Source organism: Streptomyces sp. MS191, assembly GCF_008042125.1.
In the GTDB taxonomy this organism is placed as follows: domain Bacteria; phylum Actinomycetota; class Actinomycetes; order Streptomycetales; family Streptomycetaceae; genus Streptomyces.
This window is the reverse complement of record NZ_RDBI01000057.1, coordinates 114,806-159,173: the sequence shown is the minus strand read 5'-3', so window position 1 is coordinate 159,173 and position 44,368 is coordinate 114,806. Positions and strand designations below refer to the sequence as shown.

The 44,368-nt window shown below is 69.3% G+C and carries 39 protein-coding genes, 4 pseudogenes and 1 riboswitch; of the genes and pseudogenes, 29 read left to right on the top strand and 14 right to left on the bottom strand.

Going from position 1 to position 44,368, the window contains the following annotated elements; all coding sequences use genetic code 11:
* Positions 1–112 precede the first annotated feature (112 nt).
* Complete coding sequence (locus tag EAO71_RS25725; RefSeq protein WP_261992360.1) at positions 113–571, top strand: hypothetical protein; 459 nt, start codon at positions 113–115, stop codon at positions 569–571.
* Between the two features lie 267 nt (positions 572–838).
* Here the strand turns inward: EAO71_RS25725 and EAO71_RS25720 are convergent, their stop codons facing one another.
* Positions 839–1,435, bottom strand: coding sequence for a TetR/AcrR family transcriptional regulator (locus EAO71_RS25720; protein WP_147980186.1), 597 nt, complete (start codon positions 1,433–1,435; stop codon positions 839–841).
* A 62-nt stretch (positions 1,436–1,497) separates the two neighbouring features.
* On the opposite strand from EAO71_RS25720, the gene EAO71_RS25715 reads away from it, so the two are divergent.
* The 7 genes from EAO71_RS25715 to EAO71_RS25685 all read left to right on the top strand — a co-directional run bounded on the left by EAO71_RS25715 (position 1,498) and on the right by EAO71_RS25685 (position 8,148).
* Complete coding sequence (locus tag EAO71_RS25715; RefSeq protein WP_261992350.1) at positions 1,498–2,391, top strand: NAD(P)H-binding protein; 894 nt, start codon at positions 1,498–1,500, stop codon at positions 2,389–2,391.
* Positions 2,392–3,333: 942 nt separating this feature from the next.
* Complete coding sequence (locus tag EAO71_RS37885) at positions 3,334–3,813, top strand: RICIN domain-containing protein (protein WP_187282824.1); 480 nt, start codon at positions 3,334–3,336, stop codon at positions 3,811–3,813.
* A 405-nt stretch (positions 3,814–4,218) separates the two neighbouring features.
* Positions 4,219–4,389 carry a hypothetical protein gene (locus EAO71_RS37880; protein ID WP_187282823.1) on the top strand — a complete coding sequence of 57 codons (171 nt, stop codon included), beginning with the start codon at positions 4,219–4,221 and terminating at the stop codon, positions 4,387–4,389.
* A 126-nt stretch (positions 4,390–4,515) separates the two neighbouring features.
* On the top strand, positions 4,516–5,103 hold the full coding sequence (locus tag EAO71_RS25700) for a hypothetical protein (RefSeq protein WP_261992349.1): 588 nt from the start codon (positions 4,516–4,518) through the stop codon (positions 5,101–5,103).
* Positions 5,104–5,223: 120 nt separating this feature from the next.
* Positions 5,224–6,309 carry a hypothetical protein gene (locus tag EAO71_RS25695; protein ID WP_147980183.1) on the top strand — a complete coding sequence of 362 codons (1,086 nt, stop codon included), beginning with the start codon at positions 5,224–5,226 and terminating at the stop codon, positions 6,307–6,309.
* A gap of 375 nt (positions 6,310–6,684) precedes the next feature.
* The gene (locus EAO71_RS25690) at positions 6,685–6,978 is read left to right on the top strand and encodes a hypothetical protein (protein WP_147980182.1); all 294 of its coding nucleotides are present in this window, start codon (positions 6,685–6,687) and stop codon (positions 6,976–6,978) included.
* 294 nt (positions 6,979–7,272) lie between these two features.
* Positions 7,273–8,148 carry an MBL fold metallo-hydrolase gene (locus EAO71_RS25685; RefSeq protein ID WP_147980181.1) on the top strand — a complete coding sequence of 292 codons (876 nt, stop codon included), beginning with the start codon at positions 7,273–7,275 and terminating at the stop codon, positions 8,146–8,148.
* Positions 8,149–8,266: 118 nt separating this feature from the next.
* On the opposite strand, the gene EAO71_RS25680 is transcribed toward EAO71_RS25685, so the two are convergent.
* Positions 8,267–9,142, bottom strand: coding sequence for an alpha/beta fold hydrolase (locus tag EAO71_RS25680; protein WP_147980180.1), 876 nt, complete (start codon positions 9,140–9,142; stop codon positions 8,267–8,269).
* On the bottom strand, positions 9,139–9,912 hold the full coding sequence (locus EAO71_RS25675) for a TetR/AcrR family transcriptional regulator C-terminal domain-containing protein (RefSeq protein ID WP_147980179.1): 774 nt from the start codon (positions 9,910–9,912) through the stop codon (positions 9,139–9,141). Before EAO71_RS25675 ends, EAO71_RS25680 begins: the two co-directional genes overlap by 4 nt.
* A 168-nt stretch (positions 9,913–10,080) precedes the next feature.
* A riboswitch (guanidine-III (ykkC-III) riboswitch) is annotated at positions 10,081–10,136 on the top strand.
* A gap of 78 nt (positions 10,137–10,214) precedes the next feature.
* Here EAO71_RS25675 and EAO71_RS25670 point away from each other — a divergent pair.
* The 4 genes from EAO71_RS25670 (at position 10,215) to EAO71_RS25655 (ending at position 16,422) form a co-directional block, all read left to right on the top strand.
* Positions 10,215–10,667 carry an Ohr family peroxiredoxin gene (locus EAO71_RS25670; protein ID WP_222723581.1) on the top strand — a complete coding sequence of 151 codons (453 nt, stop codon included), beginning with the start codon at positions 10,215–10,217 and terminating at the stop codon, positions 10,665–10,667.
* Positions 10,660–11,112, top strand: coding sequence for a hypothetical protein (locus tag EAO71_RS25665; RefSeq protein ID WP_147980177.1), 453 nt, complete (start codon positions 10,660–10,662; stop codon positions 11,110–11,112). Before EAO71_RS25670 ends, EAO71_RS25665 begins: the two co-directional genes overlap by 8 nt.
* Positions 11,113–11,345: 233 nt before the next feature.
* The gene (icmF, locus tag EAO71_RS25660; RefSeq protein WP_147980176.1) at positions 11,346–14,576 is read left to right on the top strand and encodes a fused isobutyryl-CoA mutase/GTPase IcmF; all 3,231 of its coding nucleotides are present in this window, start codon (positions 11,346–11,348) and stop codon (positions 14,574–14,576) included.
* 325 nt (positions 14,577–14,901) lie between these two features.
* Entirely contained in the window at positions 14,902–16,422 is a 1,521-nt protein-coding gene (locus EAO71_RS25655) for a PI-PLC domain-containing protein (RefSeq protein WP_147980175.1), read from the top strand.
* A 204-nt stretch (positions 16,423–16,626) separates the two neighbouring features.
* Here EAO71_RS25655 and EAO71_RS25650 read toward each other — a convergent pair whose 3' ends face one another.
* The 3 genes from EAO71_RS25650 to EAO71_RS25640 all read right to left on the bottom strand — a co-directional run bounded on the left by EAO71_RS25650 (position 16,627) and on the right by EAO71_RS25640 (position 19,089).
* Positions 16,627–17,211, bottom strand: a complete 585-nt coding sequence (locus tag EAO71_RS25650; protein ID WP_147980174.1) for a DinB family protein — start codon at positions 17,209–17,211, stop codon at positions 16,627–16,629.
* A gap of 362 nt (positions 17,212–17,573) precedes the next feature.
* Positions 17,574–17,957 (bottom strand): VOC family protein, encoded by a 384-nt coding sequence (locus tag EAO71_RS25645; RefSeq protein WP_261992348.1) that lies wholly within the window; start codon positions 17,955–17,957, stop codon positions 17,574–17,576.
* 181 nt (positions 17,958–18,138) lie between these two features.
* Positions 18,139–19,089, bottom strand: coding sequence for an alpha/beta fold hydrolase (locus tag EAO71_RS25640; RefSeq protein ID WP_147980173.1), 951 nt, complete (start codon positions 19,087–19,089; stop codon positions 18,139–18,141).
* Between the two features lie 137 nt (positions 19,090–19,226).
* Between EAO71_RS25640 and EAO71_RS25635 the strand changes: the two genes are divergently transcribed.
* The 9 genes and pseudogenes from EAO71_RS25635 (at position 19,227) to EAO71_RS25590 (ending at position 30,853) form a co-directional block, all read left to right on the top strand.
* Entirely contained in the window at positions 19,227–19,883 is a 657-nt protein-coding gene (locus EAO71_RS25635) for a TetR/AcrR family transcriptional regulator (RefSeq protein WP_147980172.1), read from the top strand.
* 51 nt (positions 19,884–19,934) lie between these two features.
* Positions 19,935–20,100 (top strand): annotated as a pseudogene (locus EAO71_RS39180) (DUF5713 family protein); the annotation flags it as partial.
* Positions 20,101–20,391: 291 nt separating this feature from the next.
* On the top strand, positions 20,392–20,811 hold the full coding sequence (locus EAO71_RS25630) for an alpha-amylase (protein ID WP_187282822.1): 420 nt from the start codon (positions 20,392–20,394) through the stop codon (positions 20,809–20,811).
* Between the two features lie 1,722 nt (positions 20,812–22,533).
* Positions 22,534–23,853 carry a hypothetical protein gene (locus EAO71_RS25625; RefSeq protein WP_147980171.1) on the top strand — a complete coding sequence of 440 codons (1,320 nt, stop codon included), beginning with the start codon at positions 22,534–22,536 and terminating at the stop codon, positions 23,851–23,853.
* 159 nt (positions 23,854–24,012) lie between these two features.
* On the top strand, positions 24,013–24,579 hold the full coding sequence (locus tag EAO71_RS25620) for a hypothetical protein (RefSeq protein ID WP_261992347.1): 567 nt from the start codon (positions 24,013–24,015) through the stop codon (positions 24,577–24,579).
* A 1,726-nt stretch (positions 24,580–26,305) separates the two neighbouring features.
* Positions 26,306–26,794 carry a hypothetical protein gene (locus tag EAO71_RS25610; RefSeq protein ID WP_147980169.1) on the top strand — a complete coding sequence of 163 codons (489 nt, stop codon included), beginning with the start codon at positions 26,306–26,308 and terminating at the stop codon, positions 26,792–26,794.
* 554 nt (positions 26,795–27,348) lie between these two features.
* Positions 27,349–28,743, top strand: coding sequence for a Mucin-2 (locus tag EAO71_RS25605; protein ID WP_147980168.1), 1,395 nt, complete (start codon positions 27,349–27,351; stop codon positions 28,741–28,743).
* Positions 28,744–29,655: 912 nt separating this feature from the next.
* Positions 29,656–29,949 (top strand): subtilase-type protease inhibitor, encoded by a 294-nt coding sequence (locus EAO71_RS25595; RefSeq protein WP_147980167.1) that lies wholly within the window; start codon positions 29,656–29,658, stop codon positions 29,947–29,949.
* A gap of 241 nt (positions 29,950–30,190) precedes the next feature.
* The gene (locus EAO71_RS25590) at positions 30,191–30,853 is read left to right on the top strand and encodes a YwqG family protein (RefSeq protein WP_147980166.1); all 663 of its coding nucleotides are present in this window, start codon (positions 30,191–30,193) and stop codon (positions 30,851–30,853) included.
* Between the two features lie 638 nt (positions 30,854–31,491).
* Here the strand turns inward: EAO71_RS25590 and EAO71_RS40130 are convergent.
* Positions 31,492–31,572, bottom strand: a pseudogene (locus tag EAO71_RS40130) (YdcF family protein); the annotation flags it as partial.
* Positions 31,573–31,872: 300 nt separating this feature from the next.
* Between EAO71_RS40130 and EAO71_RS25565 the strand changes: the two are divergent.
* The gene (locus EAO71_RS25565; protein WP_147980163.1) at positions 31,873–32,067 is read left to right on the top strand and encodes a hypothetical protein; all 195 of its coding nucleotides are present in this window, start codon (positions 31,873–31,875) and stop codon (positions 32,065–32,067) included.
* An 88-nt stretch (positions 32,068–32,155) separates the two neighbouring features.
* On the opposite strand, the gene EAO71_RS25560 is transcribed toward EAO71_RS25565, so the two are convergent.
* Positions 32,156–32,821, bottom strand: a complete 666-nt coding sequence (locus tag EAO71_RS25560; protein ID WP_147980162.1) for a Pr6Pr family membrane protein — start codon at positions 32,819–32,821, stop codon at positions 32,156–32,158.
* A 95-nt stretch (positions 32,822–32,916) separates the two neighbouring features.
* Between EAO71_RS25560 and EAO71_RS39170 the strand changes: the two genes are divergently transcribed.
* Positions 32,917–33,393 (top strand): Mu transposase domain-containing protein, encoded by a 477-nt coding sequence (locus EAO71_RS39170; RefSeq protein WP_261992346.1) that lies wholly within the window; start codon positions 32,917–32,919, stop codon positions 33,391–33,393.
* A gap of 135 nt (positions 33,394–33,528) precedes the next feature.
* A pseudogene (gene tpg, locus EAO71_RS25550) lies at positions 33,529–33,835 on the top strand (telomere-protecting terminal protein Tpg); the annotation flags it as partial.
* A 97-nt stretch (positions 33,836–33,932) separates the two neighbouring features.
* Here the strand turns inward: tpg and EAO71_RS25545 are convergent.
* On the bottom strand, positions 33,933–36,698 hold the full coding sequence (locus EAO71_RS25545) for a tetratricopeptide repeat protein (protein ID WP_147980161.1): 2,766 nt from the start codon (positions 36,696–36,698) through the stop codon (positions 33,933–33,935).
* On the bottom strand, positions 36,695–37,081 hold the full coding sequence (locus EAO71_RS25540) for a hypothetical protein (protein ID WP_147980160.1): 387 nt from the start codon (positions 37,079–37,081) through the stop codon (positions 36,695–36,697). The genes EAO71_RS25545 and EAO71_RS25540 overlap by 4 nt, the downstream gene beginning before the upstream one ends.
* A 208-nt stretch (positions 37,082–37,289) precedes the next feature.
* Between EAO71_RS25540 and EAO71_RS25535 the strand changes: the two genes are divergently transcribed.
* Positions 37,290–38,483 carry a glycosyltransferase family 4 protein gene (locus EAO71_RS25535; protein ID WP_147980159.1) on the top strand — a complete coding sequence of 398 codons (1,194 nt, stop codon included), beginning with the start codon at positions 37,290–37,292 and terminating at the stop codon, positions 38,481–38,483.
* A gap of 40 nt (positions 38,484–38,523) precedes the next feature.
* Positions 38,524–39,804, top strand: coding sequence for a glycosyltransferase (locus EAO71_RS25530; protein ID WP_147980158.1), 1,281 nt, complete (start codon positions 38,524–38,526; stop codon positions 39,802–39,804).
* A gap of 239 nt (positions 39,805–40,043) precedes the next feature.
* Here EAO71_RS25530 and EAO71_RS25525 read toward each other — a convergent pair whose 3' ends face one another.
* The gene (locus tag EAO71_RS25525; RefSeq protein WP_147980157.1) at positions 40,044–40,319 is read right to left on the bottom strand and encodes a hypothetical protein; all 276 of its coding nucleotides are present in this window, start codon (positions 40,317–40,319) and stop codon (positions 40,044–40,046) included.
* A 74-nt stretch (positions 40,320–40,393) separates the two neighbouring features.
* Positions 40,394–41,017: a DUF6000 family protein gene (locus EAO71_RS25520; RefSeq protein WP_147980156.1), complete on the bottom strand. Its 624-nt coding sequence runs from the start codon at positions 41,015–41,017 to the stop codon at positions 40,394–40,396.
* A gap of 256 nt (positions 41,018–41,273) precedes the next feature.
* Between EAO71_RS25520 and EAO71_RS25515 the strand changes: the two genes are divergently transcribed.
* Both EAO71_RS25515 and EAO71_RS25510 read left to right on the top strand, forming a co-directional pair.
* Entirely contained in the window at positions 41,274–41,834 is a 561-nt protein-coding gene (locus EAO71_RS25515; RefSeq protein ID WP_147980155.1) for an SUKH-4 family immunity protein, read from the top strand.
* A 79-nt stretch (positions 41,835–41,913) separates the two neighbouring features.
* Positions 41,914–42,685, top strand: a pseudogene (locus EAO71_RS25510) (transposase).
* A gap of 110 nt (positions 42,686–42,795) precedes the next feature.
* On the opposite strand, the gene EAO71_RS39165 reads toward EAO71_RS25510, so the two are convergent.
* A complete protein-coding gene (locus tag EAO71_RS39165; protein ID WP_261992345.1) occupies positions 42,796–43,170 on the bottom strand; it encodes a hypothetical protein in 375 nt (124 codons plus the stop codon).
* A gap of 99 nt (positions 43,171–43,269) precedes the next feature.
* Here EAO71_RS39165 and EAO71_RS39160 point away from each other — a divergent pair, with 99 nt between their 5' ends.
* Entirely contained in the window at positions 43,270–43,515 is a 246-nt protein-coding gene (locus EAO71_RS39160) for a hypothetical protein (protein WP_261992344.1), read from the top strand.
* Positions 43,516–43,586: 71 nt separating this feature from the next.
* On the opposite strand, the gene EAO71_RS39155 is transcribed toward EAO71_RS39160, so the two are convergent.
* Positions 43,587–43,886: a hypothetical protein gene (locus EAO71_RS39155; protein WP_261992343.1), complete on the bottom strand. Its 300-nt coding sequence runs from the start codon at positions 43,884–43,886 to the stop codon at positions 43,587–43,589.
* Between the last annotated feature and the right edge of the window lie 482 nt (positions 43,887–44,368).

The following is a 44,368-nucleotide window of genomic DNA, read 5'->3' as shown; positions in this document are numbered from 1 at the left end:
GGTGTCTCTCCACGGCGGCCCCTACTGGTTGGCCGATGCGGACTGAGGGTGGGAGGTCCTGGTGGCGGGCGGAAACAGGCTGCGCACGTGGGGGGCGACCCTCGGTGGCTTGATGGTGGTTCTGGCTGCTCTGACGGCGTGCGCCGGCCCGTATCAGTACTACGAGGGAACAGGGATCCACGACGCCACGGCGGCCGAAGTCGCTGGAGGCTGGGAATACGTCGAGGGGACCCGTGTGGTGCTACGCAAAGACGGAACGGCTCATTTCGAGAGGCTCGACGGGCAGGGCTTCGACTTCGAGGACGGCTGGCGCCTCTCCGGTACGGGAACTTGGCAACTGAATGCCGATGACGGCGGACAGGTCGTCCGACTCGCGCTGACAGCCCGGACCCGCGTGGAGCATCGTTCCGCCGTGACGGCCACTGGCGCCTCGGCTCCGGAACCCCCAGCGACACACGCGTGGTCCTTCCATGTGGACCGTGATCAGCACGACGAGTTGAAGCTCTTCTTCTTCTACGGCGATCCCGACATCGGGAACACATACGTGATGACGCGTGAGGCGGGGGCGTAGCCATTCGTTGATCGCTGCGACCGGCGCAGTCGGCTCGTGTGCGATCAGCGCCCGACGCGGCGCTCGGAGACCGGCCCTGTGCCTGGAGGGCTGTCCGGCCGGGCGTCGAGAGCGAGCCGGGGCGTACGTACGCGCGGAGCCGCCGGCCGTTGTCGTCTTGGCGGCGAGGTGGTCCGAGCGGGACCGCCTGGCTCGGCGCCGGGTGACCTGTACGAGCCTTGGATCGGCTGCGGGGGAGCTGTCTGGCGTGGGCGAGCGGGCGGTCAGTCAGGGCAGTTGGCTGAACGCGTGGTCGGCGTCGGCCACGGCTTCGGGGTGGACGGCGCGTGCGGTGCGGCCGTCGGCGATCTTCTGCCAATTGGCTCGGGCGAGCACGCGTTGGACGGCGAGTGTCTGGGCGGCTCGCAGGCGTGCCCGGATGCCTTCGCCGAGGGCGTCGGCCAGGGCCTCCTCGTCCTCGAGCTGGTACCGCGTGAGGCGTCCCGCCAGGCTCGGTGTGGTGAAGACCAGCCGGTGGAACGCCACCACCTCGGGATGGTCGTTGAGGCCGGTGACCGGGTCGTGCCGATCGAGTCCGGCCCGGAAGTGCTGGTGCAGGGCCGCCATCGGCTCGATGCCCGATCCGCGGTCGCGCACGACGCGCGCTGCCTCGCCCTGATGGTCGGCGAACCGGTGCAGCACCAGGTCTTCCTTGGTGGGGAAGTACCGGAAGAGGGTCGGCTTGGACACCTCGGCCGCCGCGGCGATGTCGTTGACCGAGACGCGGTCGAAGCCGCGCTCCAGGAACAGCGAGACGGCTGCGTCGCCGATGGCGTCGCGCGTCCGTTCCTTCTTGCGGGCCCGCAGCCCCGTCGGCTCGCTCATCTACCCAGCGTAACATTAGTGACCGGGTTGCTTTTTTAACCGAGTAACGTTTCTATGGTGGTGTGAATCAGACAGACATGCCTCCCGTGCTCGTCACCGGAGCGACAGGCCGGATCGGCCGCATCGTCATCGACCGACTCCTCGACGCGGGAGTGCCGGTCCGCGCCCTCACCCATCGAGCCGAGGCGGCCGGCACGCTGCCGGCGAAGGTCGAGGTCTTCACCGGCGACCTCACCGTGCCCGAATCACTCGACCCGGCGCTGAACGGCGTCGGTGCGGTCTTCCTCGTCTGGACCGCCCCGCCGCCGACCGCCGCGGCAGTCGTGGAGCGGCTCGCCGCTCACGTGCGGCGGGTCGTCTTCCTCTCCTCCCCGCACCGGACGCCACACCCCTTCTTCCAGCAGCCGAACCCCATGGCGGGGCTGCACGCCGGCATCGAGCAGCTCATCGCAGCCACCGGACTCGAGTCGGCGATCATCCGGCCAGGCATGCTCGCCTCGAACTCGCTGGCCTGGTGGGCACCCGCGATCCGCGCCGGCGACGTCGTCCGGTGGCCCTACGGCGCTGCCCGGACGGCACCGGTCGACGACCGTGACGTCGCAGCCGTCGCGGCCCGGACGCTCTATCAGGACGGGCACGTCGGAGGCGACTACGTTCTCACCGGCCCCGAGTCGCTGACCCACGCCGCGCAGGTGAGCGCCATCGGTGACGCCCTGGGGCGCCGGATCGCATTCGAGGAGATGACGCCGGACGAGTTCCGGAGCCTGTCGGAGGGCACGGCACCCGACTCGGTCATCGACATGCTGCTCGCCGCGTGGAACGCGGCGGTCGGACAGCCCGCGTACGTCACCACCACGGTGGCCGACATCCTCGGGAGAGCGCCGCGAACGCTTCGCCAGTGGGCCGCCGACCACGCCGCAGCGTTCACGGAGGGCCCGCAAACCCGCCGACCGTGACCCGTCCCTGAGGGGACACTCCGGACTCCCTGCCGATCGGCCAGGACGGCGTGCTCAGGACGGGTACGGTTTGAACTGCCTGACGTGATCCGAGGGAAGCAGTCCATCAGCGCCTGCGCCGACACCGTTGGCCGGGCCGCGAGCACGACGCGCGCAGAACGGATGACCGCGCCCACGGGCCGCGAGCACGACGCTCCGTCGTCGACTTCCAGGCCTGCCCAAGACCAGGTGATGCGTGGCGCTTCGGGTGTCCCCGCACAGACCCCTCGCAGGCACGGCTCCCGAGCGCCATGCGTCTGTGGCCCCCGCCAGCCCGCGCCGCCTGTGTCAGGCAACCGGCTCGGCGCGCCGGCTCCGGGCGGTGAGCCACAGACCGAGTTGCCGGACACGGCGCGATCGCCTCAACCCCACAGGTGGATCACCGTGGGACGGGATCTTCCGCGAAAACCGCGCCCCTGCCGCGCACCATGCGCGTGCTTCTCCTGGCCCGTGCTGCACTCGATGCACAAAAGCCTCGCATGCTACGCACACCACCACGCTCCACCCGATCCTAGATTCACTACTGCCGAAAGATCCGTGCCGGCAGCGAACGTGCTGCCACAGGACATCGACCTGGCACGGCGACGAGAGGGGTGGGCAGCGTGGCCGGGCAGTGGTTCTGATCAGCCGGTACACAACCGACCTGAAGATGCCGGTCGAACGTGCCGACCCGGGCCGACCCGATCCGTGCAGGGGCCGTACCGATCGTCCGGCTCCCCTGGGATTCCCCAGGCCCGCACCCGGTCGCACCGGCCGGCTCCGGACCGAGCGGCCCACCCACCACCCCATGGCCGCGGAGCCGAACGGACGCAGCCAACGGGGGACCTCTCAGTGCGGCTACCAACCCCATCACCCGCCGCCCCGGCATGCCCGGGCCGGCAAGACCTTTCGAGGAAGACGGAAATGATTCGCAAGGCGTCAGCCCTACTCATCTCCCTGCTCACCGTGCTCGGCGTCAGCGTCCTGTCGACCGGCACGGCCAACGCCGCCGGCAACCGGCTCTACAACCTCGGCAGCTGCGCCACTCCCGAGGGCAACAGCACCTCCAACGGGGCCGTCATCACCGTCTGGTCCTGCACCGGCAGCAACCTGCAGAACTGGCACTGGCTCAACCAGCACATCGTGCACGACGTCAGCGGCAAGTGCCTCACCCCGCGCGGCAACGCCTCCGCCACCAACGGCACGGTCCTCACTCTGTGGACCTGCGACTGGAGCGACACCAGCCCGCAGGTGTTCGCCGGCAACAGCGGCCGGACGTGGACCCAGTTCGGCGGCAAGTGCATCACGAACAAGGGCAACTCCTCGGCCAACGGAACCTGGCTGACCCTGTGGACCTGCAACCCGGAGTTCAACACCGCCCAGGCCTGGGGCCTGGTCTACTGACGGGATTTGCTGCGGGGTGAAGGCGGCCCACGCCTTCACCCCGTACCTGGTAGCCCGCACCGATGGCCGCGAACAGCGCGCCTTCTGCCGTGGCTCAACGGACCGTCGGCGCCAGCCGCGCCGGAGACCGTCCCCGCCTGCACTCCGCCCGAGTGCGTAGGCCGGCGCACCATGCCGCCCCGCGGCCGGCTCCCGTCCCGCGTCATGCGAACTCCTGACTGCCGACTGCCGACTGCTGACTTCCGACTTCCGACTGCCACCGCACCGACTCCGCACGACTCCTGCGTCCGCCGTCCTGTGTTCCGTGCCAGGTCGGGCCGGCATCGGCCCGTGGGCTTTCTGCCGGCTTGAATCGCTGTTGTGGGGGCAGACGGGCAGGACCCTTATGTGAGAAGGAGTTTGTTCATGCTCGGTATAGCGGCAGCGGTTCTGTTCTTCGTCTCGTTCCTGATCAACGCGGCGGACATCGCCACCAACGACGTGTTCTCCTCCACCAACGTGATGCTGCTGGGTTTGATAGCCCTGGCGTTGCATGTGGCGGGCATCGGGGCCGGACGGGTCTCGAGACGCCGCTGACCCCTCGTGCCGGAGGGTGCCGTTGATCTGTCATCAGCGGCACCCTCCGGCATGCCCCCGCACCACAGCCCGACTCCTGCCTCCTGGGACCTCGTGCCCGGAGGCTGCTCAGGCCCGCTGCCCGGGATGGAGTTCCTGGCCCACAAGCCGCTATGGGCTGGCCGGTTGAGCCACTGGCCGGAAGACTCAGCTGTTGTGGACATGGGAATCTCTGGTTTCAAGCCGTCCTTCCTGGTCGGGATCGAGGCGGTTCGGCAGGCGCACGGATCACGTCTGGCGACGCTTGCCGGCAGGCCACTGACGGGGCACGCCCTGGTGCGCTTCGTCGAGGACGGGGACTGGTTCGCCGACTGTCCGGTGGTGCTGGACTTCGACGGCCTTCAGGTGGAGGTCTGCCATTCGAAGCTCGACGAACTCTCGATCGGCTGGAACACGATAGACACCGCAACGGCCATCGCCGGGTGGGAGTGGTCCGAGCTCACGCCCCGGTGGTCCCACGGCGACGAACGACTCGAGCCCTTCGTCGGCCAGGAGCTGCGCGAGGTCGCGCTGCTCGAGTGGCGGCCCGCAGGCCGTGACCTGGCAGCCGGAACCCTGGCGGTGGAGTTCGCTTTCACCGAAGGTTGTCTGCGGATCGTCAACGGGCTCGACGAGAACCGCATCGACATCGGCCCGGCCCAGCCGGACTACATCCGACACAGGCTGGGTCGCTGATCGTGACCACCCCGTCGGCGTCTGGCTGTCGGCCCGGCCGACATGGGAGAAGCAGGCAGCGGTGTCAGGGATCGGACGACCTGGGGTCTGATGAGGCCGGACGAACCTCGGTCCTAGGGTATGCCGGTGATCTTCAAGAAGAAGCGAGGGGCTACGAGCCTCACCGCCACCCTGTCCGAGCTGGAAGAGGCGGTCGCCGCCCGCGACGGCGACCGCACCGAGCATGCCTTCACCGCGATGATGAACGCCGTACAGTCGGCGCCGGACGCCGAACGCGTCCTGGCAGGACCCCGCCTGGCGGCACTCATTCCAGCCTTCCCACCCACCGGCCCGCGACCCATGCTGGCGATGGCGGCCGGCTTCTGCGTCGAGCACGGCGCCGATCCGGCACGCTGCGCCGAGCCGATCCTCGGCGGCGTCCACCAGGACGTGCTCGACGCCCTGGAGTTCGCTCGCCGCTGGACCTCCGCCGGCACAGCCGACGACGAGCTGCCCGAGCCCGACGAGAAGATCATCGATGACGCGCTTCTGGCCCGCCTCGGCGACGACCGGCACGAGGCCACTCGACTGGCGCTGGCCTGGTGCTCGGTCGAAGAATGGCAGCCGCCCGCACTGGCCGTGCTGTGCCGCAGCACCGAGGTACGCCGCCGGCACGCATCCGACATCCTCCCCGCCTGCCGCGACCTGGCAGCCCTGCACCGACACGACCTCAAATGCCTGATCTACGCGCTGGCAGTCCTGGACGACGAGCCCCTTGTCGTGCTGCACCGGCCGACCGGGGCCGGATTCGAGGTGCGCATCAGCGGCATCGGGGACAACTTCCAACTGCACACACTGCTCGCCCACGTCCTCGTCGGCGGCGGCCACGTACCCGGCACTGCTCCCTCAGCAGCCAGCGTCCGCCTGACCACCGACCCCCAGCCCGCCCAAGGGCGCACCCAGACCATCGCGACCGGCACCTTCGAGCTCCTCACCGCGGACGGCGATCGGATCTGGAACGAAGGACTGCCCGACGACATCCCCATCGTTCATGGGCACCGCCTGCTCGTGCTCGACGAACCGACCTACCGACGCAGCTGGAACGCCGACCGCTTCTTCCCCCATCTCCCGGGCAAGGCCGAGCTGACCCGCGTCCTGACCGCGGACGAGACACAAGCATGGTTCGCCCGCACCTCGTCAGCCAACAAGATCCACCGGCCTTCCTGACACAGCGGCCGGGCGGCTCGCGTGCGCTCGCCACGAGTCGACTTCAAGCCGTCGTGCCCTCGCTCCGTCCCACCCGGCATCCGGTCCAGCTCCGGCGTTGCCGCTGGAGCCGTCGTCCGATGTCGGCGCCGTCCCATGAGGACGCCGGGTGCGAGGGCCCGTCCTCCCGGATGCTGTCGCGGGCCGGCCGGGTGCCTGCCCCGGCCTACCGTCGGGAGGTCCGTCCCTTTCGCGTGCGCAGTCGTGCGCGCCTGCCACCGGTCGGACCGGGGCGAGACGTCTCCGGGCTCCCGTGATCGCCACCAGGGGTGAGTCGGTCACCACGGGGTAGACGGGGGCGGCCGGCCCTCGCCCCGCAGTAAGGAGAAGCCCTCCATGAGCCTCACCTCGACCGTCCGCTCCCTGCCCGGACACGAAGGGGGGCCGCGTCCCGTGTCGAGCCTCGCCCGCGTGCTGCCGTCTCGCGCGGCGGATGCCGCCCACGACGCCGCGCACGAGACGGCGGCCCGCTTCGGTCACGGCGCCTACTCGGAGTCCTGCCCGACCTGCCATGTCCCGGCCGGGTCCCTGTGCCTCGCCCGACGCAGCGTCCACGCCGCCCGGCGCGACCAGTACCGCCGGAACCCCCGGCGCATCGGCGTCATGTCGCTCCTTGGGGTGCCCGCCTGAGGTCGGCTCGCGCGCTCGTGGGCGTACGAGAACCCACGGCCGGCTGCTTACGTCGCGCGGTGTTGGCGCGGTGGTGCGCCTGGTGGCGCATGTGCCACAAAGGTGTGCGCGGAGCCACGGGTGCGCGGAGCCCGGGCTCATCGGGCGATCGGGGTGGCGCCGGTCGCCCCGGGCCGTGCGTGCGGACATCCGGTCGATCCGGGTTGTTACCCTCGTCGCCGAGGCCTGCGCGGGCCTCACCTGGGCACAGTGCGGCGCATCCGTTCGGGACGGCGACGCGGATGAGGGGACTTCATGGGCTCCCGGAACTCACCGATCGACTTCGCCGACGCGCCGCCCCGGCCTCGGCCGCTCGACGTGCGGTGGATCCACGGCTCGCCGTCGGCCAAGCACAACACGGACCCCGACATCCAGGTGCACGCCTACGACGAGCACACTTTCATCCTCCGGCAGAACATGGCGATCGACTACGAGGCGCCGTTCCTCTTCCTGCTCATGGGAAACACGGGAGCGGTGCTGATCGACACCGGGGCCACCGCCTCCCCGCAGTTCCTTCCGCTGCGCCGCGTGGTCGACGAACTCGTCCGGTCCTGGCTCGCTCGTCATCCGCGGGCCGACTACCAGCTGCTGGTGTTGCACACGCACCCGCACGGTGACCATGTCGCGGGCGACGGCCAGTTCGCCGACCGTCCGGACACGACGGTGGTCGGCGCGGAACGCACCTCCGCCTGGCCGTACTTCGGATTCGACGGCCGTCCCGAGTCCGTCGCCCAGGTCGATCTGGGCGGACGCGTGCTGGAGTGCCTGGCCACCCCGGGCCACCATGACGCTTCGGTGACGTTCTACGACCGGTGGACCGGGATCCTCCTCACCGGGGACACCGTCTACCCGGGCCGGCTCTACATCGAGGACTGGCCGGCCTTCCGGCGGACGATCGACCGCCTCGTCGACTTCTGCGCCGAGCGGACGGTCACGCACGTGCTCGGATGCCACATCGAGATGACCCGCCGGCCGGGCGTGGACTACCCCGTCCGCACGGTGTACCAGCCGGACGAACCTCCCCTGCAGCTGACCACCGGCCATCTCCACGAGATCCGCGCGGCGCTCGACGAGATCGGCGACCAGCCCGCCCGGCGTGCCTTGCCGCTGTTCGTCCTCTGCCCCACCTGACGGGATCCGCCCGCCGGGCCGTGCCCTCTTCCCCTGCGCTCCGTACGAGTGCCGCGGGATCCGTGCACGAACGGCCCTCGTGGCGGGCGGCGCACGAACGCGAGGTCGCCGCTCGGGCTCAGGGCCGCAGGAAGGAGCGCAGGGCCTGCGTGACGGCCGCCGGATCCTCCAGCTGGGGATAGTGCCCGACCGCGGGCGGTCCGGTGAGTTCGACGACCGACGCCCGCGGCATTCTGGTGCGGACGCGCGCCAGGACGTGCGCGCCGCTGATCGGATCGGCCGGTCCCCAGACGAAGAGCACCGGACCGGGGTACTCCTCCAGGGCGGCGGTCCACCGCTCCCGGTGGCTGCGGCGCTCGTCGATGTAACGCAGCAGTCGCGGCGCGCGCCGCTTTCCGCCTGCTCGGGACGCCCCCGCCCACAGCTCCCGGAGGTCCGCGTCGCAGAGCTCCCGCCCCAGTACGCCGCGCAGGGTCGCGCCGAACCTGCCGCGCGTGGTGAACGGGGCGAGGAGCGGGCCGAGCGGTCCGTGGAGCAGACGCTGGGTCAGCACCGGGCGGTGAAGGTCGGGGTAGAGCCCGCCGTTGAGCCAGGCCATGCGGCTGACCCGCGCCGGATCCCGGGCGAGCAGTTCCTGGCCGATGCTGACGCCGTAGTCGTGGGCGACCAGGGCGGTGCGCCCGGTGCCGGACCGCCGCCACACCTCCTCGACCAGGTTCGCCTGTTCGAGCACCGAGTAGCTGTGGCGGCGCGGCTTGTCGCTCGCCCCGAAGCCGAGGAAGTCCAGGGTGGTGACGCGCAGTCCGGCCGCCGCGAGGGCGGGGACGATCGGCGCCCAGTCGTGGGAGGAGGTGGGAAAGCCGTGGAGCAGGGTGACGGGCATCCCGTCCGCGGGACCGTCGTGGCGCACGAAGATCTCGTGACCGCCGACCGGGACGCGGGCGCCGCCGGCGGTCCACGTCTCCCACGGCGGCAGGAGCGGTGTGTTCCTCATGCTTCGGTCTCCTCGGTGTGGAGCCGGCCCAGTCCCGCGATCAGCACGCGCAGTCCGAAGGTGAACTCGTCGACGCCGTCAGGCGCGTTGAGCAGATCGGCGTGTCGGCGGACGACGGGATGGGTCACGGGGGACAGGTGCGCGAACAGTTCGGTCATGGCCGCGCGTTGCGGGCCGGTCCGGGCCGCCCCACCGCTGTCGAGCACGGCCGAGCCGATCACGAAATGGGTGACGGTGAGGTAGACGTGCACGGCCGTGCGCGGGGCCCACCCCTGGTCGAGGAGCTGCCCGAGGGCGTGCTCGCGGGCGCGCAGGGCATGGGGTCCGAGGAGCTGGCCACCGGTGAGTGCCGGGACGAGGGCCGGGTGGGCGCCGAGGACCCGGCGGAACTCCCTCGCGCCTTCCTCCAGGCCGGCCTGCCAGCCCGCGGTGAGGGAAGGCAGCCGGATCTCGCCGAGCATGTGGTCCACGGTCTCGATCAGGAGTTCCTCCCGGCTCGCCACGTGGCGGTACAGGGAGGTGTGCCGGACCTGGAGATGCTCCCCGAGACTGCGCATGGTGAGGGCGTCCAGGCCGTCGCGGTCGGCCAGTTCGAGCGCGCCCGCCGTGATCCGCGCCAGGGTCAGCCCGCCCGCGCGGGGCCGGCGCCGGTCGCGCTCGGCGTAGCGGGCCTGCCACCAGGCCGGGGAACCGGGCTCAGGGGCCGGACCTGCCGCCGGTCCTTCCGGCGGCTGCGTCACCTCGTCCGCTTCCTTCGGCTGTCGGGTCACCTCGGCCTCCTCCCGTGATGCGTCCACTCGACCTTCTCCCGTGATGCGTCCAGTGGACGCACATCATGCGTCCACTGGACGCATCACGCAAGATCCCGGCCGGTGAGGAAGGTCACCGGCCGCCCCCGCTCCGTAGCACGCTTCCGTTGCTACATTGTCCGGCGGCCCGGTCCCCGCGGCCCCGGACGAGATGCGCCGTACCCGGTCACGCACGACGACGCACCACGGCCCTCCCCAGGAGAGGCGCCGTCGCGCCGGCCGGACCCGGACGGCGCTCCCTCGTCGCACAGATGGGCCGAACCGTGACCGTGCCACTCACCCGCACCCTCTACCGGACGACCGCACACGCCAGTGGCGGCCGCACCGGATCGGTCGCCACCGGCGACGCCCGCCTGGACGTCCGACTGGCCCCGCCGCGCAAGAACGTGCCGGGCACCACCAACCCCGAGCAGCTCTTCGCGGCCGGCTTCGCCGCCTGCTTCACCTCCGCGCTGGCCGAGGTGGCGGACGAGTTCGGGGCGGACGCCTCGTCCGCCCGGGTCGCCTGCGAAGTGCAGCTGGGCACCACGGACACCCCCGCGGGGTACGGCCTCGCGGTCACCCTCACCGTCGGCCTCCCGGGGTGGAAGGCGGCGGAACTGCTGCCCCTCCTCCACCGGGCCGACGCGGTGTGCCCCTACGCGCAGGCGGTGAAGGGGAACATCCCGCTCACCCTGCTGGCCGTCGACGACAGCGACACCGCCGCCGATGCCTGAGCCGGCGGACGGCCGCCACCTCGACCCGACACCGAACGGTCCCGCCGTACCGGTCCCCGAGCGGGGCGCGTGGCTGCGGCACGGCATCAGCCGGAACGGCGGGCCCCTGGTGGAGGACCGCGTCGTGGTGTGGCTCCAGACCGGCCCTCACTTCGCCGACAGCCGGGGGTTCGCCGGCCGCACCACCTTCGACGGCACGCAGGTGCGCTTCCACCACCTCACGGGAGAGCCCGGGGAGGACATCGGCACGTTCACCCCGGAGGGGGCGGATCTCGTCGAGCGAGGCACCAACACCGACGGCAGTACCTTCCTCGAGATCTGGAAACCGCTCCCCGTCGACGACCTGGAGAGCGGCTCCTGGCCCGGTCCGGACTACCACGTGGTCCGGGTCGGCGGGCACCTGGTGCATGTCGATTCCCGTTCCGGCACGTACTGGCGGATGTGACCACCGCGGCCGCGGCCGACGCCCCCTGACCCTTCCCGACCCTGTCCGGTGGCCGCCGCGGCACGCGCCGGCGGACCGTTCCGCCGCCCGGGAACCGCGCCCGGGAGCCGCGCCCGGGAGCCGCGCCCGGCGGAGACTGTGCTCGCCGTCACACGCGCTCACGCCCTGCGATTTACTAGGACGTCCTAGTATCTCCTGGGTATGAGCTCCAGCGCATGGTCCGGAGGGCCCCCATGAGCGATCTGCACCGTCCCGCGAACCCCGTACGCCTCGTCACCGCTTCCGCCCTGTTCGACGGCCATGACGCCTCGATCAACATCATGCGGAGGATCTTCCAGGCGCAAGGCGTCGAGGTGATCCACCTCGGGCACAACCGATCGGTCAGGGAAGTGGTCGACGCGGTGCTGGAGGAGGACGCGCACGGTGTGGCGGTCTCGTCCTACCAGGGCGGGCACGTGGAGTACTTCGAGTACCTCGTCGAGTCGCTGCGCGCCCAGGGGGCCGACCACGTACGGGTCGTCGGCGGCGGCGGGGGCGTGATCGTCCCCGAGGAGATCTCCCGCCTGCGGGCGAGCGGCGTCACCATCTTCTCCCCGGAGGACGGGCAGCGGATGGGCCTCGCGGGGATGGTCAACTCGGTCGTCCAGGACTGCGACTTCGACCTGTGGGACACCAAGTCCGTCGAGGCGTCCGCCGTCCTGGCGGGCGACCGCTTCGCCGTCGCCCGCGCCGTCACCGGGGCCGAGCTGGGCAGGCTTCCGGCCGCGTTCCTCGACGAGCTGCGCGCCGCTTCCGGGGCGCGTACGGTCCCCGTGCTCGGCATCACCGGCACCGGTGGCTCCGGCAAGTCCTCGCTCACCGACGAGCTGGTCCGCCGGCTCCGCGTCGACCAGCAGGACAAACTGCGGATCGCCGTCATCGCGGTGGACCCCACCCGCCGCCGCGGCGGCGGCGCGCTGCTCGGCGACCGCATCCGGATGAACGCGCTGGACGGCGGACAGGTGTTCTTCCGCAGCCTGGCCACCCGCGGCAGCCACGAGGTGCCCGAGCACCTGGCCGACGTGATCGACGTCGTGAAGGCCGCCGGCTTCGACCTCGTCATCGTGGAGACCCCGGGCATCGGCCAGGGCGACGCGGCGATCGTGCCGTTCGTCGGCACCTCGCTCTACGTGATGACGCCCGAGTTCGGCGCCGCCTCCCAGCTCGAGAAGATCGACATGCTCGACTTCGCCGACGTCGTGGCCATCAACAAGTTCGAACGCCGCGGTGCCCTCGACGCCATGCGGGACGTCGCCCGCCAGCTCATCCGCAACCGCGAGGCGTTCGGCAAGCGGCCGGAGGAGATGCCGGTCTACGGCACCTCGGCGGCCACGTTCAACGACGACGGCGTCACCGCGCTCTACCAGCACCTCAAGACCCTGCTCGCCGCGGAGGGCCTGCAGCTGTCCGAGGGCACGCTGCCGGCCGTCGACGTCCGGCACTCCTCGGGCATCCGCCGGGTCGTGCCCTCGGACCGGGTGCGCTACCTCGCCGAGATCACCGAGACGGTCCGCCGGTACCACTCCGAGACCCTCGTCCTCTCCGAGGCCGCCCGCCGCGTCCAGCGCCTGGCCGCGGTCCGGGAGGAACTCGCCGACGCCGGCCACGACGGCTCCGGCGTCCAGGCGCTCCTCGAAGGCGCCCGCGAGCAGCTGCCCCACGACGTGACCGCCCGGATCGAGGGCTGGCCCGCCGTCGTCGCGTCCTACGCGAAGGACGAGCTGGTCGTGAAGGTGCGCGACAAGGAGATCCGCACCAAGCTCGTCCGCGAGTCCCTCTCCGGCAACAAGATCCCGCGCGTCGCCCTGCCCCGCTACACCGACCACGGCGAGCTGGTGCGGTTCTGGCGGAACGAGAACCTGCCCGGCCACTTCCCCTTCACCGCGGGAGTCTTCCCCTTCAAGCGGGACGGCGAGGACCCGGCGCGCATGTTCGCGGGCGAGGGCGACCCGTTCCGTACCAACCGCCGTTTCCGGCTCCTGTCCGAAGGCCAGCCGGCCACCCGCCTGTCCACGGCCTTCGACTCGGTCACCCTGTACGGCCGGGACCCCGACGAGCGCCCCGACATCTACGGCAAGGTCGGCACCTCCGGCGTCTCCGTCGCCACGCTCGACGACATGAAGGCGCTCTTCGACGGCTTCGACCTGGTCGCGCCGACGACGTCGGTCTCCATGACGATCAACGGCCCTGCCCCCACCATCCTGGCGTTCTTCCTGAACACCGCGATCGACCAGCAGACCGAGCGCTTCCGGGCGGACGAGGGCCGGGAGCCCACGCCGCAGGAGGCGGCCGAGCTGCGCGCGAAGGCGCTGGCCAACGTCCGCGGCACCGTGCAGGCCGACATCCTCAAGGAGGACCAGGGCCAGAACACCTGCCTGTTCTCCACCGAGTTCTCCCTGCGGATGATGGCCGACGTCCAGGAGTGGTTCATCGAGAACCAGGTCCGCAACTTCTACTCGGTGTCCATCTCCGGCTACCACATCGCCGAGGCCGGCGCGAACCCCATCAGCCAGCTCGCCTTCACCCTGGCCAACGGCTTCACCTACGTCGAGGCGTACCTCGCCCGGGGCATGGACATCGACGACTTCGCCCCGAACCTCTCCTTCTTCTTCTCCAACGGCATGGACCCCGAGTACTCCGTCCTCGGCCGCGTCGCCCGCCGCGTCTGGGCCGTCGCGATGAAGGAGAGGTACGGCGCCAACGAGCGCTCCCAGAAGCTGAAGTACCACGTCCAGACCTCGGGCCGTTCCCTGCACGCCCAGGAGATGGACTTCAACGACATCCGCACGACGCTCCAGGCCCTCATCGCCATCTACGACAACTGCAACAGCCTGCACACGAACGCCTACGACGAGGCCGTCACCACGCCCACGGAGGAGTCCGTCCGCCGGGCCCTGGCCATCCAGCTCATCATCAACCGGGAGTGGGGCCTCGCGATGAACGAGAACCCGCTCCAGGGAGCGTTCGTCATCGACGAACTCACCGACCTGGTCGAGCAGGCGGTGCTGACCGAGTTCGAGCGGATCAGCGAGCGCGGCGGGGTCCTCGGCGCCATGGAGACCGGCTACCAGCGCGGCCGCATCCAGGACGAGTCGATGCTGTACGAGCAGCGCAAGCACGACGGCACCCTGCCCCTGATCGGCGTCAACACCTTCCGCAACCCGCACGCCGCGGACGCCGAGCCGGTCGCCATCGAGCTGGCGCGGGCCACCCAGGAGGAGAAGCAGTCCCAGCTGGACCGCGTCCGCGACTACCAGGCCTCGCACCAGGAGCCCGCGAACGCCGCACTGGCGGCGCTCAAGAGCGCGGCCATGGAAGGCCGGAACGTCTTCGCCGTCCTCATGGAGGCGGCCCGCGTCTGCTCGCTGCAGCAGGTCACCGACGCCTTCTTCGAGGTGGGCGGCCAGTACCGCCGTAACGTCTGACGACCTCGCACCACGGCGGACGAGCAGGCCGCGCGGGGCCACGTGCCACTTTCCACCGGGCACGTGGCCCCTCGGCGCGTGGCCCCTCGGCGCGTGGCCCGTTCTCCGGCGGTGCCCGATCCGTGAGGGGGCGGGGCGGAGGGGACGGCGGGCCGACCGGACGACGGCGCGGCGTCCCCGGCGGCCCCCGAGGGGAGGGATTCGGACATGTTGCGAACAGGCAGTGATTGGCATGGGCTCGTCAAGTCGGCCGTGGCATTCTGTGATGCCCCTCAGGCCGCGCCCGAACCACGCGCCCGTCGATGCCCCTCGGAGGCACGAGCCCATGTCCGCTGCGCGAACAAGTACGGCACGACGAATCAGCAACGCGTCGACCCGCCTCCTCCTCCTGATGGCGGCACTCGCCATGATGTGGCTGCCGACCGGCGGCCAGGCGCGGGCCGACACCCCTCCCGCACCGACGCAGGTCCGCCTCGACTCGTGGATGGGCGACCTGGCCCCGCGCATCGCCGGTACACCGCTCAACCGGATCGCGATGCCCGGCAGCCACGACGCGGGATCCTGGAGCATCACCGCGCGCTCGGGGCAGTGCCGCACCGGCTACATCTACGACCTGGCCAGAGGCTTCCCGCAGCTGGCCGCGAGCGTCGCCAGGACCCAGCGCGTGTCGATCGCCGAGCAGCTCTCGAACGGATCCCGCTACGTCGACCTGCGCCTGTGCAAGCAGGACGGCCAGTGGTTCACCTTCCACGGATCCCCCCTCGGCTCACCGTTCTTCGAACCGAACGGGGAGGCCGAGCAGATCGGCCGATGGATCGCCGCGCACCCGTCGGAGATCGTCGTCGTCAGCCTGTCCGTGAGCGCCCCGCCGGCGGAGCTGCCCGCCGCCACCGCGGAGGCGTACGACCGCTTCGCCGCCGTCGCAGGTACGGCGAGGCTCGCCCCCCGGACGCGGTTCGCCCCCACCTCGACCTACGGCAGCCTCGTCGCCGCCGGGAAGAACGTCATCCTGCTGGACGACTCCGGACTGGCCGACCGGGACGGGGCCTGGAGCGCGACCGCCACCTCGTCCGGCCGCGGAAGCTATCCCGCCGACAGCCCACCGGCCGGCAACTACCTGAGGGACTTCGCCAGTCCCCAGGCGCTGTTCGCGGAGACCCTCGCGCGCGACCGGGCGGCGCTCGCACGGGACCCGGGAGGCGACGCCGGAAAGTTCTTCGTCATGGCGGGGATCGTCCAGCCGGACACCCTCCTCGGCCTCGCCGGCCTGCAGCAGAGCTTCACGGCGCTGCCCGACTCGATGACCTGCGTCGCGGGCTCCTTCCACGATCCCCGCAACGGAGGGGAGTGCTGGGCCTGCCCGGCCGAGTACGTACGGAACATCACCCCCGTCACCCAGGGCGACGCCTGCTGGCTGCCCAGCCGCGCCGTCAGCACCGCCGCGACCTACGTGCGGAACGAGACCTGGGCGTGGAACTGCCCCGCGGGCACCTTCTGGGACCCCCGCATGGACGCCTTCCCCTGGCAGGGGCAGTGCTGGTCCTGCCCGCCGGACCACCTGCGCAACGTCACCCCGGTCACCAGCGCGAACGCCTGCTGGCGCATGACTCCCCTCCGCCAGGCCCCGGCGGCCTTCCGCGGCCCTTCCGGGATCACCCGCACGTTCCTCCTGGACCGGGCGGCTTCCTACAACGCACTCCTCCACCAGCAGCTGCTCGGCCCCTGGAAGGCCCCGGAGCTGCGAAGGAACCTGAACATCGTCGCCGTCGACGACGTCACCGGCGCCCCGGACGGCCTCCAGCCGGGCGACCTGGCCCGCGCGGTCATCGCGTACAACACGCAGTGACAGCAGCGGGATGCTCCGCGAGGGTGAACCTCACGGAGCATCCCGCTCGCCCGCGCTCGTTCCTGGCCTTGCCCGTCAGCCGGCCGCGGGCGCCGCCCGGAAGGCGGGGGAGACGGTGAACAGGGCGACCACGGAGGGGCGGACCTGCCGGGCGACCGCCTCCGGGGCGGGTTCGACGGGCCGACCACCGTCGTCAGACGGCCTCTACGCCGTGATCGATGCGGCCGACCTGGCGGCCTGCTCGATCTTCGCGCGGTAGGCCGCACGAGCTTCCTCGTCGGCCTGCTTCTCGAGTTCGGCGCGCAACCCGGTCCGGCCGTCGACCACCTCGCGCAGGATGTCGGCGTGCCCGGCGTGCCGGACGGACTCGCCGAGGACATGGACCATGACGGCGAACAGGTTGGTGTCGGCGTGAGGCTCCGGCCACCACGGCACGTGGCCGGGGGCGTCGAGGGGAAGCTCGTCGATCGTCCCGTCCGCGTGTTCCCACGTGCGCCGGTAGAACCCGATGATCTGATCGCGGGTCTCGTCCTCGGCCGCCCACAGATCGCTGCCGTCGGAGTCCCGCCATCGGGGCAGCGGCTCCGGCGAAGGGCGGTCGAAGACCTCGCCGAAGTACCTGGCCTCGACGGTCGCCACGTGTTTGACCAGGCCGAGGAGGTTGGTCCCGGTAGCCGTCAAAGGCCGGCGCGCGTCGTACTCGGACAAGCCGTCGAGTTTCCAGAGCAGCGCCTCGCGGTCCCGCCGCAGTCTCCCGTGCAGGTGGTCTTTCGCGAACTCATCGATCATGCGGCACGACCCTGCCATGGGCTGCTCGTGGTCTCAAGATCCCGTACCCGGTCACGACCTCGAAGGCCCCCCGCAGCCGGTGCTTTCGGAGCCGTACGTGCACCTTTCAGGGGCGTGCGGGCCACCTCCGCGGTGATGCCGATCGCGGCGAGGAGTCGCTGCCGCTCGGGGTGGAGTTCGTCATACGTGCTGCACCGGCGCTGCGGCCATCGCAGTGCTGTCGGTCGACGTGACCAACGAGGGGGCCGGAGAAGGCCGGCAGAGTCCTCGAACCGGCGAACCGTCATCACGCCCCAGCCCTCACCAGCAGGGCACGAAACCCGGACGCGTCGTGGGGAGAGACGACGAGCGGAACGACAAGGTCAGGGGCCGACGTATTCGAAGACGCCGCCGTACGGATGCCGCAGCACCGCCCGGCGGCCGTTGGGGGTGGGGAGGACGGGCATCACGACCTCGGCTCCTGCCGCCTCCGCCTCCTCTACCGCGGTGTCCAGGTCGGCGACGGTGAGCGTCGCCGCCACGCCCGCGACGCGCTGCACCGCCTCGTCAGGCCCGGCAAAGAGAAGGAACGGGCCGACGCCGGCCAGGGTGACCCCGGCAAAGGTGAACCGCGATGCGCTGCTTCCGGTCAACTTCTCGTAGAAGGGCACCGCCGCATCCAGATCCTCCACACGCTGTCGCACGATCGCTGAATCTATCGCCATGATCAACACCTTCCTCTCTTGATGCGCGCCGACGAAGGTCATCGACCCCCGAACCGCGGAGCGCCAGTCACGTTCGCGACGCCGTTCGACGCCGAACCTCACACGACAAGCTCAGGGCACGGACCGCGAAGGCCGCCGGCCCGGCCGGCGCGAAGATCAGGGCGCGGCGCGCGCCGAACTCCCTCACGCACTGCTGGACAGTCCGTGTCTGCGGCCCTCGCGGCTACGCGTCCGTGGCGCCCCGCGCCGCCGCCGGATCGAGGGAGTCGACGTCCGCCATGAAGCTCAGCATCCGGGCGTTCACCAGGTCGGGGTGGTCGATCTGCGGGCCGTGGCCGGTCGCGGCGACGATCTCGGCGCGGGCGCCGGGGAGCACGCGCGGTACGCGTTCCAGCTGCCGCTTGGGTTGTACGAGCAGGCTGCGCTTGCCCATGATCAGGTAGAACGGCGTCCGGAGGGAACCCAGTTCCGCGTCCGACAGCGGCAGCGGGGCGGGGCGGCGGATCCGAAAGGCCTTCACGCTGGCCTGGATCATCGCGCGGAGCTCGGGCACGACGATCACCGGCTGCTCCAACCACTTGGCGAGGCGGGGGCGCCACGCCTTGGGGGCGTAGGTGGCGAAGAGGCTGGCGAAGATCCATACGAAGAAGCGCAGGCCGACCTTCTCCAGACCGCCCGGGTCGAGGGCGGTGACCGAGGCGAGCCGCCCAGGCCGAAGGTGGGCCTGGTTGATGACCAGCCAGCCGCCGTACGACGAACCGACGAGGTGGACCTTGTCGAGCCCCAGCGCATCGAGGGCCTCGTCCATCCACTGCGCCGCGCGCTCGGGCTGCCACATCGGTTCGCGTTGGACGCTCCGGCCGGGATCGCCGGGAGTGTCGAGGGCGTAGACGGGACGCTCGGCGCTGAGGGCAGGGGTGTTGGGGTACCACTGGGCGGAGCAGCCTCCCGAGCCGTGTATCAGGACCACCGGCGTGCGTGACTCGGCTGCCGGGTCGGCGGGGCCGTACCGGTAGACGTGCGTGGTGCCGAAGCTCGTCTCAACGTCCGTCTCGGAGCGAGCGGGCGCGCCCTTCGCGTAGAGGACGTCGCAGGTGGCGAAGTAGCGGTCGCGCAGCTCGTCGCTCACGTAATGGCCGACGTCGCGGCGTACTCGGGTCGTGTTCTCGGGCACGGGGCACCTCCAGGAAGATCCGATCTTCGTGATACGAACGTACCATAATGTTGATACGGCGGTACCATGAAGATGTTCGGACCGAGCCGGACTGCGAGCGCATGAACCACCCCGACCCACGGCCGGAGACAGCCCTGATGCCAAAACGCGTGGACCACGAGGAACGGCGCACCCAGATCGCCGAAGCGCTGATCCAAGTCGCCGGGCGGCGAGGGCTGCACGCCGTCGGCATGCGCGACGTGGCCGCCGAGGCCGGCGTATCCCTCCGGCTCGTGCAGTACTACTTCGAGACCAAGGAGAAGCTGCTCTTCTACGGGCTCCAGCACCTGACCGACCGCTTCACCGCCCGCGTGGGCGCCCGACTGGCCGCCGCCGGCCCGGACCCGGGCCCGCGCGTGACGATCGAGGCGCTGCTGCTGGCCTCCCTGCCGACCGACCAGGAGAGCCGGACCTTCCACCTCCTGTACAGCTCCTACTCGATCCTGTCCGTGACCGACGGGGCACTCGCCGCCCAGCCCTTCATCGACAACCCCGACGCGGCCGAGAACGCCCTCACCGGCCTGATCGAAGGAGCCCAGGCGGCGGGCCTGGCCGACCCCGGCGCCGACGCACGCACCGAGGCCATCAGCCTGCTCGCCATGACCGCGACCATGGGCACCAGCATCCTCGTCGGCCAACGGTCACCAGAGTCAGCCATCGCCGTACTCCGTCACCACCTCGGCCGCATCTTCACCGCCGCCGGCCGCACCACCCCGGACGACGGGCAACGGACAGACTCCAAGCCCTGTCCATAGTTCCGGCTCGGACCGCCCGTCCGATCCTGCAGGCTTTCGCTTCTTCGGCCGATGTATGACGACCCGTACTTCCCTGATCACGTGGTCGCCCAGGGGGGAAGCGATCCTGCTGCGGCTCTGCGAACGCGTCGAGGCCGAGCGGCCGTCGGATCCGGAGAGCTTGTACGCACTCACCCAGGCTGCGACGGAGGAGTTCACTCTGCGGGACAGGGAGTTCCTGCGAGATCCGTCCCGTCCGCACCTCGACCTCGACGTTGTCCGCCGCATCGGGGTCCTCTCGTGCGACGGCAGGGTTTGGGGTCCCTTGCGCTGCGCGGATGCCTCGGAGGGGTGGGGCCTGGGGTAGGCGCCGGACGTGCGGTCGCGGCTATGGAAGGTAGGGCTGTGAAACTTCTTTCAATCGTCAAATGAGTAGCTGAACAGTGCATTGGTGCACCCGGCGGGGACATGGCTGAAAATACTTGCAGAAACTTGCAGGAGTGGGCCCGGCGGCCAGAGGATTCGCGGCATGGCAAACCACATGACTCGCGTGTCGCGCCCCGTCGCTCTTGCCGCCATGGCCGCGGCAGGTCTCTTGACCGTCACCACCGCTCCGTCTGCTGCGGCGGACTCCGGATCGCCTGCTCCGGAGTGCGTGGAGTACTTCCAGAGCTGGCGCTACACGGACGTCCACAACGGCTGCGGCGATACCGTCTCCGTCACGGTCGGTTATGTGAACGGCCAGTGGGCGCCTTGCCGCGTCATCGAGCCCGGCGGCTGGGCGACCTTCTCCGGCTACGGGACGAGCGGCAACTACGTTGTGGGGCTGTGGACGTGTGACCCCGCCACCGTCCCGGCCGGCGCTGTTCGGGCGGCCTCGGATGTTTCGGGCCGAGTGGATGCTTCGGACGCCGCGGGATGGCACCGGGGAGCGAGTCGACTGCAGTGAGTCGATGATGTTCCGTTGGCGCCACGCTCGGCGCCGCGACGACAGCCGTGCGGAGGGACCCCTGCCTGAGCAGGTGTGACACGAGGAGGACGTGCGTCCGGCCGCCCGCGCCGCGACGCTGACCCCGCCCTCGCCGGCCCTGCGCGCCCCTCGCGGTTCCTCGTCCGCGGGACGCTGGAGTACGTTCCGCTCCCGGCGCCGTCGGATTCGGCACCGAACACGTGCCGATCGGCGTTGCCCTGCGGGCGACGGGGGAGCCACAGTGTGCTGATCAAGGGCGGTACCTTCGTCGCGGGTGTTCCGGGATGCCCCCCTGGAGCCCTGGCCCTGGACGGGCCGGGTCGCCCGTGTCGCCGTTCCGACGAGTAGCCGGTACTGCGCATCACGGTCGGTGCCGAGCGAGAGGGTGGTGTCATGCTGCGGGTAGGTCACCGCATCGGTTCGTGGTGTCTCAGGATCGGGCTTGCTCCGACGTTTCGCCGCATGCCGAGAGTCGGGTGGTGCGGCTGTGGAGCACGCGTTGGCGGGGAACGCGACGCTCTGCGCTATTCCTCGACGTCGGCTGACGGTGTACCGGCACCTGTTCGTCGCCGTACGGTCCGGCAGGTGCGTGGAATGCAGGGGGAGGGCGATCGACGCGACAGGGAACTGCCAGACGTTGTTGACACTCGGGGTCTCCACCACTCCTGAGATCTGCCATGCCCCGGTGGCGGAGTTCCGGTCAGCCCTTCGGCGCGACGGACTCGGCAAGGGCACCGCCCACGCCTACATCAAGCCGGCGTCGCCGCACCTCAACGGCAAGGTCGGGTCGCCCACGTGGTCAGCATGCTGCCGAGTGGTCAGCAGCAGGAGCTGATCCCTTCTCGGGGAGATGACAGCGGCCGAGACCAACCCCGCTCGCCGTGAGTCCTGGAGGAGTGCCCGGTGGGCTTCGGGCTCATCGACGATCTGTCCTGAAGGACTTCAGCTTGCCGCGCAAGGCAGGCACCGAACCGTGCTGCGGCGGTTGATTCTCCACCAGACTCGTCACCATGAACTCGACGGTGTTGGATAGGCGGCATGGTGAGGCGCAAGAAGGGGAAGAAGAAGCGGCCGACCTTGGGCGTTCCGAAGGGGATCTTCCTGTCTGCCACGCCGGAGGGCTGGCGTACCAGCGTTCTCACCGAAAGCGGAAATCTCTACGGACGGCTGGATGTGCCGATCAACACCGCCCCGCAAGACGCGCGGGCCGCTGCGGCGGTGCTGGTGACCGAACTCGCGCGCGACTTCCACGACGCCGACGTCGAGGTGCGCTGGATCCGCCGCAGGAGCCGTGGTCTTGGACCGCCCAAGTCACCCTGGCCGCCGAGAACGAACCACCTTCGCCGGACGCCGAAGGCTGAACGGAAAGCTCAGGAGCACAGCAGGACGCGCTGGCGGAGGAGTTCGAAGCCCGGTCGCCTGCCGGCGTGCCCGGACCTCAGCTGTGCATCCGCCTGTAAGCCGACAACGGGAGGCACTCGAGCGGGCTTCTCGTGCTCCGGGCGCCCGTGCGATGCAAGGGGAGGCGCACGGCCTGAACCATCCGCGGGTCGTCCCGGCACGGCGAGAGCTACGGGCCCATGGCGCTGACTCCCAGGGGTTCATGAAGGGCGCGCGGTAACGTCTTGATCGGCCGATGACGGGCACGGCGTCATCAACCAGCTTTCGAGACTCAGCCGTTGCGCTGAGGTGGGGGGTCATGTGAAGCGGGCCATCGTCATGGGCGGAAGCTACGGAGGGCTCTTCGCTGCCCGTGTGATGAGCGACTACGCCGAGGACGTCGTGGTGGTGGAGCCCGACGTCATAGCGGAGGACGGGTTCGGCCGACGCACTCCGCAGCGGCACCAGCTCCACGCCCTGCTGGCCATGGGCCACACGCAGCTGGAGAGGTGGTTCCCCGGGATCACCGAGGAGCTGGTGAAGGGTGGTGCCCTCCTCGGTCAGGGCGATGAGGTGCAGTTCTACCTGGACGGACGCCGCAAGGCCCCGGCTGTGGGTGCACGCATGCTCGGCGCCACCCGGCCGTTCCTGGAAAGTCACCTGCGGCGCCGTGTCGCCGCTCTGGAGAACGTGCGGTTCAGCCAGGCGCAGGCCACCGGCCTCGTGTTCCGCGAGGGCCGTGTGGTGGGCGTGGCGACTGCGGCGCCCGAGAGCGGCGACGGGATCGGGGAGACGTTCGACGCCGAGATCGTGGTCGACGCGATGGGTCGGAACAGCCCTCTGGAGGACTGGCTTGCCCGGGACGGCTGGGACAAGGCGCCCGTGGACAGCATGAGGATCGACCTCGGATACGCCACCGCCTCCTTCCGCCGCAAGGATGAGCTGGGCAGCACAGTCGTCGCTCACTCCAGCCCGGGGCCCGCGAGCGACTACCAGCCCAAGGTGACGGAACCAGGCGCTCTGGTTGCGGTGGAAGGAGACCGCTGGTCGGTTGTCCTGGCCGGGTACGCCGACTACCGGCCCGGCCCCGACCCAGAGGAGTTCCTCCGCCGGATGCGCCGCTGCGTCGATCCGATCCGGACGGTTGCGGACGTCTGCGAGATGATCGGGGACGTCAAGACGTACCGCTTCGTCGAAAGTCGCCGCCGGGTGCACTCCCGCCTGAACCGGTTCCCCGGCGGCCTCGTTGTCGTGGGAGACGCTCTGGCCAGCGTCAATCCGATCTACGGGCAGGGCCTGACGCTGGCGGCCCTGGCGGCCAACGCCCTCGGCGCCTACCTCCGCACCAACCCTGACCTGCGCGATCCGGCCTGGGACTACTTCCGCCTCGTCGAAGCCGTCGTGGACGGAGCGTGGCAGCTCTCCACTGCCGCCGACCTCGCGCAGCCCCACGTCACCGGCCCCTACCCCCGCGGCTACCGTGTACAGAAGTGGGTTGCCGACAAGCTCACCAAGGCGTCCGTGCTCGACTCCGCCGTGAACACCCGATACATGGGCGTCGTCAACATGGAGCTCCCGCCGAAGGCACTGACGGACCTCCGCTTCCTGGCCCGGGCCGCGCGCGTGCTGCTCAGCAGCTGAGGCGGCCGCAGCTGCTCAGCAGCTGAGGCGGCCGCGCATGCGGGGGATGGGTTCTCGAACCGCGCTGGGGGCGGCTCATGCCTAACGGCTGTCCCGTAAAACGATCTCCGTCTCAGCTGTGTCGGGGGTAGTCAGAGTGGTCGGCGTAGGCTGCGTGTGGTGCGGCTGCCCGGTCCGCCGGAGCGGCCTGTCATGGGCTGGGCGGAGCTGCTGGCCACTGGCGCGTTGTGGCCCCGGCTGAGTGAGTACCGGGACATCCCGGCCGGTGTGGCTCTCGCCCATGTGGTGGTGGCCGCCAGGGGCGCCCCGGTCGAGGTGGCACCCGGGCCGGTCGCTGAGCTCCTCGGGCGGGCACTCGGCGCTCTGCTGCCCGCCGGGGAAGGCGCGAAGCGGCTGGACCTGGCGGGACCGGGGTTCGGCGAGCCGACCGCGGACCTTGTGCTGGTGCCGGTCCATCCGCAGACCGGAGAGGTGTGGCAGCCGCGCACCGGGGCGATGCCGGTACCTGTGGATGCCGCGCTCTGGGCCGAGTTGGCCTTCCCGCCGCGCCGGACCCGGCTGCCTGTGGTCGGCGGGCTGCCGGCAGGCGTGGAGCGGGACGACCCGCTGCCGCCGCACGCGTGGTACCCGTTCCAGCCCTCCGGGGAGGCGTTCCGGTACACGCTCGCGCGGATTCCCGCCGTCAGGGAACCGTGGCTGCGGGCGATCTACGAGCGAGGATGCTGACCCGTCAGAAGCTTTGGGTTCGACGTAGACGGCGTAGTCACAGACCGAGTCGCAGCTGGGACCAGAACTGGCCACACGTGACTGACCGACATCACACATTAAACGTCAGTAGCGCGGAGCAAATTTCGGATCCACTTTTGGAATAGAGTATCGCTTATCACCTACATGTCTGTTTCTCTACAAGTGGCGCGTAGCCAGGTTCTGCTTCGGTAATGTCGCAGGTCACGCAGTCTGCTCCCCGCACCCGCGGGGGTGGTCCGAGGATGCCGTGGATCGCGCCCATCACCGGGACCTGCTCCCCGCACCCGCGGGGGTGGTCCCCCGCGCGCTTCCTGCGCCGCGGTCGCCGCCCGCTGCTCCCTGCGCCCGCGGGGGTGGTCCCGAAGCCGGCGACGCGGCGGGTGGCTTTGTCGGTGTGTAGCGAGAGCGTGTGTTGCCCGGGTGTGAGAGCACTCCATGTGCGCGGAAGGCTGTGTTGACGTGTTTCAGCAGCACTTGGTCGCTTGACGCGGGGTTACTGTCGTGTGGTGCCCTGGGGGTGGCTGCAAAGCCAGGCAGCACGCCGCGTACGGTCAGCGCATGTACGACCGACGAGACCCGGGTCAGGGCACCGGCAAGGCGGCGCCCAAACGTGGTGCCTCCGCTGCCGAGGGCACCACAGAAGCCGAAGCAGTGGTCTTCGTTTGCGTGACATGTGAAGTCCCTCTGACGGGCCCCCTCACTCGACTGCCCGCAGTTCCCGAAGCGCCGTACTACGCGTGGTGGGACGCCGAGGAGCCTGGTCCGTCGCCGCCGACTGTGCCGGCAGGCTGCTACGCCATCGAGACAGAGCCATACGGTGCCCCCCTGGTGGCCTCAAAGGTTTCTGCACAGGCAATGCCGCGCTACGGGACGATAGGTAACGAGCACGGGCAATGGCTCGTGTCACAGGGCCCGCGAGGCAACATCGTCATCAACCCGGACGACGCTCACGGCCTGGAGTATCACCACGTGTCCTCCGCTTGCTGCGGAGCGACCCCGACCGGCGGAATGAACCAGCTGTGTGCCTGCGGAACCCTCGTCGCCACGCTCAGCTCGGACTGCTGCTGTCCGTACGAACTGCATCTTTCAGCAGACCACGTCCGCGCTGTTGGCCCCTGAGATGAGAGCGGACCGCTCTCACTTCTCGCCGACCTTTCCACGTCTGTCAGGCAGCGGATGATGCCAATAGCCACCGACATTCGCTGCCAGCCACACCAACACAGCCACGGCGGGGGAGCCGTTGGTCTGCTCCCCGCACCAGAGGGAATGTCCAATGCCGCTGCCCTTCCAGATCGCCCAGGTTCACGTCGGCTGGACCGGCTGGGCATCGACCTTCAATGCCCTGCGGCAAGAAGATGCTCGGCCTCAGCGGACGGCCGTGATCCGCAGGTTTGGGCGATTGTTCCGTCGCCTCGGTCGCGGGCGGCCAGGCTGCTGTGTCGGTGGCGAACGCGGAGGCGAGGGCGCCGGATGTTCAGCGTGCGAATGGGGACGAGGCCCCTCAGCATGGCTTCATGATGGAGCGCCGGATCTCGTGCCGCGTTGTGGTGGTGAGTGCCTTCCTTGTTGCCTTGGTGTCCTGCTCAGATGGCTCTGACGACGTTGGGTACCCGAGCTCGGTTCCTTCGTCCCAGGCGGAGGCCGTGGCAGGTGTGCCTCCGGGGGGGCGGTACTTGGGACAGTGGAACCTGGTCAGCCCTTCGAGGTGACGGTCCTTGCCTCGGATACTGTTGACGATCCTCACAAGTGGCAGTTCACCGTACGCAGCGTCGTCTGCGGCAAGCCCCTTGACCGGGCGGTCATGGCATACGCTGCCGACTCGGTCGGCGCACCGACGGCAAGGCCTGCCCCGGAGCCCGGCAAGCAGTTCTGCGTTCTCACTATGGACGCACTCAACGTAGGTAAGAGCATGGCCTCTTGGGGTGCCGACAGTCGGGTGAGTCTGAACGTCGCGGACACCCGCTACACGATGTCTCAGAAGGACGCAGACTACGCAACAAACTACGCCCAGTACTGGAACAGCAGGGGCCAGACGGGGCCATCCTTCGGTCTCAATCCGGGCAGTCGGGGACCGGTGCACGCGGTCTTTCAGATACCGGCAGCCTCGAACCCCAGCAGCATCTGGATCACTGCTGGCACTGCAATCAAGACCATCGATGGCGTTCAGCCGGGCTACCTTGTGGTTCTCACATGAACACCGAGCATCGGCTTCCGGTAGAACGGAAGCCCGCCCTGATGGCGAGCAGCTGGTCCACGTGTTGACGCCGCTGGCGACCGGTAGAGTCGCCTGCCTCCTCGCCCCGGATGGCCTGCGGATTGAGCCGACGAACTCGCGAAGGGAGGAGCGGCTCCCCGCGCCTGCGAGGAAGTCCCACGGGCGGGCCGTTGGGGTGGACGCGAGCGCCCTGCCTGCTCGGAGTCCCCGAGGACAGCGTCGAGCTTGACATCCCCGGGACGCTGCCGATGTCGCCGTCGACCGTGGCCTGCTGGAGCGCACCGCCCGTCTGACGCGGTACTCCCCGTCGCGGGGCCCGCGTCCTCTCCCCGGCTTCCAGCCTCACGGCCTGCACTCGCAGGAGCAACTCCGCCTTTCTGTTGGGCTGGTGACCTAGTGGTCCTCCTTTCGGTAGGTATCTGTGCTGGTCAAAGCCTCAAGGATCGGTGCAACGGTGGTCGACAGATGTCGTGCATGGCATAGGAGATCATGGGCGCGGACCTATCGGGGAAGACACAGGGGGTAGGGGAATCATGGTTGCGTTCCACGCATCCGCGCTGGACGGAGTGGCCCGAAATCCGGCGCTGCCGACGCCGCTGCTGCTGCGCCTGCTCGCCCTCGGGGCAGACGGTGACCGTCCGCCCCGTGATGTTCTTCACCGGGCCGGACTCCCCGAGTCGGCCGTCGCGCTGATCCTGGCCCACCCGAACCCGGGGGCCCGGATCGATTTCGCCATGAGTGCCAGGGCGGAGCCTGCACAGCGGGCTCGGCTCGCGGACGATCCTTCACCCAAGGTGCGGGCAGCTCTCGCATATGGACCCGAGGTGCACGATCCGCGCGCAAGGGTCGCGCCGCTCCCGGATGCCGTGTGCGCCCGCCTGCTCGACGACCCGGATCCTTCCGTACGCATGGCCCTGCTGGAGTCGCCCCATCTGGAGCCATCGTTCGTGGCATCGATGGCCACTCATCACCGTGCGGCAGCGCGCCGGGAAGCGGTGAGTGCATGGGAGGGTCTGTCGGCGGGCGAGCGGTTGGCACTGCTGGCCGACCCCGACCCCGAGGTGCGGCGGGCCGCCGAGCTGCAGAAGTGCCGGCGGGATGCCCGCCTGACCGCCGAACTCCTCCGCGACCCCGAGTCCGTCGCCGAGGCGCTGCGCCGCGGGCTCCTTGACCGTGCCGCCGCCGAGCGGTGCGTCGCCGAGCGGACGCACCTGACCTCCCTCGCCGAGAACCCGTCGCTGCCCCCGGACCTCGTAGAGCGGCTCGCCGTGGACCCCGACGAGGCCGTACGGCTCGCCGTCTCCCTTCGGCCCGAGCTGGACGAGACGCGGCGCATGGCCATCGACTTCGCGGCCGGGGACCTCGACAGGGGCAACGGCGTGTGGTGGGTGCGGGACGGGCTCGCCGACCCCGAGGTAATGCGCCGGGCCGCGACCTCCGCTCACCCGCTGCTCCAGCGCGCCGCCGCCCGGAGCCCCCATCTGCCGCCTGACCTGCTGCGCCTGCTCGCACGCGTCGAGGACCCGGTGGTGGAGAACCTCCTGGGCATTCACCACCCCGACGCTCCGGAGGAGGTCCTGATGCGGGTGTTTGCGCGGCTGGGTGGGACGTTCTCCGCCTGGATGGCGGAGACGCACCCTCGGTTTCCCCGCGAGGGCCTGGCCACCCGCTACGCGAACCACCCCGACGGAAACTACCGCCGGCTGGCCGTACGGGATCCGGCCGCCACGCCGGAGCTGATCGAACGGCTCAGCCACGACCCCGTCGTCTGGACGCGTCAGGCGGCGGCCCGCGACCCACGCCTCCCGTTCCACCGGCTCCGCGAGGCCCTCCTCGTCCCCGAACTGGCATCCAGCGCGGGTGCCAACCCGGTGCTCCCCGAGGACGAGATGGCCGCCGTCCTGGACCGGGCTGGCGTTCCCGCCTGACCGCTGGGCGGAACCGACTTGCTCGCACCCCAAGTGAAGGCTGTGATCGACTGACCAGCGGTTGGTGTCTGGGTTCGCCGGTCAGCGGGGGCGGTGAGGGGTGCTGTTGAGCTGTGTCATCAACTCGCGGTTCGTGGCGCGGGATGCCTGGAGGTCTTCTTCGCGTTCGGAGAGCTGGTCACGGAGCTCGGCGACTTGTTGTTCAAGGTGGTCGATCTTCCGCTGGAAGGTTTCTGAGTCGGTGGGAGCGCCGAGGCCAGTGGCGCGCCAGGCGTCTTGGCCAAGGGCTTCGGACAGGCGTTGTTCGAGGCGGGCCACATGGCCCGCAAGGCGGATGTTGCGTTCGGTGAGGTTGGCCAGATTGCTCAGCAGGGAGTTGCGGCTGACCTGAGGCCCGTTGGTGTTGTTGGTCAGCCTTGGCTGCCACGGCTGCGTGGAGGTCAGCGTGGCGGTAGATCAGGCTGCGGTGAGCACACGGAATACCGGCGGGAGCACCTCGACCACCCCCCGCGGGGCTTCCCTGCCAAGACCAGCGCCGACCCGCAGCCGATTCATGAGCATCCAGGCTCACCTACGAAGGAGCCGACCTGCGATGGTCGGTAAAGGTAAGGCGCCGCGTCGGTGCCCGCGAGTAGCGTCTGGAGTGAACAAACACGTAGGGATCGCTACGCCTCGATTCTCGACTTGGCCGCAGATGAAGATCGCCCGCGCGATCCAGACCTTTGCCGACCTGCGCGCGCGAATCAACCTGTGGGCCGCCGGCGCCCCCTACACCGTCGAGCCCCGCATCTGCGACGACCGGACGACCGTATCGTTCCTCTCCAAGGTTGTCGCTCCACCGCCGACCGACGAATGGTCCCTCTGCCTCGGCGATGCCCTGCACCCGCTGCGGAGCGCCCTGGACGCCTGCATGTGGGAACTCACCTGGACGGCCAGGAGCCGTCCAAGCCGCGCATGGTCGGCCTACCGGACTGCCGCACCGCAGCCGACTGGAACCGGGCTCGGCGGGACAAACTGCAAACCGTCCCAGACCTCTACGCCGAGCGGATCAAGCAGGTCCAGCCGTTCAGCACGCCACCTGCACGCCAAGCGCGCCCCGTCACCCTGACGGCACGCGGCACGTACCAGGGCCGCACCATCGACTGGACCCGGACGTACGGCAACAACTCCGAGGCCACCCCCAAGAGAGCCGTCTCCTACTTCTGACGGGCGTCCCGACCCGTACACGGGCAGGACGCCCCTACCCTGAGCCGCGACACGGGCCACCGAGCCGATTGGTCCTCGCTCACCCACCCGCCTCGTACCGCGCCCCGTACATCTCCGTCCGGGGGCGCGGCCACGTCCACCGGAGTACACCGTCACGGAGCAGGTGCGCCGGCTACGGCAACGTCTGAGGCCGAGCCGGGGCCGGGGGCATGCGGTGGCGACCCGCCTCTAGCCTGTCGCCATGCAGACCACTCTGATGATTTATGACGGCACCGCTCCGGCAGACTCCGACGTCCCGCGTACCGGGGGCGTGCCGCTGGCTCCTGCGGGATTCGCGTGGCCCATGTGCGGCTCCTGCTGTGGAGGGCCGCTGCAGTTCTTCGCTCATCTTCCCGTCGAGGATGGTGTTCTGTCGGTGTTCGTGTGCCAGAACGACCCCGGCGCATGTGAATTCTGGGACGCCAGTTCCGGCGCGAACCGGGCCTACCTGTTCCCCCGGGAGGGACTGCAGCCGATGGCTGTGCCCGAGACGGGACTGACGCTCCTGCCCGCCACCTCAGCGATCCGAACCCAGGTCGTCACGATCGACCCCGATGACACATACGACGACGATGACGGCGACGAACTCGTGCCTGACGCATACGACCTTGCCCGGTCGGGATGGAAGCGGGAACCCGGAGAACGGTTCGGGAAGCAGCGCGAAGTGCTCGGGTCGTTCGGAGGCAGCCCCTCCTATCTTGAGGACGACCGACTGCCCGCATGTCCCTCCTGTGCGGGCGCGATGGATTTCGCGGCGCATCTGGAGGCAGGGATCTCCTCGGAGACCGCGATGAACCTGGGCGGCCAACTGGGTTACGTCTTCGTGTGCCGCGCTTGCCGCGCAGGTGCCTTCCTCACGGACTGAGCACACCGGACGTCGGGCATTTGGTCCCCAGGCGTTTCCACTCGGCTGACGCCGGCCCGGCCGGTCTCCGGCAGCAGGTGCGTGATCAGGGCTGCGGTCTTCTCGTCGGGGGCGAAGGTGGTGGCGATCTTGGTGAAGTAGGCGCCCAGCCTGTCGCGCTCGAAGATTTCCATGGCGATGTCCCTCTCCGGTGATGAGTCGGGCGGCGCATGGGGCGTGCGGACCGTCTCCAAGTGGGAGAAGCTCCAAGCGCTGACCGACCCCCGCCCGGACACCCAGGCGATCCTTGACACGGCTGGACGTCCCGGAGGACGTGCATGCCGCATACGAGTCGCTCATCCGCGACGCTGCCCGCGGTCCGTTCGGTGAAGGCCCCGTGCAGGGCGAGCTCGTGCCGGCGGCAGTACTCGGCCAGAGCGGTGCTGATCGTGGACGTCACCGGCTTTTTGAAGAAGGGTGTGCGGTCGGCCGGGGTCCAGCGGCAAATCAGCACCGATCACTCTCAGGTGGTCGCCGCCCGCGCAAAGTGGACCTACGACGCAGCCGGCCGCATCATCCAACGGCGCAAGAAGCGCGTCTCGGTGGGACAGTGCGATCTTCTGGTGGGCCACCGACCAGTCCGCCGGTTCGGCGAGGTCTTCGCGGGCAGTGGCGAACGACCGCCTCTCCATATAGGGCTTGGAGATCAGCATCACCGTCGCCGGGACGATGCCGGCCGAGGTCGGCAAATCGTGCTGGCCTGGTGGCGGGCCCGCTGGAACCCCCCAGAGGCGCCGCAGGTGACGTAAGCCGGTGCCGGCCCGGGTGTCGGTGCGGGATTCGAAGGCGGAGGCAAGGGCCTGGCGCAGGAGCCGATGCAGGACCGGCTCGCCGAACCGCGACAGCCCCGCCCTGGTTCAGACGTATCTGCGCCGAACTGGTTGGAGTGCGGGCACGACGGGCCCGTATGGTGAAGCGGTGGTCGAACGAGCACAGCGCTTCGCACAAGGCAGCGCCCACACCACCACGGGGGAGAGCAGATGACGAGGAACAACCCGCACGCGGCCGTCGCCACGACCAGTGACGCACCGGCCAAGCCGATCGTCCTGTTCAGCGACGAGATGTCCGCGTTGACGAACCCCCTGCCGGGCCCGAGGCGGCGCCTGCAGCGGCCGCTGGAAACCCTGGTCTGGCAGGCACCCCCCGCCCTGGAGGACGAGCAAGACCCGAGCTGACCGCGCCCGGGAGGCCCTCCGCACCGCTGCGGCCCCGGCGGACCTCGAGCAGACGTCACGGCATGCCGGACCCGCGGCGGACCAGGTTTCAGTACTGCCGGCCGGAGTGCGCGGTGGGCTCGGTCTCGGCGGTCGGGGCGACGGGGGCAAGGTGCCTGCGCCCGGTGAACCTGCGGTCGACGGCCACCAGGACGACTCCCAGCAGGTAGAAGGCCAGCGCCAGGGCCACGCAGTTGATGGCCACCGCGCCGTAGCCGTACTGGGCGACGTCCACGAACGGGTACGGGTAGCGCGTACCCGTGGTGACCATGACGCCGCGGACGAGGGCGAAGGCGAGGTAGAGCAGCGGGAACCCGAGCCACTGGAGGGCGTGCCGCCAGGCCAAGGAGCCCTTGGGGCCGAAGACCAGCCAGTCCAGCAGGGCTGCGGTCGGAGTGACGATGTGCAGCATGACGCTGTGCCAGTTGTAGTGCGTCTCCGAAATCATGACGTAGAAGGGGCTGGCCGGGTTGGCGAGCAGCAGGTTGAAGACCAGGCCGGTGATGAGGATGTACAGCGTCACCGCGCCCTTGACCACCGGCAGCCAGTCCTGCCCGCTGCCGGAACGGCCCGGGGCGCGGACCAGCAGCAGGGCGAAGTAGGCGACGAGCAGCAGGTTGCTCTGGATGGTGAAGTAGATCCAGAACTCGGCCGGGCCGGCGCCTTGGAAGCTCTGCACCGCGTCGCCGATGATGCCGGCCGCTCCTGCGAGCACCAGGCCTGACCGGACCAAGTTCTGCGCGACGGGCGACGGTCTGCGGTCTGCCGGCACGGCTGCTCCACGGGAACGCTGTTGAGTATTGAGCGATCATGTTACTCATCGGGAACCGTTTGCCGCTACCGGACAAGCCCTTCGTGCTCGCCTGCTGGTCCACCCGCTGGTCCACCGCCACCGTCGGCCCCGACATCCACGTCAAGGTTGGCCGCACCCTCTACTCGGTGCCCTGGAAGCTGATCGGCTGTCGCGTCGACGTCCGCTCCACCGCCACCATGGTCCAGGTCTTCCACGAGGGCCAGCTCGTCGAGACTTACGCCGCCCTTGAACAGGGGAAACGCACCGACAAGACTTCCAGGACCGCGGCCGCCGCGCCGGCGACCTCGAAGTGGTCCGCATGCTCGACGTCGAGCACATCGAGTTCGAGCTGTGACGCCCATCATGCGAGCACGCGGGTAACAAACCCCGTCCAGCGCCCCATAACTAAGGTAGGCGGCAGGCCGTGCCGTAGCAGCCCACCAGGCCGCATGAAATGCCCGACCTCGGCGAAAAGCCGCAGGTCAAGGAATTGAATGCGGCCTTCGTGCTGTCCACGCTGCTCGGGCTTGTGCCGCTTGGGCAGCCACCCGGCACAGTGCCGTCACCGCCGCAGCCCCTGCTCGCCGTCACCACGCGACGCACATGCCCCGCGCCTCCACACTCCGCCCACCCGCGCCCGCCTCGGCTACACAGCACCGATCGGGTCGACGGACGAGTCCCGCGTGCGTCACCTGAACATTGCCCTGCCCCCGCCTTATGCCGCCCGCCTCTTCCAGGCACAAGAAGCCGGTGGCAGTGATGTGGAGCTGCAGGAGATCGCCGCCGGGGGCTGAGGGGGTCTACTTCCAGGACGGCGGCCGCCGCGCAGGATCCCTTGAGGAGGTGTGCTGCACCGACATCGAGCACCGTCATGGAGGGCTGGCTCGGCATGATACCTGCGGATCTCGACGTTCGCGGTTCTCAAGCGTTCGATGAAGCCGCTTCGGTTCGATCGAAACGAAGTCGAGGTCGAGTGTCGTCGTCCAGCGGTCGCAGGACGCCATCTACTGGACTCCCTGTTCCTGTTGCAGTATCAGCAGCCGCCTGCCGTACGTTCGTGCTCCGTGTCGCCGATCAGCCGGAACGCCTTGCGTGCCTGCCGCAGCCGCAGTTCCGCGCGATCGGAGCGGCTGGCAGCCAGGTGCAGTCGGGCGGCCAGGGATGCGCTCTCTCCCAGACCCCGATTGCCGCCCAGCCTGGCGTAGATGTCGGCGGCGGCCTCTGCGTCGGCCACGGCATCAGCAGGCCTGCCGAGCCGTTCTTCACACATGGCGCGCCAGTACAAGGCGTCGGCTTCTCCCAGCGGATTCCCGACCCGCCGGTACTGATCGAGGGCTTGCGTGAACAAGGGCTCAGCGTCGGCCTCATGGCATTTGCCAAGGGCGACTCGGCCGAGGAGCTGCACCGCGTGTGCCGCACCCAGGGGATTTCCGACCTCTTCGTACCTTGTGCGGGCGCCGAGTGCCGCCTGAACCGCCTCATCGGTCCGTCCGGCGGCAAGATGGACGGTGCCGAGCAAGTGCAGGGCATTGGCCTGCCCGAGCTGGTTGCCCGTACGTTCGTGCACCGACAGTTCGACGCGGGCGTCGCTTTCCGCCCCAAGTAGGTCGCCCGCGGCCAGCCGGACCCTGCCGAAGATGTGCACCGCTCCTGCCTCGCGGAAGGCGTCACCGGTCTGTCGGTAGATGCTTCGGGCCCGGTCCGCCGCCTCGGTGGCCTCCGCCACGAATCCCTGGAGCAATGAGATGTCAGCGACCAGCCCCAGGGTGGAAGCAAGGCCACGCAGGTCTTCCTCGCGGTCGTACAGGGTGAGCGAGTTCTTGATGTGCTCCTTGGCACCCGCGAGGTCGGCCTGTCCGAGCCGGATGTGCCCCAGCAACTCCAGGGCGCGGGCCTGGCCCAGCGCGTCACCCTGGGCGCGGAACAGGACGAGGCTGTCGGCGGCCGCCTGGCTGGCTCCGGCGATGTCCATGCGCGCCAACCGAAGATGTCCCAGCCGGTGCAGACTCTCGGCGCGCCCTCGCACATGGTGCTCCCGTTCGAACAAGATCAGCGCGTCGTTGACCGCTTCGTCCGCTTTCGGCACGTCCAGTCTGCGGTGGCTCAGTTCAGCCAGGTGTAGAAGGGCTGTGGCTGCCCCGACGCGGTCACCCCTCTCGTCGGCCATGTCCCGGGCGCGGCGGTAACTGATCTCGGCGTCGTCGAGGCGCATCTGGAAGAAGGCGATCCGTCCCGCCGCGATGTGCGCCTCCACCATCAGCTGCGCGCGGTCGGCCGTCGCCGGACCCGCATCGTCGGAGACGACAAGTTCCACAAGGCGCAGAGAGGTACTGAAGTCGTAGCGGGACAGGGCAAGGTCGAGCTGTTCCTTCCAGGTTGCCATCGCCGTGTCCTCTCCGGTCGACAAGGCATGGAACAACGCGTCCATCCAGTTGCCCCTTGCGTGGTGGTGGCGGGTGGCCGCCTTGTGCAGGATGCGCAGCAGACCGGTCTGTTCACGCTCCAGGTAGGAGAGGATCGCGCCTCGCACCAGCGGATGCATGCGGTGCTCGAACCCGCCGGATGGGGTGCGCTGACTGTGGACGAAACTGTACGAACAAAGGTCTTCGAACCAGTTGCCGGACAGGCCGTCGGCATGCGGCTCGCCGCCCTGGTCTCCGGCGGCTTCCAGCACGTGGGCAGCGCGACCGGCCAGGGCCGCGTGAGCCGGGTCCACGACATCGAGGAGAGCCACAAGGGCGTCACGTTCGATGCGACGCAGGACTGAAGCTGCGGCCACTACCCGGCGGCGCTTCTCCGGAAGCCGGGAGAGTAGAACCCTCGAGGTCCACATTGGATCCGGCTCGTAGGCGGACGTCGGCAGCACAAGGTCCGAGGCCGGGGATCCGGCTGTCGCGCAGATCTCGGCGAGCACGTTCGCCCACAAGGGCAGCCCACCGGAAAGCTGGTGCACGGAGCGGGCCGCTGTGGGTGCGGTGATGCCGTGGGCGCTCAGGTAGGTGTGAGTGTGGTGCTCTCGCCACGCGTCCAGCCGGACCTGTTTGGCGCGATGCCCCGCAGGCGGGGTGAGCGGCTCGCGTCCCGCCAGTACGACGGCCAGTCCGGGCCACGCGTCGAGCAGGTTCGCCAGCACGTCGGACACAAGCCAGTGACGGACGCCGTTGCCGCCGTCCGCCCGGTCGGCTGCACTCCCGTCGAGGAAGTGCAGGCGCTCGGAGGTGTCTATGCACAGCACGTGGCGGGCGCCGGGCGGAAGTTCGCCCCGGTGATCAACCACGCCGCGTAACAATGCCTCGGTCATCCGGCTGAGTTCGTTGTCCCGCAGCAGGGCCAGGCGGCACCCGTCGCTGTGTCCCTCCCAGGAGATCGACACATTGGAGATCGAACTGTTGCGGGACGCCCGTTGACGCAGCCGCAGGCGTGGCACGGAGGTAAGGAAATTGCGGACGGTGTCCGCCGCGATGCCGCGGCTTCGGCGGTATTCCTTCAGGACCGTCCCGCTGTGCATCTCGAAACACCGGGCTACGGCATCCAGCGCGCGCCCCGCGAAAGCGATGCCGTCGGCTGTGCTCGCCTCGAAGTCGGTGAGGTGCTCCAGGTCGAGAAGATTCCCCGTGAGTCCGTGAGCGGGAGCGATGGTGTCCACCAGATGCGAGAGCAACGTGGTCTTGCCCTGCCCGGCCATGCCGTACACGAACAGCAGCCGCTCACGCGGATCCCGGCACAGACGATGGAACGCCGCCAGCGCTTCCTCCCGGTCGACGAGGACGTTTCCGTCGGCCCGGACGAGCGCGGTCACCCTCGGGCGTCCGTCTGCTGACCGTCGATGGTGCCCTTCTTGGCATCCCGGATGACCCTGGCGTCGCGCGCCTGCACGGTGGAACGGCTGATACGCCCGTTGCGTCGGGCTCGTTCGGTGACGGTAGCCGATCCGCGCGCAGTAACTCGCCCGTCGGTGATCGAGCCGCCACTGCGTACCACCTGACGGACCTCGGTTCGCCCGCCCGTCGACGCGCCGTGCGCCTGAACCCAGGCCAGTCCAGCGGAGAGAACGACGAGCACCGCCAGGCCCGTGCCGAGCCCCCAGGACAGCTCGTCGGTCAACAGGTTGGTCGCCAACCCGGTCGCGGCCGAAAGGACGACGGACAAGGCCGCCGAGGTTGTGACGGAAAGGTGGGGCACGAGTCGCACGCTCCTCTCGGGGCCGGGCATGGGCCTCTCTCAGAGTAGAGCGTCGGCATCGACGCGCGCGTGTTCCTGGCCGTATTTGTCCGCTGCAGCCGATCGGGAGATGGCATAGCACGTCGTGCGGCGGGCAGTGTCAGAAGGCCGCCCGGGCCCCGCAACAGGGGTATCGGCGACTGCATTGCGCGCGGCGCGGAGGTGGGGAATGCTCCGAGTGCTGGTGGACGGACAGATCGCCGGTGCCGACGGGATCGGGCGGTACACGACATGTCTGATTGCTGCCCTGCGCCGTGTCGGGGGCGAAGGCCTGGAGCTCTGCACAGCCCCCGCGTCCGCGCCCCGGTACACGACGGCGGAAGGTGCGAACCTCGTAGACTCTGTGCGCCACCACCGCGCCGAACTGCTTCACCTGCCGGACTACCGGGTCCCGCTCGAGCCAGCACCGGTGCCGATGCTGGTGACCGTGCACGACGTGCTGCGACTACGCGCTCCCCAGTATTGCTACCCGGACGGCGTCTTCGCCCACCGCTACGGTGGAAACGCTCTTGCGGGGCTCTCCGCGTCCGTCGAGAAGCTGCGGATCACGACGAGATGGCCGCCCGGTGCGACGCGCAGACCCCGCTCCCTGCATGAGGAGTTCTACGGCCGGATGCTGTGGCTCGCGGCTGAGAGGGCTGCCCGGATCGTCGTCCCCACCCGGACCGTGGCCGACCACCTCGACGAGGCGCTGGGGCGCGACACGGACACCATCGTTGCGCCTCCCGGAGCCGATCACCTGCGGCTGCCCGGACCACCGCCCCCGCTGCCTGCGCCGTTGCGTTTTGCGGGCTACCTGCTATACGTCGGCCAGAACCGCGCGCACAAGGGGCTGTCAACCACCATGCGCGGATACCTGCATTCCTCGGCCCCACGACGCGACATTCCTCTCGTGTTCGCGGGACGCGACTTCGACGCCGGCCGTCCGGCGGCAGCCTGGGCGACCGCCGCCGCCGGACGGCATGCGGTGTGTCTCGGCGAGGTGGGAGACGAACTGCTCGGCTCGCTCTACGCGCAAGCCGCCGGGCTGCTGCATCTGTCCCATCACGAAGGTTTCGGATTCACTCCTCTGGAGGCCCTCGCAACCGGCTGTCCGGTGATCGTTTCCGACCTGCCGGTGCTGCGGGAAACCCTGGGCCCGCACGGCACGTTCGTCCCTCCGGGAGACACGTCGCACCTCGCCCAGGCCATTGATGCGCTCCTCGGCAGGCGGACCTCTGGCGCGGCCGCACAACAGCAACGAACTGCGTGGGCAGCCCGGTACCGGTGGGACACGCACGCGCGGCGGATCCTGCGCTGCTACGCCGAAGTGCACCGACAGGGAGTGCGGTCGTACAAGTCGAATGGGCACCAGTCAGGGTGATGCGTGCCCTTCGTGGAAGCGCCGAGGGGAAGGACCGGGCGTGCCGCTCATCGCGATGGATCTCAGGAGCACCCATGACACCGGAGTCGCCCGCTACGGCAGGTCGCTGCTGGCCGCCGTGGCCGCGCCCGCCCGCGCTGCCGGGTTCCGCCTGCTCGTCGTCGTCCGGGATGGCGCACAGGCGGCGACGCACGATCTGCTCGTCGGGCAGGAGTGCGCCGACACGCACGAGATCGTCGGCATTCCGGGCGACACCGGCTTTCTGCGCGACTCGGCGGTCCTTCGTAGTCTGCTGACGAGGCGTCGTGTCGCCCTCTATCACAGCACCCACTACGTGGTGGACCTGGCCTGCCCCATCCCCTACGTGCTCACCGTCCACGACTTGCTGCGGTGGCGCTTTCCCCGCCTCACCGCCTCGGACGAGGATTTCGTGAAGACGTACGGCAAGCAGTGCCTGCACGACCTGTGGAGCGAGGTACTCGACTCGGACCGCGGCCCGTCCGCGCAGGTCGCTCGGGCCGCCCCAGCCGAACTGGATCCCTCCTGCGGTGTCTTCGCGCGCGGTTTCGCGGTGCTCACCCGAAGGCTGGTCCGTTCCGCGAGCCATGTCATCACGGTCTCCGAGGCCACCGCGCGCGAGATGGCCGAACTGGTGCCACCGTCCGGTGGATCCATGGTCGTCCCAGGTGCGGTGGACACCGACGTGTTCAGACCGCGTGGCCGAAGAGAGATCGACGCGGCACGGACCGCGCACCGGTTGGTCGGCCCATACGTGCTTTACGTTGGGCTGGCTCACCGCGGCAAACGGCTGCCCTGGCTGATCCGGGAACTCGTCAGGGTGCGCCCGGCTTTGCCGCCGGACACGCGGTTCGTTGTGGTCGGTGGGCACGCCGAACGCGACGAAGAGACGCGCCGGGCGGTGGAAACGCTAGACGCCGCCGACTTCGTACGGTTCGCGGGACGCGTGGATGACGACGACCTGGCCGCCTTGTACACGGGGGCCACCGCATGCCTGTCGGCCTCCGTGGGCGAGGGAAGCCACCTGCCGTCGCAGGAAGCGTTGGCCTGCGGCTGTGAGGTCGTCGCACCGGATCTGCCTGCGCTGCGGGAGACCACAGCCGGGCACGCCCACCTTTACTCTCCGGGCCGTGCCGGGATGCCCGGCTCGCTGGTGACAGGTCTGCTCGACGGCACGGTTCCCGCACGCGCCCGCGGCTATGCGCCTGGCTCCTGGCACGACTCGGCCGTGCGCCTGATCGCCTGCTGGGAAAGCATCCTGGGATGGAGGAACGGGGTCCTTCCTCCCTCGCCCTTCCCGTAGCAGATGGGGAGCCGCTTGCACTGGTGGAGCCTGGCGGTTGGGTCGGCCGCACGGCGAGGTCGAAGGACTCCGGGTCAGCTTGGCTGGCGCCGAAGACAAGCTCGCTCAGGTCGACGCATTGGCCGAGAGGAAGTCGACTGCGGTCCAGCTCGGCATGCCGGGCTTCAGCCGGCCTGGAGGAACCGCTGGGACGCCGAGACCAACGTCATGATCGGAGTCAGAGGTGAGCGAGACGAAAATCAAAACGGAACTGACAGTCCAGCCTTGCGCAGCTGGGACAGAGCCGCGGACATGCATTGCTGCACAGTCCTCCCATCAGCACCCATGCCATGCTCCGAGGGACCCCCACTGGCGGCGAACGTCCAAGCCGGCGCGTTGTCGGCCGCACTCTCGGCGTCCACTCTGATCATGGCGTTCACGCCCTGCTCACCCAGCCATTCCAGGATGAGGAGCGTCACGTCCTCGATACCATTATCCTGGTCGATCTTTGACCAGCGGCCCTGGTTTCCTGTCATTGCTCAGACTCTACCGAGGCGTCCGAAGCAGTCGGCTTTCAGCGCCGTCAGGTGAGGGGGCTCAGTTCCTGGGCTCAGTTCCTGGGTTCCGTTCTGGCGAAGAGTTCAGCGCACTCGCTGGCGAAGGAACAGAGCTGGTCCACGATCTGCTGGTACTCCTGTGGGTCCCGCACCGTGTTCGGTGTGGTAGCAGTCCACTGCTGCCACAGTCCATCGGCCGCAAGGTATGGGGCTGCTCGCTCGGTGCCAAGGACGGCATCGAGGTGAAGCAGAGTGCTGAATACCGCGGTTTGGTCCCAGGGGAGGTCCGGTTCAGGCAGGTAGCGATCAAGGTATTGGCAGAGCAGATCGGCGTCCTCGCTGGTGCCGAAGGTGGCAAGAGCGATGCAGAGGGACCCTTGGTAGGGGCCTCCGCTGGCCAGCAGCAGTTCGCCGATGCGGCTGCGGAACTCGGTCCTCCCGGCCACGGCAACCAGCCAGGAGGCGGTCCTGCGCTCTCGCCACCCGCCCTCAAAAAGGGTGCCAAGTTCCCTGGGAGTGATCTCCCGGGCAGCTTGGACCAGCTCCCTTACGAACAGGTCGCGCTCAGGTCCGCTCAACCGCAGTGAGCTTCCACCCAGCCGCATGTACCGCCGGCCAGGCGTGACAAATCGTCGGACCAGGTCCATCAGCTCGGGGTCGCGGCTTGCATAACGCATGGCTGCATCCTTACGCAGGAATGACCCAGCTGCCCGCGGTTTACCCAGGCCCTGCGTAGCGATCGCTAGTTCAGAGAAGTGACCAGCCCGAAGCTGATGGCGCCGGACCAGGTGGTGTGCGGCATCGGTGTCCCTCCAGGCAACCCCCTGGCGGTCGGGCGTCCAGGCTAAGGGCTGTCCCGCAAACGTGATGCCGCCTTGGCCTCAGGTCTGCTCGATAGGGTCAGGGCCGCAGCCGACGGAAGAGGATCGTTCGATGGCGACGTATGACCAGCTGACCGAATGGGCCGGTCCGGAGCATGTCACGCGAGCCGGACGGGACATTGTCGCCGGCTGGCGGATCCCGGAGTTCATGAAGACGCAGCTCGTCGAGGTGGGCATCCCGGTGGCTCCGCGCCTCATCGAGCGGGTCGTGATGCAAAGCGAGGCCGACCCAGTCCTCCACACGTCCCAGGGTCAGCTCTACCGCCTCACGGAGGACACAGACCCCCATAGACCGGCTGAGCGATCATGGTTCGGCGTTGAGCCGGAGTCCGGAACGGTCCATTTCGTCATGCCGGATGGGGAGGCATGGTTCGCCAACTCGGGTGTCGACGTGTGGCTCAACGTGCTTCACCACTACGGCAGCCGCGTAGCCGCCTCAGAGCTTCTCAGCGAGCCGGACGGCCACGAGGAGTACCTCTCCGAAGACGAGGAAGAGCGGGCCTTCGCCGAGCTGAACCGGCTGGCAGAGGAGCTGAAGGAGATCGACCCGGCAGCCTTCAACGGCTACGAGGGGTTTCTCTGGCCAGCGCACCTGGACCGCTGGCTCTACTGACCTCGGCCGGCAGATCCAGGGCCCGCAGGTCTGGACCCGTGCGGAAAGCCAGGCCGCCCACGACTGAGATGATCAGCATGTGGGGGCTGTGATCACGACGTCGGAGCCGTCATGGATAGCGCCGTACTCCGGGCTCACTCCGAAGCAGTTCGGCAAACTGATCACCGTGCTGCGACGCGGAGAACCGTCCCTTGCTTGCCGGGGTCGTCCGTGGAGTCTGCCGCTGGAAGACCGGGTGCTGCTGGTTGCCGCGTACTGGCGAACGAACCTGACCTTGCGGCAGCTGGCCCCCTTATTCGGGATCTCGAAGTCGTCCGCAGGCCGGATCGTGAGCCAGCTCGGGCCCTTGTTCGCGCTGCGGCCGCAGAGCCGCTTCCGCCGAGACACGGTGCTGATCGTGGACGGCACCCTGGTGCCGACACGGGACCACAGCGTGGCGGAGCAGTCCAAGAACTACCGCTACTCGACCAACCACCAGGTCGTCATCGATGCCGACTCACGCCTTGTCGTCTCCGTCGGCCGGCCGGTGCCCGGCAACCGCAACGACTGCAAGGCATGGGAACTGTCCGGAGCCAAGAGCTTGGTCGGCAACACCACCGTCATCGCCGACGGCGGGCTACCGCGGCACCGGTCTGATCATCCCGCACCGCCGAGAACCCGGCCAAACCGAGCTACCGGCCTGGAAGGAAGCCCACAACATCTCCCACCGCAAAGTCCGCGCCCGAGTCGAGCACACCTTCGCCCGCATGAAGACCTGGAAGATCCTCCGCGACTGCCGCCTGAAAGGCGACGGCGTCCACCACGCCGTTATCGGCATCGCCCGCCTCCACAACCTCGCTCTGACCGGATAACGGATCTACGCCGACGGCTGATGCGGAGCACGTCTGAGATCACTTGCGGGACAGCCCTTAGGCACGTGCTGGTCGTGATTGCATACCCCCGCCCCTGCATCGGTCCTTCCTCATGCGCGGTCTAGCCAGGCCTCGGGAAGGATGACGGACGTGGGAACCGGGGTGCCCACGGCCACGAGGAGCCCTTGGGGAGCCGGGCCTGCTGCGCCTGCGAAAGTCACATTGCCACCAGAGAAGGTTGCTCTCGGACCGCCGACTCTGGAGGCTGCGAAGGACACGTCGCTGCCTGAGAACGACGCGGCATCGAACTGCACGTGGCCGCCCGAGAACACCGCGCCCGTGAACAACACCAGACTGTCTGAGAACGCTGCGCAGAAGAAGGACATATCGCTGCCCGAGAACTCTGCGTTGCTGAAGGACAGCCGGCCGCCCGAGAGCTTCGCGAAACTGAAGTCGATGTTGCCGCCCGAGAACACTGCTCCCATGAAGGACACCCGGCCACCCGAGAACACCGCCTGACTGAAGTCGATGTCGCCGTCGATGGTGACGCCGGTGAGGTCGAGGTCGCAGCCCTGCCAGGAGCGGTGGGTTCCCTTCGGGCGGCGGTAGTGGTCACCGATGAGGCGCAGGATGGTGTGGCGGACCTTGCGGAGGGCGAGGTAGCGGTGGTGTTCCTCCAGGTGGGTGGGGTCGGTGCCGGGGTCGGGGGTGAAGGGGAGCTGGAGGTAGGCGCACAGGACGTCGATGCAGGTCTGGCGGAGGCTGTCGTCGGGTGCGTCGTCGGCGAGGCCGGCGAGGGCGTGGACGCCGCCGAGGCGGACGGCCGGTGAGTCGGAGCCGAGTTTGTCGACGGCTTGGGAGAAGCGTTCGGTGTGGAGGCGGGTGGCTTCGCGGTGGGCTCCTACCTCGTCGACGCGTTGGCGGCGGTAGGCGACGACCAGGCGACGAGTGCGCCGGCTCCGGCGACCACTCCGAAGGAGAGCTTCACCAGGTCGAAGAGGGTGTTCGCGTCGAGCTTCGTGTTGTTGTCGATCTGCTGGACGTCCAGCAGAACTATCAGGCCGTAGAAGACGCCGGATGCTGCCAGGACCGCGGCGGCGAACGTGATCGCCAGGGCCCGGCCGACCTTCGAGAGCCGGAGTTCTCGATCGCTCGGGTCTGGTCGCGGACGTCGAGTGGATGCCATGAGAAGGAAGACCACGTACCAAAGCCCACGGTTGCACGCGCACGCCCGGGCCTCACGGGGCCCGGCGGTCACTTGGTTCGGGTTGTAGCCCACCGCGGCCTACCCGAACCTGCCTCCCCGTAGGCGCGGGGGACGGTCCTCGCGGAGCCGCATCTCGAGGGGACCCGCCGCGGTCGACCCTGCGCCCGGGAGGGTGGATGGGTCGCACGGCGACTCGGTGCCGGCTCATGAGGTCGTTGCTGTGGTCGGTGGTGTCGCGGGGTTGCTGTGTGATCGCGGCTGCTGGTCCCTCTGGCCCGGTCAGGTACCTAGTAGGTACCATGAGGGGTATGCCGTCTTTGAACGTCACCTTTACCGATGAGGAGCTCGAGGAGGTCCGCGCCGCCGCGGCCGCCGAGGGCAAGTCCCTCAAGCAGTACGTCCACGATCTGCCGCTGCGTGAACGCCAGCGCCGCCAGTTCGTCCGCTACGCCGCCTCCTGGGGCGAGGCGCACCGG

Excerpts from the sequence above, each read along its gene's own strand:
- EAO71_RS25565 (WP_147980163.1), top strand. The coding sequence starts at position 31,873 with ATGACGAGGAACAACCCGCACGCGGCCGTCGCCACGACCAGTGACGCA.
- EAO71_RS37880 (WP_187282823.1), top strand. The coding sequence starts at position 4,219 with ATGCTCGGTATAGCGGCAGCGGTTCTGTTCTTCGTCTCGTTCCTGATC.
- EAO71_RS25720 (WP_147980186.1), bottom strand. The coding sequence starts at position 1,435 with ATGAGCGAGCCGACGGGGCTGCGGGCCCGCAAGAAGGAACGGACGCGC.
- EAO71_RS25725 (WP_261992360.1), top strand. The coding sequence starts at position 113 with ATGGTGGTTCTGGCTGCTCTGACGGCGTGCGCCGGCCCGTATCAGTAC.
- EAO71_RS25690 (WP_147980182.1), top strand. The coding sequence starts at position 6,685 with ATGAGCCTCACCTCGACCGTCCGCTCCCTGCCCGGACACGAAGGGGGG.
- EAO71_RS25685 (WP_147980181.1), top strand. The coding sequence starts at position 7,273 with ATGGGCTCCCGGAACTCACCGATCGACTTCGCCGACGCGCCGCCCCGG.
- EAO71_RS25665 (WP_147980177.1), top strand. The coding sequence starts at position 10,660 with ATGCCTGAGCCGGCGGACGGCCGCCACCTCGACCCGACACCGAACGGT.
- EAO71_RS25630 (WP_187282822.1), top strand. The coding sequence starts at position 20,392 with ATGGCAAACCACATGACTCGCGTGTCGCGCCCCGTCGCTCTTGCCGCC.
- EAO71_RS25515 (WP_147980155.1), top strand. The coding sequence starts at position 41,274 with ATGGCGACGTATGACCAGCTGACCGAATGGGCCGGTCCGGAGCATGTC.
- icmF (WP_147980176.1), top strand. The coding sequence starts at position 11,346 with ATGAGCGATCTGCACCGTCCCGCGAACCCCGTACGCCTCGTCACCGCT.
- EAO71_RS25680 (WP_147980180.1), bottom strand. The coding sequence starts at position 9,142 with ATGAGGAACACACCGCTCCTGCCGCCGTGGGAGACGTGGACCGCCGGC.
- EAO71_RS25590 (WP_147980166.1), top strand. The coding sequence starts at position 30,191 with ATGCAGACCACTCTGATGATTTATGACGGCACCGCTCCGGCAGACTCC.
- EAO71_RS25535 (WP_147980159.1), top strand. The coding sequence starts at position 37,290 with ATGCTCCGAGTGCTGGTGGACGGACAGATCGCCGGTGCCGACGGGATC.
- EAO71_RS25695 (WP_147980183.1), top strand. The coding sequence starts at position 5,224 with ATGCCGGTGATCTTCAAGAAGAAGCGAGGGGCTACGAGCCTCACCGCC.
- EAO71_RS25525 (WP_147980157.1), bottom strand. The coding sequence starts at position 40,319 with ATGACAGGAAACCAGGGCCGCTGGTCAAAGATCGACCAGGATAATGGT.
- EAO71_RS25605 (WP_147980168.1), top strand. The coding sequence starts at position 27,349 with ATGGTTGCGTTCCACGCATCCGCGCTGGACGGAGTGGCCCGAAATCCG.
- EAO71_RS25650 (WP_147980174.1), bottom strand. The coding sequence starts at position 17,211 with ATGATCGATGAGTTCGCGAAAGACCACCTGCACGGGAGACTGCGGCGG.
- EAO71_RS37885 (WP_187282824.1), top strand. The coding sequence starts at position 3,334 with ATGATTCGCAAGGCGTCAGCCCTACTCATCTCCCTGCTCACCGTGCTC.
- EAO71_RS25520 (WP_147980156.1), bottom strand. The coding sequence starts at position 41,017 with ATGCGTTATGCAAGCCGCGACCCCGAGCTGATGGACCTGGTCCGACGA.
- EAO71_RS39165 (WP_261992345.1), bottom strand. The coding sequence starts at position 43,170 with ATGGGAGCAGTGTTCTCGGGCGGCAACATCGACTTCAGTTTCGCGAAG.
- EAO71_RS25655 (WP_147980175.1), top strand. The coding sequence starts at position 14,902 with ATGTCCGCTGCGCGAACAAGTACGGCACGACGAATCAGCAACGCGTCG.
- EAO71_RS25645 (WP_261992348.1), bottom strand. The coding sequence starts at position 17,957 with ATGACCTTCGTCGGCGCGCATCAAGAGAGGAAGGTGTTGATCATGGCG.
- EAO71_RS25700 (WP_261992349.1), top strand. The coding sequence starts at position 4,516 with ATGGAGTTCCTGGCCCACAAGCCGCTATGGGCTGGCCGGTTGAGCCAC.
- EAO71_RS25635 (WP_147980172.1), top strand. The coding sequence starts at position 19,227 with ATGCCAAAACGCGTGGACCACGAGGAACGGCGCACCCAGATCGCCGAA.
- EAO71_RS39170 (WP_261992346.1), top strand. The coding sequence starts at position 32,917 with ATGTTACTCATCGGGAACCGTTTGCCGCTACCGGACAAGCCCTTCGTG.